49 protein-coding genes and 3 tRNA genes (1 of these 52 cut by a window edge) are annotated in these 57611 nt (G+C 58.5%); 25 read left to right on the forward strand and 27 right to left on the reverse strand.

Features of this window, described 5'->3' with window-relative positions; all coding sequences use genetic code 11:
• The 3 genes from HMPREF3053_RS10490 to HMPREF3053_RS10500 all read right to left on the reverse strand — a co-directional run.
• Nucleotides 1–191: the 5' end (the start) of an NYN domain-containing protein gene (locus HMPREF3053_RS10490; RefSeq protein WP_070652688.1), read on the reverse strand. Its footprint begins 574 nt before the window's first position; only the first 191 of its 765 coding nucleotides appear in the window; its start codon is at nt 189–191; the stop codon falls past the left edge of the window.
• Between the two features lie 119 nt (nt 192–310).
• Entirely contained in the window at nt 311–1495 is a 1185-nt protein-coding gene (locus HMPREF3053_RS10495; RefSeq protein WP_070767681.1) for an isocitrate/isopropylmalate dehydrogenase family protein, read from the reverse strand.
• A gap of 44 nt (nt 1496–1539) precedes the next feature.
• Nucleotides 1540–2088 (reverse strand): neocarzinostatin apoprotein domain-containing protein, encoded by a 549-nt coding sequence (locus HMPREF3053_RS10500; protein WP_070767682.1) that lies wholly within the window; start codon nt 2086–2088, stop codon nt 1540–1542.
• A 203-nt stretch (nt 2089–2291) separates the two neighbouring features.
• On the opposite strand from HMPREF3053_RS10500, the gene HMPREF3053_RS10505 reads away from it, so the two are divergent.
• The 4 genes from HMPREF3053_RS10505 to HMPREF3053_RS10520 are packed head-to-tail and all read left to right on the forward strand — an operon-like array spanning nt 2292 to nt 5959.
• Nucleotides 2292–3365, forward strand: coding sequence for a heme/hemin ABC transporter substrate-binding protein (locus tag HMPREF3053_RS10505; protein ID WP_070767683.1), 1074 nt, complete (start codon nt 2292–2294; stop codon nt 3363–3365).
• Nucleotides 3366–3376: 11 nt separating this feature from the next.
• Nucleotides 3377–4456, forward strand: coding sequence for a FecCD family ABC transporter permease (locus HMPREF3053_RS10510; protein ID WP_049172506.1), 1080 nt, complete (start codon nt 3377–3379; stop codon nt 4454–4456).
• Nucleotides 4456–5280 (forward strand): heme ABC transporter ATP-binding protein, encoded by an 825-nt coding sequence (locus tag HMPREF3053_RS10515; protein WP_083280647.1) that lies wholly within the window; start codon nt 4456–4458, stop codon nt 5278–5280. Before HMPREF3053_RS10510 ends, HMPREF3053_RS10515 begins: the two co-directional genes overlap by 1 nt.
• Complete coding sequence (locus HMPREF3053_RS10520) at nt 5273–5959, forward strand: biliverdin-producing heme oxygenase (protein WP_070429107.1); 687 nt, start codon at nt 5273–5275, stop codon at nt 5957–5959. Before HMPREF3053_RS10515 ends, HMPREF3053_RS10520 begins: the two co-directional genes overlap by 8 nt.
• Nucleotides 5960–6015: 56 nt before the next feature.
• Here the strand turns inward: HMPREF3053_RS10520 and HMPREF3053_RS10525 are convergent, their stop codons facing one another.
• The 4 genes from HMPREF3053_RS10525 to HMPREF3053_RS10540 all read right to left on the reverse strand — a co-directional run bounded on the left by HMPREF3053_RS10525 (nt 6016) and on the right by HMPREF3053_RS10540 (nt 10949).
• Nucleotides 6016–6489 (reverse strand): hypothetical protein, encoded by a 474-nt coding sequence (locus HMPREF3053_RS10525; RefSeq protein WP_246819401.1) that lies wholly within the window; start codon nt 6487–6489, stop codon nt 6016–6018.
• A gap of 644 nt (nt 6490–7133) precedes the next feature.
• A complete protein-coding gene (locus tag HMPREF3053_RS10530; protein WP_070767685.1) occupies nt 7134–8897 on the reverse strand; it encodes a phospho-sugar mutase in 1764 nt (587 codons plus the stop codon).
• 10 nt (nt 8898–8907) lie between these two features.
• Entirely contained in the window at nt 8908–9558 is a 651-nt protein-coding gene (deoC, locus tag HMPREF3053_RS10535; RefSeq protein ID WP_069359695.1) for a deoxyribose-phosphate aldolase, read from the reverse strand.
• Between the two features lie 104 nt (nt 9559–9662).
• Nucleotides 9663–10949: a thymidine phosphorylase gene (locus tag HMPREF3053_RS10540; RefSeq protein WP_049172492.1), complete on the reverse strand. Its 1287-nt coding sequence runs from the start codon at nt 10947–10949 to the stop codon at nt 9663–9665.
• Nucleotides 10950–11118: 169 nt separating this feature from the next.
• On the opposite strand from HMPREF3053_RS10540, the gene HMPREF3053_RS10545 reads away from it, so the two are divergent.
• The gene (locus tag HMPREF3053_RS10545) at nt 11119–11538 is read left to right on the forward strand and encodes a cytidine deaminase (protein ID WP_048732021.1); all 420 of its coding nucleotides are present in this window, start codon (nt 11119–11121) and stop codon (nt 11536–11538) included.
• Between the two features lie 45 nt (nt 11539–11583).
• The gene (locus HMPREF3053_RS10550; protein ID WP_070642733.1) at nt 11584–12801 is read left to right on the forward strand and encodes a NupC/NupG family nucleoside CNT transporter; all 1218 of its coding nucleotides are present in this window, start codon (nt 11584–11586) and stop codon (nt 12799–12801) included.
• A gap of 31 nt (nt 12802–12832) precedes the next feature.
• On the opposite strand, the gene HMPREF3053_RS10555 is transcribed toward HMPREF3053_RS10550, so the two are convergent.
• The 3 genes from HMPREF3053_RS10555 to HMPREF3053_RS10565 all read right to left on the reverse strand — a co-directional run bounded on the left by HMPREF3053_RS10555 (nt 12833) and on the right by HMPREF3053_RS10565 (nt 17445).
• Nucleotides 12833–14026, reverse strand: coding sequence for a YihY/virulence factor BrkB family protein (locus HMPREF3053_RS10555; RefSeq protein WP_246819402.1), 1194 nt, complete (start codon nt 14024–14026; stop codon nt 12833–12835).
• Between the two features lie 143 nt (nt 14027–14169).
• The gene (locus HMPREF3053_RS10560) at nt 14170–15171 is read right to left on the reverse strand and encodes a sugar-binding transcriptional regulator (protein ID WP_070767700.1); all 1002 of its coding nucleotides are present in this window, start codon (nt 15169–15171) and stop codon (nt 14170–14172) included.
• A gap of 240 nt (nt 15172–15411) precedes the next feature.
• Nucleotides 15412–17445 carry a M13 family metallopeptidase gene (locus tag HMPREF3053_RS10565; protein ID WP_070767686.1) on the reverse strand — a complete coding sequence of 678 codons (2034 nt, stop codon included), beginning with the start codon at nt 17443–17445 and terminating at the stop codon, nt 15412–15414.
• Nucleotides 17446–17551: 106 nt separating this feature from the next.
• On the opposite strand from HMPREF3053_RS10565, the gene HMPREF3053_RS10570 reads away from it, so the two are divergent.
• Nucleotides 17552–18478 (forward strand): glycoside hydrolase family 25 protein, encoded by a 927-nt coding sequence (locus HMPREF3053_RS10570; protein WP_070767687.1) that lies wholly within the window; start codon nt 17552–17554, stop codon nt 18476–18478.
• A gap of 27 nt (nt 18479–18505) precedes the next feature.
• Here the strand turns inward: HMPREF3053_RS10570 and HMPREF3053_RS10575 are convergent, their stop codons facing one another.
• The 9 genes from HMPREF3053_RS10575 to HMPREF3053_RS11240 form a co-directional block, all read right to left on the reverse strand.
• The gene (locus tag HMPREF3053_RS10575; RefSeq protein ID WP_070549367.1) at nt 18506–19534 is read right to left on the reverse strand and encodes a TIGR00730 family Rossman fold protein; all 1029 of its coding nucleotides are present in this window, start codon (nt 19532–19534) and stop codon (nt 18506–18508) included.
• A gap of 40 nt (nt 19535–19574) precedes the next feature.
• Entirely contained in the window at nt 19575–22973 is a 3399-nt protein-coding gene (locus tag HMPREF3053_RS10580; protein WP_070767688.1) for an arabinosyltransferase domain-containing protein, read from the reverse strand.
• 132 nt (nt 22974–23105) lie between these two features.
• A complete protein-coding gene (locus HMPREF3053_RS10585; RefSeq protein WP_070767689.1) occupies nt 23106–25139 on the reverse strand; it encodes a galactan 5-O-arabinofuranosyltransferase in 2034 nt (677 codons plus the stop codon).
• A gap of 74 nt (nt 25140–25213) precedes the next feature.
• On the reverse strand, nt 25214–26668 hold the full coding sequence (locus HMPREF3053_RS10590) for an MATE family efflux transporter (RefSeq protein WP_070429115.1): 1455 nt from the start codon (nt 26666–26668) through the stop codon (nt 25214–25216).
• The gene (locus HMPREF3053_RS10595; RefSeq protein WP_069359689.1) at nt 26650–27711 is read right to left on the reverse strand and encodes a PLP-dependent cysteine synthase family protein; all 1062 of its coding nucleotides are present in this window, start codon (nt 27709–27711) and stop codon (nt 26650–26652) included. The genes HMPREF3053_RS10590 and HMPREF3053_RS10595 overlap by 19 nt, the downstream gene beginning before the upstream one ends.
• Nucleotides 27712–27729: 18 nt before the next feature.
• Nucleotides 27730–29118, reverse strand: coding sequence for an alanine racemase (locus HMPREF3053_RS10945; protein ID WP_076772194.1), 1389 nt, complete (start codon nt 29116–29118; stop codon nt 27730–27732).
• Nucleotides 29112–30104: an ornithine cyclodeaminase gene (locus tag HMPREF3053_RS10600; protein WP_070429116.1), complete on the reverse strand. Its 993-nt coding sequence runs from the start codon at nt 30102–30104 to the stop codon at nt 29112–29114. Before HMPREF3053_RS10600 ends, HMPREF3053_RS10945 begins: the two co-directional genes overlap by 7 nt.
• Nucleotides 30101–30550 (reverse strand): TauD/TfdA family dioxygenase, encoded by a 450-nt coding sequence (locus tag HMPREF3053_RS11235; protein ID WP_232745339.1) that lies wholly within the window; start codon nt 30548–30550, stop codon nt 30101–30103. The genes HMPREF3053_RS10600 and HMPREF3053_RS11235 overlap by 4 nt, the downstream gene beginning before the upstream one ends.
• Complete coding sequence (locus HMPREF3053_RS11240) at nt 30514–31068, reverse strand: Fe(II)-2OG oxygenase family protein (protein WP_246819403.1); 555 nt, start codon at nt 31066–31068, stop codon at nt 30514–30516. The genes HMPREF3053_RS11235 and HMPREF3053_RS11240 overlap by 37 nt, the downstream gene beginning before the upstream one ends.
• A gap of 164 nt (nt 31069–31232) precedes the next feature.
• On the opposite strand from HMPREF3053_RS11240, the gene HMPREF3053_RS10610 reads away from it, so the two are divergent.
• Genes HMPREF3053_RS10610 through HMPREF3053_RS10625 form a run of 4 tightly spaced genes read left to right on the forward strand, consistent with a single transcriptional unit; the run spans nt 31233 to nt 35965 of the window.
• The gene (locus tag HMPREF3053_RS10610) at nt 31233–32765 is read left to right on the forward strand and encodes an ABC transporter substrate-binding protein (protein WP_035010183.1); all 1533 of its coding nucleotides are present in this window, start codon (nt 31233–31235) and stop codon (nt 32763–32765) included.
• Nucleotide 32766: 1 nt separating this feature from the next.
• Nucleotides 32767–33714 carry an ABC transporter permease gene (locus HMPREF3053_RS10615; protein WP_070767690.1) on the forward strand — a complete coding sequence of 316 codons (948 nt, stop codon included), beginning with the start codon at nt 32767–32769 and terminating at the stop codon, nt 33712–33714.
• Complete coding sequence (locus tag HMPREF3053_RS10620; RefSeq protein WP_070429118.1) at nt 33711–34502, forward strand: ABC transporter permease subunit; 792 nt, start codon at nt 33711–33713, stop codon at nt 34500–34502. Before HMPREF3053_RS10615 ends, HMPREF3053_RS10620 begins: the two co-directional genes overlap by 4 nt.
• Nucleotides 34499–35965 (forward strand): ABC transporter ATP-binding protein, encoded by a 1467-nt coding sequence (locus HMPREF3053_RS10625; RefSeq protein ID WP_246819404.1) that lies wholly within the window; start codon nt 34499–34501, stop codon nt 35963–35965. Before HMPREF3053_RS10620 ends, HMPREF3053_RS10625 begins: the two co-directional genes overlap by 4 nt.
• A 200-nt stretch (nt 35966–36165) precedes the next feature.
• Here HMPREF3053_RS10625 and HMPREF3053_RS10630 read toward each other — a convergent pair whose 3' ends face one another.
• The 3 genes from HMPREF3053_RS10630 to HMPREF3053_RS10640 form a co-directional block, all read right to left on the reverse strand.
• Nucleotides 36166–36927: a decaprenylphospho-beta-D-erythro-pentofuranosid-2-ulose 2-reductase gene (locus tag HMPREF3053_RS10630; protein ID WP_069359684.1), complete on the reverse strand. Its 762-nt coding sequence runs from the start codon at nt 36925–36927 to the stop codon at nt 36166–36168.
• A gap of 25 nt (nt 36928–36952) precedes the next feature.
• Entirely contained in the window at nt 36953–38422 is a 1470-nt protein-coding gene (locus HMPREF3053_RS10635) for a decaprenylphosphoryl-beta-D-ribose oxidase (protein WP_005510894.1), read from the reverse strand.
• A 113-nt stretch (nt 38423–38535) separates the two neighbouring features.
• The gene (locus tag HMPREF3053_RS10640; protein WP_048761551.1) at nt 38536–38763 is read right to left on the reverse strand and encodes a hypothetical protein; all 228 of its coding nucleotides are present in this window, start codon (nt 38761–38763) and stop codon (nt 38536–38538) included.
• A gap of 52 nt (nt 38764–38815) precedes the next feature.
• Between HMPREF3053_RS10640 and HMPREF3053_RS10645 the strand changes: the two genes are divergently transcribed.
• The 6 genes from HMPREF3053_RS10645 to HMPREF3053_RS10670 all read left to right on the forward strand — a co-directional run bounded on the left by HMPREF3053_RS10645 (nt 38816) and on the right by HMPREF3053_RS10670 (nt 45524).
• Nucleotides 38816–39436, forward strand: coding sequence for a hypothetical protein (locus tag HMPREF3053_RS10645; protein WP_070566525.1), 621 nt, complete (start codon nt 38816–38818; stop codon nt 39434–39436).
• A 51-nt stretch (nt 39437–39487) separates the two neighbouring features.
• The gene (locus HMPREF3053_RS10650; protein ID WP_070767691.1) at nt 39488–40471 is read left to right on the forward strand and encodes a hypothetical protein; all 984 of its coding nucleotides are present in this window, start codon (nt 39488–39490) and stop codon (nt 40469–40471) included.
• A 78-nt stretch (nt 40472–40549) separates the two neighbouring features.
• A complete protein-coding gene (locus tag HMPREF3053_RS10655; protein ID WP_053093006.1) occupies nt 40550–41083 on the forward strand; it encodes a GtrA family protein in 534 nt (177 codons plus the stop codon).
• A gap of 18 nt (nt 41084–41101) precedes the next feature.
• Nucleotides 41102–43024, forward strand: coding sequence for a glycosyltransferase (locus HMPREF3053_RS10660; protein ID WP_016421829.1), 1923 nt, complete (start codon nt 41102–41104; stop codon nt 43022–43024).
• A gap of 10 nt (nt 43025–43034) precedes the next feature.
• A complete protein-coding gene (locus HMPREF3053_RS10665) occupies nt 43035–44228 on the forward strand; it encodes a hypothetical protein (protein WP_070767692.1) in 1194 nt (397 codons plus the stop codon).
• 165 nt (nt 44229–44393) lie between these two features.
• Complete coding sequence (locus HMPREF3053_RS10670; protein ID WP_070767693.1) at nt 44394–45524, forward strand: PDDEXK family nuclease; 1131 nt, start codon at nt 44394–44396, stop codon at nt 45522–45524.
• Between the two features lie 363 nt (nt 45525–45887).
• Here the strand turns inward: HMPREF3053_RS10670 and HMPREF3053_RS10675 are convergent, their stop codons facing one another.
• The 3 genes from HMPREF3053_RS10675 to HMPREF3053_RS10685 form a co-directional block, all read right to left on the reverse strand.
• On the reverse strand, nt 45888–46994 hold the full coding sequence (locus HMPREF3053_RS10675; RefSeq protein ID WP_049193884.1) for a glycosyltransferase: 1107 nt from the start codon (nt 46992–46994) through the stop codon (nt 45888–45890).
• 166 nt (nt 46995–47160) lie between these two features.
• A complete protein-coding gene (locus tag HMPREF3053_RS10680) occupies nt 47161–47943 on the reverse strand; it encodes a galactan export ABC transporter ATP-binding subunit Wzt/RfbE (protein ID WP_005510871.1) in 783 nt (260 codons plus the stop codon).
• 46 nt (nt 47944–47989) lie between these two features.
• Nucleotides 47990–48958: a galactan export ABC transporter permease subunit Wzm/RfbD gene (locus HMPREF3053_RS10685; protein WP_080971508.1), complete on the reverse strand. Its 969-nt coding sequence runs from the start codon at nt 48956–48958 to the stop codon at nt 47990–47992.
• Nucleotides 48959–49417: 459 nt separating this feature from the next.
• On the opposite strand from HMPREF3053_RS10685, the gene HMPREF3053_RS10690 reads away from it, so the two are divergent.
• Entirely contained in the window at nt 49418–50686 is a 1269-nt protein-coding gene (locus HMPREF3053_RS10690; RefSeq protein ID WP_070767694.1) for an aminotransferase class V-fold PLP-dependent enzyme, read from the forward strand.
• Here the strand turns inward: HMPREF3053_RS10690 and HMPREF3053_RS10695 are convergent, their stop codons facing one another.
• Complete coding sequence (locus tag HMPREF3053_RS10695) at nt 50687–51655, reverse strand: NAD(P)H-quinone oxidoreductase (protein ID WP_070767695.1); 969 nt, start codon at nt 51653–51655, stop codon at nt 50687–50689.
• Between the two features lie 197 nt (nt 51656–51852).
• Here HMPREF3053_RS10695 and HMPREF3053_RS10700 point away from each other — a divergent pair.
• From HMPREF3053_RS10700 to HMPREF3053_RS10720, 5 genes are all read left to right on the forward strand, one after another.
• Nucleotides 51853–51937, forward strand: a tRNA-Ser gene (locus HMPREF3053_RS10700).
• Nucleotides 51938–52477: 540 nt separating this feature from the next.
• Complete coding sequence (locus tag HMPREF3053_RS10705; protein WP_070767696.1) at nt 52478–53254, forward strand: hypothetical protein; 777 nt, start codon at nt 52478–52480, stop codon at nt 53252–53254.
• Nucleotides 53255–53312: 58 nt separating this feature from the next.
• Complete coding sequence (locus HMPREF3053_RS10710) at nt 53313–54041, forward strand: hypothetical protein (protein ID WP_070429128.1); 729 nt, start codon at nt 53313–53315, stop codon at nt 54039–54041.
• A 286-nt stretch (nt 54042–54327) separates the two neighbouring features.
• The gene (locus HMPREF3053_RS10715; RefSeq protein ID WP_016421838.1) at nt 54328–55071 is read left to right on the forward strand and encodes a hypothetical protein; all 744 of its coding nucleotides are present in this window, start codon (nt 54328–54330) and stop codon (nt 55069–55071) included.
• Nucleotides 55064–55957 carry a hypothetical protein gene (locus tag HMPREF3053_RS10720; RefSeq protein ID WP_101688002.1) on the forward strand — a complete coding sequence of 298 codons (894 nt, stop codon included), beginning with the start codon at nt 55064–55066 and terminating at the stop codon, nt 55955–55957. The genes HMPREF3053_RS10715 and HMPREF3053_RS10720 overlap by 8 nt, the downstream gene beginning before the upstream one ends.
• A gap of 14 nt (nt 55958–55971) precedes the next feature.
• Here the strand turns inward: HMPREF3053_RS10720 and HMPREF3053_RS10725 are convergent, their stop codons facing one another.
• Nucleotides 55972–57111: a histidinol-phosphate transaminase gene (locus HMPREF3053_RS10725; RefSeq protein WP_070767697.1), complete on the reverse strand. Its 1140-nt coding sequence runs from the start codon at nt 57109–57111 to the stop codon at nt 55972–55974.
• Between the two features lie 234 nt (nt 57112–57345).
• Here HMPREF3053_RS10725 and HMPREF3053_RS10730 point away from each other — a divergent pair.
• Both HMPREF3053_RS10730 and HMPREF3053_RS10735 read left to right on the forward strand, forming a co-directional pair.
• Nucleotides 57346–57437: transfer RNA gene (locus tag HMPREF3053_RS10730), tRNA-Ser, on the forward strand.
• A 3-nt stretch (nt 57438–57440) separates the two neighbouring features.
• Nucleotides 57441–57516, forward strand: a tRNA-Arg gene (locus tag HMPREF3053_RS10735).
• Nucleotides 57517–57611: the final 95 nt, after the last annotated feature.

Genomic DNA, 57611 nt, shown 5'->3' on the forward strand with positions numbered 1-57611 from the left:
TACAGTCCAGCGCGCGATTCACGTATATGGCGATGGCAGTACTTGACCAGTTCATCAGCGCGATCTTCTGCGGTCTTATGACCAAACAGTGTTGCCGCACGTTTGCGGTAAAAGCCACCATCAACAAGCACTGCTGTAGTGATCTCGCGTAAAGGCACAGCTCGCGCAGCACTATATCTGTTTCTACTCATATTTCTTGGCCCTCCCCCTATGAGTAATCCCAGTCATCGGCGCTCTCCTTATCGGCGGAGGGTCAACGGCTGGGATTGATAGCAACCACTTTAATTGCGCTTCGTAATCGAGTCAATGCCTACAACCCCAGCTCCGCCCTCACTGCAGCCACAAACTCGCTGGTAGTCGCGGTTCCGCCGAGGTCTGGCGTCGGTGCGGTGCGCGTGACGGCGTAGACGGCCTCGCGCAGCTTGGCTGCGGGCGCAAGTTCCGAGGTCGGATGCCCAAGGTGCTCCGCGCACATTGCCGCAGAGAGCAAAAACGCAGCCGGGTTGGCGATGCCGCGCCCGGCAATGTCCGGTGCCGAACCGTGCACCGGCTCGAAAACCGCAAAGTCGTCGCCAACATTCGCCGACGCCGCCAGCCCCAGCCCGCCAATCAGTCCTGCGCCGATGTCACTGAGGATGTCGCCGATGAGGTTCTCCGCGATGATGACATCAAAGCGCGCCGGGTCGGTCACCAGCTGCATTGCCACGGCATCCGCATTGGCAAAATCGAATGCAACCTGCGGATACTCCTCCGCCACCTCTTCAACTGCCCCGCGAATCACACGCGCAGAGTCCCGCAGGATATTCGGCTTGTCCGCCACCGTCACCGTCGGCGTGGCCTCCGAATCGGGGTTTGCCGCCTGGCGCGCGAGAGCCAACTTGGCCGCCTGTCGCGCAAGGCGGTGCCACGCAAAGGACGTCGTCACGCGCAAAGAAATCGCAACGTCGCCACGCTTATCGACGGCGCGAGCCACCGTCGAGTCCTCCGCCACCTCTGCCCACAGGTGGTGGTGCGGGGAGTCGGTCGGGGTGTCGTAAGGCGGGAGGAGATAGTCGTGACTGTAGAGACCCTCGGTGTTTTCGCGGACGATGGTGAAGTCGGCAGCCGCGCCGGGCAGGGTGACCGGGCGGATGTTGGCGAAGAGGTCGAGGCGCTGGCGCAGCTGGAGAACAGGGGAGCGGTAGGTCAGGCCGGTATCGCGCAGATGCGGTGCTAGTTCTTCCTCAGCCTCGCGAGCGGGCTTGGAGGTAATCGCCGCGAGCAGAGCGGCGTCGCTGCGTCCGAGTGTTTCCCAAGTTTCCTGCGGGACGGGATTGCCGTGCGCGCACCACTGGGACCAGCCAATTTGTGCCTCTGTCAGCTCCCAGTGCGGGAAGACATCGGCGATGAGTCCTCGGCAGGCATCGGTGATTTCGGGGCCGATGCCGTCGCCGGGCAGGAGTGTGATGCGGCGCGGTGCCGCGTCGTTGGCAGTCGCAGGCTGGTCGGTTTCCATGGCTCTTAGCCTAGGACTGCGACGCCTGCGCGTGTGCGGTTTGGCTACTTTGCGAAAGTAACCGGAATCTCGGTGATGTCCTCGAAGCCCTCGCTGTGGTCACCGAAGAGCTTCAGCACGCAGTCCTGCTGGGTGCAGTCCACGGCCTCGCCGGTAGGGACGACACTGAGCTCAAAGTGTGCGGTGTTGTCGTCGGCGATGGTGGTGGTGCCGCCGGACTTCTTGGTAATCCACTGCTGCGACTGGGTGCCGGCACTGCGGTCACCGGTGCAGTCCGGGACGGGGTTGCCTGGAGCCTTCTCGGCGGCGCAGAGTGCGGCGTAGTAGCCGTAGTCGGGGTCGAGACCAGACAGGTCGACGGAGATGACATCGCCCTCGGAGAGGTCGTTGACCGGCTCGGCCTCCATGGTTACTTCGCCGGCGCTGGCGTCGGTTTCTTGATCTGCAGCCGAGCTGGTGGTTTCCGAGGCGTTGGTAGCATCCTGTGCGGCATCGTCCGCGTCATCTGTGCCACAGGCGGCGAGAAGCGGAAGTGCGGCGACGGCCGGAATAGCCAGGAAAGCCGCGCGACGCTGGAGTGTACGAGTAGTCATAGGAGGTAACGTCCTTCCGAAAAACTGTAGAAATTACTATCTTTATTTAAGGGTAGGCTAACCTAGAACTAAAAGATAGCCTAAGATTCTTTGGGTGAGTAGAGCAAAGTCCTTTCTAAGCTCTTTGTTACTAGTGTTAGTCGTTATTTAGTCATTCTTTTTGTCGTCTATCTCCGTGCAGCGTCAGCTCACAGAGGGGGAATATGTTCACTGTGCCTGCCTGTCGCGTTCGCAGTCTTGCCGGAACACTGCTGAGTGTTGTCCTAGTCGCAGGACTAGTCGCCTGTGGTTCCGATGATGCCGCGAGGGAGGGGGCATCGTCGTCAAGCGCTGGCGTGACGACGGTTCCGCGCGCCGACAACATTTCCGCTCACGGTGCCGCGCATGCGAACCTACCTTCGGAAAACCCCGAAGTGCTGCTGAAAGACCCGAAGCCGGCAGAAGATAAGGACTACCAGCGTATTCTCACGCTTGACCGGGCGGGAGCACTCAGTCGTGCGGTTTACACGCTTGGTCTCGGAGACCGTCTGGTGGGGCGCGACGCCACCTCCGATTTCCCGGCGGTAAAGGATTTGCCGAACCTCACCATTGGCGGACATGCAGTCAATGCTGAGTCGGTGATGAAGCTGAAGCCGGAGCTCATCATTACCGATGGCACGATTGGCCCTAGCCGTGTCTTCGACACGTTTGAAAAGGCGGGGATCACCGTCGTCCATGTGTCGGACGAGCGCACTCCCGAGACCATCAACACGCTTATCGACGAAGTTGCGGGCGCAGTCGGCCTGGCTGACCAAGTTGGCCCGGTGAAGGAGCACCTGGACAAGGAGCTGGCGGCTGCGACCGAGTACGCGCAGGCCAAGGCCGATGGCCGCAAGATGATGATTCTCTACGTGCGCGGAACCGGTGTGGCCATGATTGCGGGACCGGATTCTGGTGGGCGTTCTCTGATCACTCGTCTCGGCGGTGTCGATGCCGGTGAGGGCGTGGGTATTGAGGGTGCGTTCACGCCTATTACTCCGGAGTCCCTGATTGCTGCGGCTCCCGACACCATCTTGGTGATGACCGGTGGCCTGGAGTCCGTCGGCGGGATTGAAGGTCTGAAGGAGATCCCGGGCATCGCACAGACCCCGGCGGGCCAGAATGAGTCCGTTGTGGACGTGCCCGATTCGCAGCTGCTGTCCTTTGACTCGCAGTCGCCGCGTGCGATTCGCGCCATTGCGGATGCTCTCTACGGTGGCGGTGCTGGTGATGGCGCTGACAAGACTGCGGGAAAGTGACTGGCTGAGCAATGCAGACAACCGCGAACAAAACTAGTCCGTTCAGACAGGTGGCCGTTTTCATTGGACTCGCCCTAGCGCTGGTGCTGGCAATAGGTTGGTCGGCCTCCGTGGGGCAGTTCGGCGCTACCATCGGCGAATCACTGAGCTCAATGGTGAGGCTAGTGTTCAATGGCGGTCTCGGTGACGCGCCAGAGCCCATCGACACCGTGCTGTGGCAAGTGCGACTGCCGCGCATCGCGCTGGCCTGCCTCGTTGGCGCGGGGCTCGCCCTCGCAGGTGTGGCGCTGCAAGCGGTGTTCGGCAACCCGCTTGCCGAACCCGGCCTCATCGGCGTTTCCTCCGGCGCCGCGGTCGGCGCTGCCACCGCCACAGTTTTGGGCACCGCCGCCGGGCTTTCCGGAGTGCTCGGCGGAGTGTTGAGTGTCTTCGCCAGCAGCTGGGCCATTGCGGTCTCAGCTTTTATTGGTGGCGCGGTAGCCACGGCTATTGTGGCCGCCAATGCGCACGGTGGCCGCGATATCGCTCGAATCATTCTGGTCGGTGTGGCTGTGAACTCCATCTGTGGTGGTCTGGTTTCGCTCCTGACATTCGTAGCCTCCACGGCTGCCCGCGACCGCATTGTGTTCTGGCAGATGGGCTCGTTTGCCAGTGCCACCTGGACGCAGGTTGTCATTATTACGTTGGTGACAGTTCCGGCCGTAATTGCCATGTGGGTCAGCTACCGCAAGCTGGACATTCTGAGTCTTGGTGAAGCGCAAGCCCGCCACCTGGGTATTAACGTCGTCACGCTGCGTCGCGCCATCATTTTTGGCACGTCCCTGGTCGTGGCGGCTGGTGTGGCATTTTCCGGCATCATCGTCTTCATCGGCCTGGTCGTGCCGCACGCTGCACGACTGCTGCTGGGACCAGCGCATCGCACGCTGATTCCTGCATGCATCCTCGGCGGCGCGCTGGCCACAACGCTGGCCGACCTCGCGGCCCGCACCATGATCACCGGTGCGGACCTGCCGCTGGGAATGCTCACCTCGATCGTCGGTGGCCCGCTGTTCTTCTGGCTGCTCCTGCGTTCGAAGAGGGCGGTGCACTAATGGAAATTCACTCTGGCCTGGGCATTTCTGCCGAAAATGTCAGCATCACCCTGGACGGTCACCGCATTCTCAACGATATTTCCGTGGTCGCCGAGCCCGGAAAAGTCACCGCGCTGGTCGGCCCGAATGGTGCTGGAAAGTCGACACTGCTCGCAGCGCTTTCCGGCGACCATGAGCTCAGCGGCGGCAACGTCCGGATCGGCGAGCACTCCATTACCGAGCTCTCCATCGCCGACCTGGCCCGCTACCGCGCCGTCCTGGTACAGAGCCAAGAACTGTCCGTGCCATTCACCAGCCGCGAAGTAATCAACTTCGGACGCAACCCCTGGGGCTGCCCGAACGAAGAGCTGCTCGCGGAAGTCATCACTGAATGCGACGTCGCGCACCTCCTTGACCGGGAAGTCCCGACCCTCTCCGGCGGCGAGCGCGCCCGCGTCCACAGCGCCCGCGTGTTCTACCAGGACACTCCCGTCGTGCTTCTCGACGAACCGACCGCGGCCCTGGACCTCCACCACGCCGAAAAAATCATGGGAATGATGCGCGCCCGCGCGGCGGCGGGCAAAGCCGTGGTCGTGGTCCTGCACGATTTGTCCGCCGCAGCGGCGTATGCCGATCACGTTGTGGTGGTGGCGCAGGGGCGCGTCGTAAAGCAAGGCCCGCCTGCGGAAACCCTGGATGCACAGACCGTCAGCGAAGTCTACGGCATCGGTGTGGAAGTGCTTCAGGACTCCGCGGGCAACCCCGTGCTGGTGCCTCAGCGTGCGGGCCACAATCTCTCACCCCAGTCTCCGAACCTCACAGAGAAAGAAGAAAATCATGGTTGAAAACACGATTAAAGAAGGTGACAAGCAGGCTGCTCAGCCCCTGGCAGAGCGACTCAAAGTGGAGACTGCGGGTGTCCACAGTGAAGCGGAGAACTCCGACTTCATGTCGAGGCTGCTTGCGGGTGAACTGAATGCGCAGGCGGCCATCGATCTAACTGGTCAGCTCTACTTTGTGTACGAAGCGTTGGAGCAGGCAGTGCGGTCCACTGCGGAGTCGCCGCAGGTCAGAGCGGTCTACGATGCGCAGCTGGAGCGCCTGGAGGCTCTGGCGGCCGACCTTGAACATTTGGTGGGGCCTGACTGGCGGGAAAAGATCTCGCCAGTGGAGGCGACAAAGAACTACGTGGCCGAGCTTCGTGAAATCGAAAGCAACGGCAACGCCAACGCCGCATTGGCACACCATTACGTTCGCTACCTGGGCGATCTTTCTGGTGGTCAGGTGATTGCGTCCATGCTGGCCAAGCACTACGGCATCGGTGCGGAGGGAACCCGATTCTATGACTTCTCCGCGATCGGAAAAATTAAGCCCTACCGCGACGGCTACCGACAGAGTCTGTCTGAGCTGGGCATTTCGGATGCCGACAAAGATGCCGTGGTTGACGAGGCGAAAAAGGCATTTCGTCTCAACCGGGCCATTTTCCACGACCTAGCTGGCGGCCTAGACGACGCAGTGGCGTAGGTTGCGGCGTAGGTCGCGGACTGGGGTGTTGCGGCTGTGACTGCGGGTGGTGTGCGTTAGCCGATGTACACCACTGCGTTACGGCCGCCTGTGCACTTGATGTTGCTGCCAGATGGGCGGCACCACATGTTGTAGGTCAGGCCAGTCGTTGGGCTGTAGGCCGTGATGGTGCCGGATTCCGCACCAGTGGAATTGCGATAGCGGACGTACGCGCTGTGTACATTTCGAACGAACGGATCGCTCGTTGAGGACGTGCCCTTCCATGCGCTGGAGAGGTTGCCGCCAGCCAGGCCCGATGAGCGAGACGAGCCCGAATTACCGGATGAGCCACTCGAATCTTGAACAACCACGGTCTCAGTCTGTGTGACCGGTGGGTTGGGCTGGCTCGAAGCATCGGCAGCGGCCTGTGTAGTGGCAGCCGTCTGTGTGTCGGCCGCAGTTACCGAGTCATCTTTACTCAGGGTGACATAAAGTACCGCGCCAACCAGGCCCAGCAGGACCACGACCAGCACTGAAATGAGCGCAATCATTGCGCCGGAAGTACCTGATCTTTGCTGCGGATACGCCGGGGCTGCGTAAGCGAAAGTTGGTGCCGGCTGCGCAGCGAATTGGGGCTGCGGCTGTGGTTGGGGTTGAGGTGCCTGGTTCGGGTACACGGGGCCGAAAGAACCGGTGGAAGGATTCGAATTGTAGTTGGGGTCTGAGCTGGGGGACTCGTTATGCGACATGCTGGACGACCAATCACGAGGAGGAAGTGTTCCCCCTGTGATGAGCCCAACCCGCGTAGCGAATGGTGTTCCATCCCCTGGGGACACGGTTAACGGCTTTTATTGTATTACTGGGAAAACTGTAAAGCATGTTAGGAGACGCATGTCGTCCGCAAAATGCGGCCAGAACGGGTTTAGCTAGACCCGAAATGAGGTGGTGAGCTTCAAATGAGGTTGTGACCATCGAGAAACTGCCTAAGTTTATGTCAGTTTCGGCACTAATTTCTGCTTGTTTTTGTCATAAACCTAGTCAGTAACTCATGAGCCGGTCCAAGACTCCGGGCTGCATATGTGAAACTGGGGCGCGCGTGAAACCCCACGGCCATTTTTCGGCCGTTTCGTTCATGCGCACCCCAGTTTGTTGCGAGGTGTAGCTGGTAGCTGCCTATTGGTTAGCTGTTTAGTCGCTACATCCCCAGGATTTCCTTGAGCTCGGCCTTAATCTGGTCGAGCCGCTCGGCCGCGGCCACGTGCGGAATCGCGGCCGAAGCGACCGGCAGCACGACTTCCAGGTAGCACTTCAGCTTCGGTTCCGTGCCGGAAGGCCGGGCAATGACGCGGTCGTTGGCCTCGGTGAGGATGAGAATGCCGTCGGTAGGCGGGATGTGATAGCTCTCGGCCTTGGCGTCGACCATGTCTAGGCCGTCATTCATGTCCGTGACCTGTGTGACCTTCGATCCGGCCAGCTGTGCAGGCGGGTTGGCGCGCAGAGTGTCCATGCCCTTGGTAATCAGCGAGCGGTCCTCGACTCGGAAGGTCAACGGGGCGGTCTTGTAGAGGCCGTGGGCGCAGGCGACCTCATCCAGCAGGTCCTGAATGCCCAGCCCCTGGCCCTTCAGACGCGCCACCGCGTCGGCGACACGCACCGCCGCAGATACGCCGTCCTTGTCTCGCACGACTGCCGGATCGGTGCAGTAGCCAATGGCCTCCTCGTAGCCGAAGATGAGCCCGTCCACACCAGCAATCCACTTAAAGCCGGTCAGTGTAGCGCGATAATTCAGTCCGTGACCTGCGGCAATCTTGCCCAGCAGGCGTGAGGACACAATCGAGTTAGCCATCGTGGCCGGGAACTCTGCGCCCTCATCATTGCTCACGGTCGCAATCCCACGAGCCTCGGCATCCGCACCGATGACTTCACCTAGAAACGCACCGATGTCATCGCCGGAGAGCTGTCGCCAGCCACCGTCGACGCTGCTATCCGGAATAGCCACCGAGCAACGGTCCGCATCCGGGTCAGCCGCGATGATGACATCCGCGTCTTCGGCACGAGCCAGCTCAAACGCAAGATCCAAAGCACCGGCTTCCTCCGGGTTCGGGAACGATACCGTCGGGAACTCCGGATCTGGCGCGAACTGCTTCTCGACCACGCTGACATTCGAGAAACCTGCCGCGTTCAGCGTGCGCACGATGGTCTCGCCGCCGACGCCATGCATCGGGGTGAGGACAATCTTCGCTGCCTGCTTCTCTTCGCTTGACGACGTCGTTGCGAGCGCAGCCGCCCGTTTCACATAGGCGTCCAGTAGTTCAGGACCAACCTGCTCGACGGCATCGAAGTCACGCGGGACCTCATCAGCCGGTGGAGCAGCGGCGATGGCGTCCGCAATTTGCTTGTCATGGGGCGCGATGATTTGGACGCCTCGGCGGGAATCCGACTCCACCGCGCGGCCACCGAGGTAAACCTTGTAGCCGTTGTCCTTCGGTGGATTGTGGCTGGCCGTGACCATGATGCCGGCATCGGCATTGAGGTGGCGTACGGCAAAGGCGGTCACCGGTGTGGGCAGCTGCTGCGGCAGAGCCAGGGCCTTGCCGCCGGCTGCGGCGACAACCGCGGCGGCATCTCGGTGAAAATCAGCGGAGCCGTGGCGGGCATCGCAACCAATGACCACGGTGAAGTCGTCGCCCACAATGTTCTTCAGATGCGCAACCAGGCCAGCGGTGGCACGGATGACCGTGGCACGGTTCATGCGGGACTGACCAGCTGCAACGACACCGCGAAGACCTGCAGTGCCGAATTCGAGTGGCCCGGCGAAACGGCTTTCCAGCTCGGCAATCGCATCGGGGTTGGCGGCCTTGGCTTCGTCGTAAAGCGAAGAGAGCTCGGCGGCGGTGGCCTCGTCCGGATCGTGGGCGATCCAATCGGTGATGGTGGCTTGTAGCTGTTCGGAGAGCATCGGGGTTCGCCTACTTCAGACCGTCGAGGACAGCGGCGGAGGAGGAAAGGCCCAGGCGAGAGGCGCCAGCGGCAATCATTTCCTCAGCGGCAGCGGCATCGCGGATACCGCCAGAGGCCTTGACGCCAAGGCGGTCGCCCACGGTTTCGCGCATGAGCTTCACAGCGTGAGCGGAAGCGCCGCCGGCCGGGTGGAAGCCTGTGGAGGTCTTGACGAAGTCTGCGCCTGCGGACTCGGAAGCCTTGCAAGCTGCGATGATTTCCTCATCGGTCAGAGCGGCCGACTCGATGATGACCTTCAGAATCTTGCCCGGAATGGCGTCGCGAACAGCCTTGATTTCGGCCTCGAGGTCGTCGAAGCGGTGCTCCTTGGCGAAGGCGATGTTGATGACCATGTCGACTTCTTCAGCGCCATCGGCCACAGCGCGAGCGGCTTCAGAGGCCTTGATCTCGGCCTTTACCGCGCCGGAGGGGAATCCGACGACAGTGGCGATGTGCAGGCCTTCCGGCACCTCGACCGGCAGCTGCGATGGGGAGATGCAGATGGAGTAGGTGCCGAGCTTGGCGGCCTCGGCGATAAGAGCCTTGACCTGGTCAGAGGTGGCTTCTGGCTTAAGCAGGGTGTGGTCAATCATCTTGGCAACATCAGCGCGGGAAGTCATGGGAGAAATCAAGTCCTTTCGGAAATTTGGGAGAGAGCTTAAAAGTAGGGAGGTGGCGGGCTCGAGGCGGGAAGTGGCGCCGGCGCGAGTCTGTCAGTAATTTTCTAGGACACGCGATCGAGGATAATCTCGCGCTCGGCTGTCGGCGCGGTGTCGCCGATTTCAATGCCCGGCTCGATGGACTCGAGAGCGCGCTCGAACTTATCCGGAGTTTCAGTGTGCAGCGTGAGCAGCTTCTGGCCCTTGACCACCTTGTCTCCCGGCTTGGCGAAAATCTCAATACCGGCAGTGGCCTGCACCGGATCATCCTTACGCGCACGTCCCGCGCCCAAGCGCCAGGAACCAACGCCGAGAGCGAGTGCATCCAGCTTGGTCAGGTAACCGTCGGCCTGCGCAACCACATCGTGCGTGTGAGGTGCCACCGGCAACGCGGCATCCGGATCGCCGCCCTGAGCGCGGATCATCTTCTTCCACGAATCCATTGCGCGGCCGTCCTTCAGAGCCTGCTCCACGTCGGCATCGTGCACGCCGGCCAGCTCCAGCATGTTTCGGGCCAGTTCACAGGTCAGCTCCACGACGTCTGCGGGGCCGCCGCCGGCGAGAACCTCCACCGATTCGCGGACCTCGAGGGCGTTGCCGATGGTCAGGCCCAGCGGCGTGGACATGTCCGTCAGCAGCGCGCGGGTGTTCACGCCCGCGTCGTTGCCCAGGTCAACCATGGTGCGGGCCAGTTCGCGGGCCTGATTCAGATCCTTCATGAAGGCGCCCGAGCCGACCTTGACATCCAGCACCAAGCTGGAGGTGCCCTCCGCAATCTTCTTGGACATGATCGACGAGGCAATCAGCGGAATGCAGTCCACCGTCGAGGTGATGTCACGCAGCGCGTAAATCTTCTTATCCGCAGGTGCCAGGCCCGCACCGGCTGCTGCGACGACCGCGCCGGAATCCTCCAGGACCTGCATCAAGCGGTCATTCGGAACATCAGCCTGCCAGCCCGGAATGGATTCCAGCTTGTCCAGGGTGCCGCCGGTGTGGCCGAGGCCACGGCCAGACAGCTGCGGGACGGCCACGCCGTAGGAGGACACCAGTGGGCCCAGCGGCAGTGTGATCTTGTCGCCGACACCACCGGTGGAGTGCTTGTCCGTGGTGGGCTTGCTCAGCGATGCGAAGCTCATGGTCTCGCCCGAGTCAATCATCGCCTGAGTCCAATCCACAATCTCGCGACGGTTCATGCCGCGGATGAAGATGGCCATGTTCAGCGCCGCCATCTGTTCATCGCCCACGACACCGCGAGTGTAGGCATCAATGACCCAGGAAATCTCTTCCGGACTGAGCTCACCGCCATCACGCTTTACCTTGATGACGTCAACTACATCGAACTTTTCAGCCATTGTTCGCTCCTTTTATAGGCGATCGTGCTTAGCGATATTGGTCTTGTGAACTCTGCTGATTCCGATTATCATCAGCACTAGAACAAATGTCAATAGGCAACTTTCCATTTGTACCCACATAAGTATGTTTGCATAAACACCTCGAACAGGCTCGGGGAGGGAGAGCACAATGTCCTACATTTCAGACGAAGAACTACTGGCTAAGGCCTACGCAGCCACGGAAAACTCGTACGTCCCCTATTCAGGTTTTCCGGTCGGTGCCGCACTTCTGCTTGACGACGGCACGGTGGTCACAGGCTGCAACGTGGAAAATGCGTCCTATGGGTTGACCAACTGCGCAGAGCGTACAGCCGTGTTCCGCATGGTCGCGGAGCACGGCGGCAACCATAAGATTGCGGCCTGTGCCATTGTCGGGCGAAAGGCGGCACCGTGCCACCCCTGTGGTGCCTGTCGGCAGGTCCTGCACGAATTTGGGTGCAAGCGTGTCATTGTGGAATCCGAGCGCCCGGAAAATGGTGGTTTAGGCGCTCCGGCCAGCATCGACTTCGAAAAAATTCTCCCTTACGCCTTTGGTCCCGAGGACCTGTAGGCATCATCACCGCAGCCTCTTTTATCAAGAAAGAAGACCTTAGTCATGGATAGACTGCAAGGCTTACTGGGCATCATCCTCGTCATCGGATTTGCCATTGCTATCTCAAAGAACAGGAAAGCCATTAACTGGCGCACACTCGGCGTTGGCCTGCTGCTGCAAGCGGTGTTCGCGCTGGTAGTGCTGAAGTGGGAACCCGGCTTCCAGGCGTTGAAGAGCGTGGCCGGTGCCATTGAGAAGATGATCGACTTTACAAATGAGGGCACCTCGTTTGTCTTCGGTAATCTTTTCGACGGCACGGGTAAAAACTTCGTCTTCGTGCTCAACGTGCTGCCAGTGATCATCTTCCTGGGCGCGGTCCTCGGCGCCCTCTACTACCTGCGGGTAGTGCAGTACTTCGTTGAATATGTCGGGTCCGCACTGAAGTTCATTATGGGAACCTCGAAGGTGGAGTCCGTCTTCGCTTCCACGGTGATTTTCCTCGGGCAGTCGGAGGCTCCGCTCGTCGTTAAGCCGTATATTCCGAAACTGACCAAGTCGGAGCTGTTCGCATGTATGTCGGGCGGTTTTGCGTCGGTGGCCGGATCGACCTTGATCGGTTACTCCCTGCTCGGTGCGCCGTTGGAGTACCTGCTGGCGGCATCGGTAATGAACGCGCCGGGCTCGCTGCTGATTGCGAAGACTTTCTGGCCGGAGACGGAGGAATCCGATCTGGATGCGTCGGTGAAGGATGTCCGCGACACTGAGTCGAAGAACGTCATTGACGCGCTCGGGGCGGGTGCGTTGGCCGGCGGTCGTATCGCTGTGGTTGTGGCATGTCTGTTGATTGCGTTCATCGCTGTGATTGCGATGCTGTCGGCGATGATTGGCGGCATCGGCGGCTGGTTCGGTCAGGAAAACTGGTCGCTGGAGGGGCTGTTCGGTCTGATCTTCGCGCCGATTGCCTGGCTGATTGGTGTGCCGTGGGAGAACGCAGGGCTGGTCGGTAGCTTCATTGGTGAGAAGACGATTCTGAACGAGTTCGTCGGCTACACCTCGTTCTCGGAGCACGTCGACTCGCTGGATCCGAAGTCCATCATGCTGGCGACCTTCGCCCTGGCTGGCTTCGCCAACCTGTCTTCCATTGCAATTCAGATCGGTTCCTTCGGTGCGCTATCGCCGGAGCGTCGCGGTGAGATTGCCAAGAACGGCCCGCTGGCGCTGATTGCGGGCCTGTGCACCAACCTGCTCAACGCTGCAATTGTGGGTGTGATTGCGCTATAGCTAGGTGCTGTGTGGTTAGTTACTGGCCCTGCTAGTCGATCCTCTTGAACGGATCGGTAGCAGGGTCAGTCTCAGCAGCGGGCTGCGAGGAAAAATCTTCAGTTGCTTCTGCTGGCATTTTATCCAGGCGGTCGGGTTCCTCAGTTCGGAATTCGGCCGCCTGCTTTTCTAGATTCTGATGGATCTTCTGCTCGCCCTCGGCGGCCGCGGTAGCTCGGGGTGGAAGCTGGATGTATCGCTCTGCGGGCAGGCCGGCGCGCAGTTGGCGCATCCTCTCAACTTCGGCATCCAGCTTGAAGCCGAAGACCACGACGACATTAATGCCCCAAAGTGCAGTCATGAGAGCAATGACGGCACCCATGGCGCCGTAGGGGTTTGAAGCCGCAAAGTTGAACAGGTAAAGCTGCAATGCCTTGCCAATAATCAGCGAGCTCATAATTGCCAGTGCCGAACCGGTACTGAGCCAGCGGAATTTGCGCATGCGCACATTCGGTGTGAAGTAGTACAGCGAGCCAATCAGAATCATCGACATGACGATAATGACCGGCCAGCGCAGCCAACTCCAGACGGAGATGCAGAAGTCAATGACCTGTCGCGTGGTCGATTCAATACCCAACGGGCGCGCAACCGGTTCGACGATGGTGATAACTAGCTGGTCATTGACAACAATCGCAATGAGCAGTACCACCGTGCCAATGAGCAGCAATAGCGTAATGGCGACCATGAGCAGGTGGTAGCGAATAAGCGTGCGGCCTTCGGATACGCCATAGATGGAGTTACCCGTGCGCGAAAATGCGCGCGTGTAGGCCGACGACGAAATCAGCGCAAAGACAATACCGATAGTCAGTGCGACAAGACCGCCCGTGGCGGAGCCGATAATCGTTGAGATGACATTGCGAATCGGTTCGGCATACTCAGCTGGAATGTAGCTGCGGATGAAATCCTCGGTCAGTCGGTTGAGGTCATCGGTGTAACCGGCCAACATCAGCGTGGCAATTGAGTAAATCGCAAGCAGTGCGGGTGCGAAGGTTAGCACCGTGTAGTAAGTCAACTTCGCGGCGGCGTCGAAACCGAGCTCCAAGAAAAACTCGATACCCGCACGCTTGAGAGCGTAGAGCGCTCCTTTCCACCCCACGGGTGGCAACTTCTTCGCGGACTGAGCAAAAGATGCGTCCGCCGACTCGTAGGCCTGGAGTGTGTGCTTGATCTGCTGTGCTGGTGACACCTAAAGAATCGTCCTCTCCGACCGGACAGCGGCTGCAACATATATGCGGACATCTGCGCTCGCTTAAGTCTATCGGTCGAAGAGAGCAGAGACGCTTCTCGGGCCCGGGTGTCAGTTCTTTGTACTGATGCGTCCCGAGACAGCTAATCCGTGGCAGAGGGAGGGGTGGAGCTAGTGGGTGAGTCTGGCGAGCCCGGTGAGTCCGATGAGTCGAGCGAAAGTAGGCGCTCGGCGGTGGCATCGTCAATGACCAAGTGAGTGGCCAACTTTGTTCGAAGGGCCACATCGATAGCCTCGGCCTTGTGTGCGCCACCGGCCACAAGTACCCGAGTGGGGATCCGGCGCAGGTCAGAGAGGCTGATACCTACCGTGCGGGCATCGACCTCTGGCAGCGCAATGCCACCGTCCGGGCGGTAGAAGCGTGAGCAGGCATCGCCCACTGCGCGCTCCACGAGTAAGTCCTTTTCGGTTGCCGACAGCTGCCCCAAGTTCAAGGCCAGTGAATCATGGTCGACTGCGCCGACAGTGAAAACGGCAATGTCCACCGTCCGGCCAAGCGCCAATACGCTGGCGATGAACCGATCCTGTTCCACGATGCGCTTGGTCTCGACCGAATCGAAAATCACCGGCAGCGGCAATGTGCGGGCATAGGCATGGAAAGCGTGGCAGAACCCGCCAATAGTGCGGATGTCATTCGTCGACTTATCGGAATGACTCATTCCGCCCTTGAGCTGCACAATTTCCACGCCCGAGACATCCTTGGACTTCAGTTGCGTGGATACGGAGTACATGGTCTTACCCCACGAAACACCGAGAAGGGTACCGTCGACCACCAGCTCGTCGAGAAGCTCGGCGCCCACACGCCCCAACTCGCGGAGTAAGACTGCGTTGCCAGCGCGTGCCGGTTGCGCCAGGCGCACATCGTTCAACTTGTAGCGATCTCGCATCTGCGTAGCGGTCTCTGAGGCTTCCTCTCGCGGATCGTGGATTTCAATGCGCACGTAACCGCGCTCGCGGCCAAGGTTGAGCAGTTTAGAGACCGTTGGACGGGAAACCCCGAGTTCGGTTGCAACCTGAGACTGTGTGAGCCCCTCGCCGTAATAGAGCTTGACGGCGGTGAGTGCTTGGATGTCGCGGGTGTCCACAGCGGCCTCCTCCAGCAAGAGCACTTAGTAAGCGCACTTGTAACAGGAACCTCGCTTGATTGGGACCCTGCCCGACTTGGTCATCGGGAAAGCGTGCGCCTCACCTGTGATTTTAGTTCCACGTTTGCAAAAACAAAAAGTCAGCTTTTGCATTTGTAGTAAACGGTGAGGCATTTGCTGTCCCCGGAGGCTGCGGAAGGCATCGGAGGGTATCGCAGCGCAGGTTGAGTTCCCGCAGAATTACCAGATATTCACGCGCTCATTCGGCTCACGCCACATGCCGTCCCCCGCTGAAGTGCCGAAGGCCTCATGGAACTCATCGATGTTGCTGGCAATGACGTTGCAGCGGAACTCCGCTGGTGAGTGCGGGTCGATGGCAAGCAGCTGGCGTGCAAACTCCGGACGAATCTTGGAACGCCAGACCAGTGCCCACTGCTTGAACAGGTCACGGTAGGTCTCGGGGGTGTCCTCCAGCCCGAGCTCCTTCCCGCGGGCAGCGAGGAAACGTCGGAAAGCGACGACGGCAATACCAAGCCCGCCCAAGTCACCGATGTTCTCGCCCAGGGTGAAGCGACCATTGACGCCGGGCAGGTCAGCGCCCTCCTCGGCCTGCTCGCGCAGAGCCTGCGGAACCAGGCCCTCGTACTGGTCCACCAGCGCGGAGGTCAGCTTCTCAAAAGCTGCACGATCCTCATCGGTCCACCACTGGTGGAGGTTGCCGTGCCCGTCATACTGCGAGCCCTGGTCATCAAAACCATGCCCAATCTCGTGACCAATAACGGCACCGATACCACCGAAGTTCTCCGCCGGGGAAGCGTCCGGTGAGAAGAACGGCGACTGCAAAATCGCAGCCGGGAACGTGATGTCATTGACCACCGGATTGTAGAAGGCATTGACCGTCTGTGGAGTGCCATGCCACTCATCGCGATTGGCCGGAGTACCCAGCTTTGCCACCTCATAATCGTGCGCAAAAGCGCTGGCAGAACGAGCATTTTCCATCAGTGAATCCCCGAGCTCCATCGCCGAGTAATCACGCCAGCGCTCTGGGTAGCCAATCTTGGCCTTAAACAGCGACAGCTTCTCCAATGCCTGCTCTTGCGTCGCCTTCGTCATCCACGGCAGCTCCGAAATGCGCTCCCGGTACGCCGCCAGCAGGTAGTCCACCAGTTCCAGGACCTGCTCCTTGTACTCCGGCGGGAAGTGCTTTTCCACATACAGCTTGCCGACGTCATGTCCAACCGCCCCGTCGGCAAAGGCAACACCACGCTTCCAGCGTGCACGCTGCTCGGTCGAACCCTGCAAGGTGCGGCCGTAGAAGTTAAAGCTCTCCGCAGAGAAGTCATCCGACAGGTAGGCGGCACGCTGGTGGAGAACGCGCCACAGCGCCCACAGGCGCAGATCTGCCAGGTCAGTGTCCTGCCACAGCTTGCTCAAGTGCTCGAAGTACGACGGCATCATCACCACGATGGTGTCGATGGCAGTCTGGTTCGTCTCATTGACACCGGTGGCCGCGAGCCATTCCGCGACCGGGAAGCCGGTGGGGAGGTCAGCAATAGCGGTCTTGTTATAGGTCTTCAGTGCGTCGCGAGTATCGACCACATTCCAGTGACCAGCGGCAATGCGCTTTTCAAAAGCCACGATGCGCGCCGCCGCAGCGGCCGGGTCCACCAACTCGAATGCAGCAAGTGCAGTGGAGAGGTCCCCCGCGCCGTCGTCATGCGAGGAGAGGAGCTTCAACATAGCGGCAACATGCTGCTCATAGGCGGCGAGAGTGTCGGCGTGGCCAGGCTCGCGGTAGTAAGCCTCATCCGGGAGGCCGAGGCCCGACTGCAGCAGGTAGAGAGCATCCAGGTCCGAGCCGGAATCCTTCTCTACCCAGTACCCGAGCGCACCACCGACACCGAGGCGGTCGAGGCGGCCGAGTGCCAACGCCAGCTCATGCGCGTTCTCGGCGGAGGCAATCATTTCTAAATCCTGCGCGAGCGGAGCAGCGCCGGCGTCATTAATAGCGGCTTCGTCCATGAAAGAGTTGTACAAGCGAGCGACGCGGGAATTCGGATCCGCATCGGCGGCAGTGGTGATGAGCTCGCGGACATTTTCCTCCGCCTCATCCCTTAGGTTGTAAAAGGCGCCATCGATGGGGCGGTCAGCCGGGATGACGTGATTGCTAATCCACTCACCGTTGGTGGCCAAGTAGAGGTCATCCTGTGGGCGAGGAGTCGTTGAGAGTTGGGACGTTGCGGACTGGGTCTCAGTATTAGTGCTATTTGTCATGCCGCCAGTCTAGGGGCAAGGGCGGATTGAAGCTGTGACTGGAGGGGTGGGATAAGTTTAGGATTGCGAATGGGGCTAAAGTGATTTAGGGGGTAAGGTGCAAACCATGAAATTTCTTCCACTTTCCGCGACCGCGGTGCTGAAGCGACGCCCGGGCCGCGCCACTTTGGCAAGTATCGTGGCCGTTGCGCCGCTGACCTTGGGTGTTATTGCACCGGCTGACGCGCAACCTCAGGACGCATCTGCACACTCCAACCCGTCCGCTGCTGATTCCAAGGGGTCGCTCGACTTTTTGACTGTTCAGGAGTCGCAGGGCTCTGATGCCAACGGTTCCTCAACTGGTTCGGCTACCAGCGCATCGTCGAACCCGGCTCGCACCGGCTTCCACATGGGGCCGACCGGTGTGGACGTCTCCAAGTGGCAGCGCCCAGGTGGCGTCGCGCTGAAATGGAACGAGGTCGCAGCTAGCGGCCAGAAGTTCGCTTTCATCAAGGCCACCGACGGTGTCGAAGGTGACCAGAAGTACTTCCTCGAGGACTCCATCGCCGCCGCGAAGGCCGGTCTGTACGTGGGCAGCTACCACAAGGCACACCCGGATCGCTCCGCAACCGCGCAGGCTGACCAGTACGTAGAAGCACTGCAGCAGCGCGATGAACAAATCTCCACAGACAAGACACTGCCGCCTGTGCTTGACATCGAGCTAGACAATGGCCTCAACCCAACCCAGCTGCAAAAGTGGACCAAGGACTTCCTCGAGCGCGTCGAGGAAAAGACTGGCGAAACCCCGATGATTTACACCTACCGTTGGTTCTGGCAGAACCCGATGGGTAACTCGACCGACTTCACCGACTACCCGCTGTGGCTCGCCGCTTACGAAGACAGCGCTCCGACCTCGCTGCCGGGCGGTTGGGAGAGCATGGCCTTCTGGCAGCGTTCCTCCACCGGCCGCATCGATGGCATCCCGACCATCGTGGACGAGGACGTCTTCAACGGCACCGAAGCTGAGCTGCAGCAGCTGGCTGCCGCTCACTAGCCGTGTGTTGTGGGGCCTGGGGGCAGGCTAAAACTTCGTCCGCCCCGCACGCCACGCAATCAACGCAGGCAGGAGCTTGTCGACGTCGTCGACGACAATAAGCGCATCGAGAAGCTCCGGTCGCACAAACCCCGCATCCACAACTTTGCGCAGGAGCGCCAACAGGGGCTCCCAGAAGCCCGAAGGTCCCAGCAACGCCACTGGCTTGGCATGAATCCCCAGGTGCTGCTGGGTCCACACCTCGAAGAACTCTTCCAGTGTGCCCGCACCGCCGGGGAGTGCAACAAAAGCATCGCCGAGCTCATACATGCGCGACTTTCGATCGGCCATAGTCGCAACAGTTTCCAGGTGAGTCAGCCGCGGATGGGCAATTTCCTTCTTGACCAGGACCTCGGGGATGACACCGGTGACACTGCCGCCGTCGTCAAGCGCTGCGTTAGCAACCGTGCCCATAAGGCCAATCGCCGCGCCACCGTAGACGAGCTCCACCCGATTTTTCGCGAGTGTCTGGCCGAGGCGTTCGGCGGTGACGCGCCAGGCGAGATCGTTGCCGAAGCCGGAGCCGCAGAAAACAGTTAGTGACGACAGTGCGCGCTGTGGCTGTTCACGGCCAGCGGCAAGCTGCGGCAGCTCTTCGCGGAGTTTCGGCAGAGTGGTCTCGGCCAGCATAGGGGCGATTTTCCCGGTCGGCAGCCAGGGGTCGAGCCAGCGGACCTCTTCAATCTCGGCATGGGGCTGAACGTTTGCCAACTCATCGGTGAACTCTCCGACATAGCGCACATGGTGGCCGACGACCTCGAAGCCCGCCTCGTTGGCGGCGGCTGCGCGGGCGATATTCCACGGACGCAGTTGCGATAGCTCGATGTCCACGCCGAGCTCCTCGGAGACCTCGCGCGCGGCGGTGACCTCCGGGTTATCGACGGACTCACCCGGCTCGAACTTGCCGCCGGGCAGCATGAACGTATCCGTACCTCGCTTACGAACGCACAAAACCCGCCCCACCGGGTCAGTCACAACCATTGCGGCGACAACGATGGAACGGGTTTGTGCAGTCACTCGGGCTCCTTAGGTGAAGGAGGCACCGAGGCTCTTTCGCCTAGGGATCCTTCACAATCATCTTCCCGGGCGAGTATAGACCCGAGCGAGTGATATCTTCATACTCAATTTCGGCGACATCCGGCTTGACCTTGTCCTTATTCGGACGCGGCGAGAGCTTCTCGACGGAACCCCAGTCGCGGCGCCAGTCGTTCTTGAGGTAAGTCGGTACGGACGTAGCCTCATTCACAGCGTCGGAGAATCCGAGCGGACCACCGCCATCGACCGACTGCCAGACATCTGCACCGACGACCTTCAGGCCACGGTCCGGAGTGATGCGGTATTCCGGAAGCTCTGCGACACCTGCGTAGTGGTCGAACGGACGCTGGCACGGGAACTGGAAGGCAACCGGCCAGTCCGGGATAGTCGCAGTTTCCGGCGAAATGACATCAGTCATCGACTGCAGCTCGGCCAGGCGCGGCGGGGTCAGTGCCAGCCACTGATCCTCGGAGACGTCATTGTCCTCCGCGACCAGTCGCACAGCGGTCGCTCCCTCTGGGATCTCCTCGGTCAGGAAGCGCAGGTTACGCCAGGTCGGAGCAGGGCCGATATCAATCGGCTCCGACTCGGAGAGGACCTCGAAGCCATCCTCGTCGCCGCCCTTGCGACCGTACTCTGCCACCAGCTTGCGACCCTGCTGAGCCACACCGTTGATGTCGTGGTGGAAGATACGGCCGGCCGCCGATACGACGAGTAGCGGGTGGTCCTCGTCAATCTCAGGCAGCTGGAACCAGGAAGTTTCCAGGCTTGCAGGACGCTGAATGTCCTCGGAGTAGGAGCCAAGCACCGGCACCTTATCCGGATCCAAGCCAAATGGCAGCTCGACCTGCGAGCCGTTGACACCCTTGTCGGCGCGCTTGCCGCCGTCGGTGCCTGACGCGGAACCGCCCTCAACTGTGGCTTCCGGATCAGTAGATTGATCATCAGTGTCGGCAGTACTTGCCTGGCTCTGGCTGGTGTCCACAGCTTCGGCCTTCATATTAGACGGGACGCCGTTCGGGTCGAAGCCACGGTTCTTGCCGCCACCGCGCAGCGATTCCGCTAGCGGCTTGCCATCGACGGTATTCAGGAAGCCATCGTTCGGATCGGTTTCCATCAGCACATCGCTCGCCATATTACATGTCTGACCAGCCAAGGAGCGGATATTGCCGGCGGCGACCGAGTATGCCGGGTACTGCGATACTGCGCCCTTGCCCAGTGAAGCCACCATGAACATCGTCACCAGCAGCGTCGTCACCGCAATCGGGGACGATGCAACTGCATTGATGCGGCGCGCACGTGCCGACTTTTCCTGCGACTTCGGCTTGGTGCGGAACTCCTGGACGAAGTTCATTACGGCACCAGCCAGCAGCAGTAGCAAGGCCAGAGCCAATACCGCTGAGCCCAGCTGGTGGCCACGCAACTGAATGGTCTTGTCGAACCACGGCACACCGTAGGACGACACATACCACCAGCCGTTAATGCCCATCAGTGAGAAAGCGAGGATGAAGGTGATACCACCGGCAAAGAACAGCTGGTTGCGCGGGTTACCTGCTACCCAATGGCTAATGGCCATGGCGGCAAGTGCTGCCAGGGAAGCCGCGATGCCCGCGTACACGCCGAAGTGGTGCGTCCACTTTGTCGGCGTGAAGGTCAGGAAGAACATGGTGCCGATGAACATGAACACCAGGCGTGCCGACGGGCCGGCCAGAGCCCCCGGAACGGTGCGGTGACGAAGCAGCGCGGCAATCGTGATGGTCAAGCACGCCAGTGCAATCAGAACTGGGAAACGACGCGGGAAGGCGCCGTCGACCGACTGCAGCACCAGCCAGTAGTAGCGGACGTACTCGTTGTACCAAGGCTCCGACGGGCCGATGATGCTGCGGACGCGAATGGACTCGCGGACCGTGGCCAAAGTCTGGTCGCCGAAGACACCGACCAAGATTGCGGTGCCCGCAGCCAGGAACGGCGCAATCTGCATCAGTGGGGCCTGCCAACCACCACCGAGAGCCTTATGGCGCTCAACGACAATGCGCACCAGCATCGGGATGCCTGCGAGCAGGGCAGCAACTGCCATTAGGCCCGTTGGGCCCGAGCCCAGTGCCAGCGTGGCGATAACCACTGCGACTGCAGCTGGCAGCAGGCGTCGAGTCAGAATTGCGCGCTCAATGAATACCCAGGTCAGCAGGGATCCCAGAGCAATGACCGGCTCCGGGCGCAGTCCGTTGTTGTACGGCAGCCAGAAGGCCAATAGCACACCAGCAGCAGACCAGTAGGCCACCCGGCGCTGGGCAATCTTGTCGCCGAGGCGCGGGATAACCATTCGGGAGATAATGAACCACACCAGCAGTGCGGACAGCAGCGCCGGCAGTCGCATCCACAGAGATGAGGTGGACACCTTCACCATTAGCGACAGCAGGTCGTAGTAGGGGCTGCCGAACGGTGACTCAGGAGCGCCGAACCAACGGTAGTAGTTCGCCATGTAGCCCGACTCGTCGGAGACGCGCGCCATGGTGAAGATGTAACCGTCATCGGAGGTGTTGCCACCGATGAAGTGCCAAACAACCAAAATCGTGCCGACCAGGATGTCCAGCGGAGTCGGCTTCAACGCACCGCGCTTGAACAGCGGAGTGAAAGGGGAACCGTCGATACGGTCAATGCGAGCCAACGCGACGAGGGAAGCCAGCGTCAGAAGCAGACCCAAGTACATGACGATGTACTTCACCACTGTCGGGTGTGAGGTGTAGCGGGAGTCGATGTTCATGTGGACATCGAGTCCATCGGCTACGGCCTTGGCCGCGTCGCCGTCAGCGGGCAGGTCAGTGTAGATACCGGTGACCTGCGGACGGTAATCGCCGTGTGTGGTGGCGGTGAGCTTCTCACCATCTGAGTTCTTGGCGCCGTCGATGTTGACGGTGGTTTTGTGCTCGGTGGAACGGATTTCCAGGATCCTGCCCTTGTTTGCGGCAAGCTCCTTCTTATCCAGGCTCATCACCACGCTGTCGCGCAGAATGACGTCGAGGCCGTCCTTGCCCGAACGCACCATCAGGCCCCGTTTGGTCGGCTTATCCGCGGTCGGGGGGATAGTCGACAACAGGGTCGTCCGTTTGTCGGAGAGTTCATCCGTCAGGGACAGAGGCAGATCGACGCTCAGATCCAACGGTGCCTGCGCCATAAGCGGTGCATCCACTGAGTTCAGTGTGTCGCGCTGAGGCCAAGACACGGAGGACTGAGTATTCACGACCGGGAGGAACGGTGTGATGACAAAGCAAATGAAACCGACGATTCCAGCGATAATCGCTGTCCAACGAGTCAGTGTCGTAGGAGAGGGGCCGTCCATAGGCGGTCTCTCCACGCGGTCGATGGTCACTTCGGGTGAGCCGTCGACACTTTCTTTGATTTCTTTAGTTTCGGCAGTCACAAGGAAAGATACTACGGTAATTGGCGTTTTTCTTTGAGTTTGCAACGCGAAAGTTACATCACAGTTTCCACATTAGTAACAGGAATCACGTTTACAGCAGGGGATAGCCGCCCAATACCTACTTGCGAATACCTACTTGCGAACCGCCACTACGAACGGGCCGACCTGGTTTAGCTCCCAGTGCTTCTCAAATGCAGAGCGGGCAAAATTCAGGCTCCGGAAGACCACATTCGGATTGTTCGGATAGATATCATCCGCGATGTCCAACGTCAGTGGAGCGGCATCCTCGCCATCAGGTGTCTCAACCTCGCCCCGCAGCACAATGGCATCCGGTCCGCGCCACGGCGTTGCATCCATGGCCTGCACGAGCTCATCGGGGTCGCGAATTTCCGACCATTCCTCCAATGCCTGATTACGGCGGTCAAACTCACCCAGAGGGTTAGCGTAGTGGCTGGTCAGTGCCTGGAATCCGTACCAGGGATAGAGTGCTTGGAAATTCTTCTCATCCGTCAGCACCACTGTCTGGGCCGGATCGAGCCCGGCCTCCTTCAGCGTTTGGTCCACCGCTGAGTACCACGCCCCGGCATTCGGTGGGAAGCGGTCCGCGCGCTCGCCGTTACCGTCGGTGTCGGTATGCGCCAAGTCGATGGCGCCATGCAACTTATTCGGAATCGACTGCGCGTAGCCAATGCCCGCCAGCAGCAAGACTGCCGCCATTACCGCGGAAACACGCTTGGCAATGTGAGCTGGTGCCGCCTGCGGCCAGTACTTCTCGATGCCGTTGAGACGGGCGTCGGCAAGCGCGACCACACCAGCCGCAATCAACATGAACGTAATCGGTGCGGTGAGGCGAAACCCCAGCAGCGTGCGTCCGAGCAGCGTCGCCACCATCGAGGCCACTACCCAGCCATAGAGCACCAGCGTGCCCAAGCCGAGCGCGCGCGCATCCGGCTCTGTGGCGCTGACCAGCATGCGCACGACACCGATGAAACACAGCACACCGATCACGCTGGCGGCGAGCATCGGCAAAGGCAGCTGCGCACCCTCCGGCGGCAGGTAATGCGTCGCTGTCGCGCCCGAGCGCGGTGCCCCCGTCGCAACCGCCAGCATGTACGGACCCCACACCGTCGCCGCAATCAGCATCGATCCCACGCCCATAATGATCAGGCGCACTACGGGAATCCACGAGCTTGACGACGTCCACGCGACCACGGCCAACACGACCACAATAAGCGCGCCTACGGCAGTGTAAAGAGTGTAGAAAGTCGCAGAAATACCCAGGAAGACGAGTACGCCAAACATGGCGGACCAAGCGCCGGTGAGACCGCGCCAGGCCATCACGGTCATCGCCGGAAGACCCATAGCAACGACTGCGGCGTAGGGCTCATCGGCGACAGTGGCCAGGGCGACGGCCGTGGTTGTCAGCGCAATGCCAGTGGCTACTGGCAGGGAGCCACTCAGGCGTTGCCACACCGGAATCAAAACACAGCCAGCAGCGGCGAGTGTCATCAACGCCCAGGGCTGGAAGACCTCCCAGCCGGCAATGCCCAGGATATTGGCCAGGCGTCCGCCCAGGAAGAACCAACCAGCGGGGTAGAAAGACGGGATGTCGATGTACGACATGTCATGCAGGCCAGGCTCCGCGGCCATCCTGGTGAGGTATTCAGTGCGGAACTCCTGGTCGACAGACAGACCGTCTAACCACAGCTTGGTCGAGCCCAGCGGCAGGCCGACGGCAGAGACCACCAGAATGGCCGGTGACATGTAAGCCATCAGGTACGTCAACCACGTTAGCCACCGGGGGCGATTGTCTTTGCCCTTGGTGGCGAAGAAATACAGCAGGACGGTGGTGAGCGTCAGCGTGATGACAATCAGCGCTGTTGCGACCGCCCTGGTCAGCTGCGAGCCGCCAAAGGCCGGCAGTGACAGGCGGTGGAACACAAACCAGGACGCCAGAGCGATAACCGAACCGCCCACAAGCGCTGCGACCAGGTAGAGGAGGGCAGCCTTGAGGGAGAGCTGGTCATCATTGAAGATCTCGTAGCGATCTTCGTCGGTGAACTCGCCTGCGAGCCGGTTTGTGGAAAACTCTGTAGTTTCGTCAAAAGCTGGCGAAGCCTGTTGGGCTTCGCTGCATGATGAGGTGTCGGCCTGCTTGTCAACCATGCTTTTAAGTGTTGCACACGAACGTGAACGACCGGATACCTGCGACGTGGATATCGCTTTGAGGGACGAGTTCTTTAGAGTTTCACGGTAAGGTCTTTACGCGTCGCGAGAAGGAAAGCTCTCCAAAGGATTATTGAAGAACTGGCAAGCCCGATGACCAATCCCCACCACACCCCGTGAGGCCCTAGACCGATGGGAAAAGCAAGTATTAAAGCAGCTGGCAAACCTATAATCCAATAACCAGTGAGGGATGCCTTCAAACCAGTAGTGGTGTCGCTAATCCCGCGCAGGAGACCGATAGCTATGTTTTGTGCAGTATCGACAAATTCCATCACTGCGCCAATAGCCAACAACCCCAATGCGATGCTTAATGTCTCGGTGGCATTGGATTTCTCGGAGCTGTTTATAAATGGGGAAAGTACGAGGCGGGGAGCGCAAAGAAAGCTGACGGAAGCAACAGCAACGATGGCAGCCATCATCGTTTGAGTTCGAATGCCGACTTGGCGTGCAAGGGAGTTGTCATTCAGACCCCAAGCGCGACTCACAAGAATAGAGCTGCCGTGGGAGAACCCAACACCAATCTGGAAAACAATAAAGGTTATTTGATAGACGACGTTGTGCGCTGCGAGTGCTTCTGTGCCAAAGGATCCCATGACCATCGCCAGCACAGAAAACATGCCCGCTTCGGCTCCGTAGGTTGCTGAGACTGGAAGCCCCAGACGAAGCTGAGTGCGGACGAGGTGACGGAGCCTTCCGTGCATCGTGTCTCTGTCGGCACTCCAGAAATCGAGGGCAAGAAAAGTTGAGAGGTCGGGATCTCGGATGGTGATTCGCAGGTAAATTAGGGCCGACAATAAATGAACCAGTGTGGTGGACAGTCCAATACCTAGCAGCCCCAATGCAGGAATAGGCCCGAACCCGAAACCGAGTGCGTAGTTCAATGCTGCATTCACTACAATCATCGCCACGGTGATGTGCAGTAGAGATTTTGGTTTGCCGAGGCCTACACAAAACTGACGGGAGACTTGGAACCACAAACAAGGAACAAGACCTGGCGCGAGCAACCACATCATGGAAGTGGCTGCGGAACTAATCTCAGCGGACTGGCCGAAAAACGGTAGGGCGTAGGCAATCGCCATCAGAACCAGTGCTCCCACTAGACCGCTGACAGTTGCTAATAGCCAGCCGGTGCGTGAGAGGTTGCGAATTTCGCGTTGCAGCGTAGCGGCAGATAGTTCGGAGTCCGCTCGCTCGCGAGATTTGCTTTCGTAGAGTGAATGAGCCGACGCAATTCTATTGCCCAGCGGTGTTAATAGGCCCACGGCCATTGTGCGTATCTGGTTAAACCACACAACTGCCAAACCTCCGCCAGCAAGAGCCCCGAGGCTAAGTTGGCCCATCATGAAAGTGTCGGTGGTTGAAATTGCGATATTCGCAAGCTGTGTGCCGGCAAGGGGAAGAGACAACGCCAAAATCTGGCGGTTTAGTTTCTGAGAGGTAGCTCCGGGCACTACTTTTCCTTCGACCATGAAACTCGTGTTGAATTTAGCGAAATTGGGCTTTCCCCAGCGCGCAATGACATAACTTGTTCCCAAATTTTGGACTCGAGAGCTACATCGAGCAAATCGCGTTCGGCCATCCACTCATCGTTGAACACGGTATCTAGATACTTTTCCCCTCCATCGCACACCATGGTCAATGATGTAGAACCAGCGGGAAAGCTCGGTAGGAGCTCGAGGGCTGCCACTACGGCTCCACCGGCAGATCCTCCCAGTAGAAGTCCCGTATGCTTTGCGATCGCCCGACATGCAGCGAAAGCTGCCTTGTCGGATACCTTTGCTCCGTAGTCGAGTAAGTCGTAGCGAACCGAAGTGCCGATAACTGCACCTTCGGGGGTGCCCGTTCCAGATTGCCAATAGTCGTGTCCAGGAGCACCGAATGCAATGGAACCTTCCGGTTCGACGCCTATAATAGTGGGACGGTGTCCCAATTGATGGAGACGTTCAGTAACTCCAAAGAGACTTCCACCTGTGCCTACAGCACTGATGATATGAGATGGACTTGCTCCGAGATCATTCAAAATTTCATCAGCTGCAGGGTAATAACCCATTGAATTTGCAACATTGTCGTGCTGCTTCATGAATACCCAGCCGTGTTGTTTGCTGAGCTCCTCAGCATGGTTTTCTCTAGCCGATGTGGCGAGCGAATCGTCATCTTGATTGGAAACGAAGCACATCTGTGCATTCATTGCACGCATGGAGTTCAATTTATCTTTACAAGAATGATTATCGACGACTGCTACGAAGTCGTATCCGCGCTCAAGTGCAAGAAGTGCTAAGCCCTGTCCAGTATTACCGGAAGTCGATTCAACGATAGTGCCATGCTCTTGAAGTCGGTTATCCTGCTCTGCCGCCTTAATCATCGACTGGGCCATCCGGATTTTCGCACTTCCAGTTGGGTTGAATTGCTCGAGCTTAAGCAAAACGCGACTTTTCTGGGGAGTACAGACAAGCTCGAACAGAGGAGTATTGCCAATGAGTTGAGACATCTGCGTATAAATTCTTTTTGGCATCTTTATTTGGCCTCTGTTCTAGCGATCTTCCGTGATGGTCATGGTGACAGGATTAAAGGCGTATTTCTGAGGAATCCGATATCCGTGGAAAGCAGACTCGTTCGAGTCCATTTGATACCCGGCTGTGTCGGGATAGACTAGGAAATCTCCAGGTCGAGGCCTGTCGGGGAGTTGAATCATTCTTTTGCTGAGATAATCGCTGTCTAAGCACGTTGATCCGGAAACTGCTGTTGCGGTAGCTACTCCCGAGTCGATAATGACTCCGTTACGCACAAGGTATGGGTCCGGATAATACTCCGAGTTGAACCATTGCTCTGAGAGGCTGAGACTAGTTCCACGTACGACAGTTACTGTCCGTGCAGCATTGGGCAATGCGTGACACGAAAGAACAGGAAAGAAACTAGCACCCGCGAACTGGCATAAAGACCGTCCAGGCTCTGCCAAAATCTTTATGTTGTGACGATGAGCGCGCTGAGCCATGGAGTCCGAGCTGCGTCGAGTGGACTCCATATCTCGACGTGTCAGTGGGCGATGTTGATTAGCTATAAACCGTAGTGAGTATTGTCCGGATAAAGGTGATCCGAACGGATATTGGTCTTTAGGTTTATCCGAATCTATGAACATTTCGTTTTTTAGTCGAGATTGTAGGTTTCGCCAGACTCCATACTCGACTGAGCTTGTGGGAAATCCACCTCCAATGGAAATAGTGTCGGCCCGTGGAGACAGGGAGCGCACCTTGAGTAGGGTGTCGATTGCCAGATGCGACATGTTTATCCTCTCGTGGAGGTCATAACCGTTGCAGTGGAAACTTAGGCCGGTAATTTCGATGTTGGCACGGCCTTGGCTAAGACGAGCGGTTAGAGACAAGGCGGTATCGATGCTCATACCAAACCGTGTGGAGGGGGTTTGGTTCGCAATCCGGAGAAGAACTCGGAGCTGATTAGGCGTATCGATTTCGTCGACAAATTGGGAAATTATTCTTGAATCTACTTCATTGGAAATAGTTAGAGTTGCATCGTGGCAAACTGCCAAATGGATAAGTTCTCGACTCGGTGTAGCACCAGTAATGATTAATTTATTTCCTGGTACACCAGCGGCCAGAGATGATTGGAACTCTTCTACGCTGGCGACATCGATTCCACTGTCGAAACCACGAAGAGCACTCAGTGCTATCTCGCGACTGAAGTGCGCGGACTTATTTGCCTTTTTGCCAAATCGAATACCGAATTTAATGCCGACTTCCTTAGCGGTTGTATGCCAGGCTGAAAGTGTTTGAGCAAATTGGTTTGGGCAAAGGACATGAAAAGGGGTGTCGGAAAGCTCAGCAATGAAGTCAAGTTTCCCTGAGCCAATCAGAGCCGTTTGCCAGCTTGGAACATCAATCTTGCATGATATGGCACTTACCACAGGGATATCTCCGTCCCGAATCCCTGCTTAAGACCTTCCTTGGCGAGGATTTGGCCGACAGCGATATCGGTTAGAACTAGTCCGCTGTTATAGCAAAACGTAGTTTCGTCAATACGAGGCAGTTTGCGCCCTTTGCGGAGCAAATCGGATAGTTCGGCATGGACATTCGGCAACCGACCATCGGTGTCAGCGTAATCGCGACCGGTAACATTCATCTGTTCGATACTCGTCGTGATGACTCTGCTCGCTTGATGACAGATATCAGGGGCGATTCCGTAGCCCACAACAACGACGGTTGCGTGCCGGGGAATATCGGATGCTGTGACAGTACAACGAGTCTCAGGTCCAGCGGCCCCGATAATGAGATCACAGTTTGAACTCACAGTTGTAGGATCGTCTACAATCTTGATTTTTATTTTTCGGCCAAGCTTCACTGCTGCTGTTGATGCAATCTTGGCGCCTTTCTCTAGTCCCACGCTGTGGCTGCCGGCGAGATAAATCGTGTTTAATGTTTCAAAGGTTTCAAGGAGAAAAGGGGCTGCGTTTTGTCCTTGGGTTCCCGAACCGATGATGAGAGCGCTCTGAGGAATTGCACCAGCATACTGTGCCAACAGCGCTGAGACTGCCGGGGTTCTGAGAGTTCCTGCCGCAGCGCCGTCGAGAAGTGCAATAGGATATCCGCTGGAATCGTCGTACAGTGTGAGGGTCGTGTAATAGCTTCTATCCCTGGCGCTTTGTTGGTGAGTTTTGCTCCAATGGGTATAGGAAGTCTTGAATCCGACGGAATTTGAAGAACGACTTCTGCCGACCATCGAGTAACTCACGCTTTCAGGTACTTCAACTTTGATTTTCCCTGGGCACAGAGTTCCTGGCTGGTCGAGCTCGATGAGAGCGGATTTCACCGACTCGAGTACGGACTCGGGTGAAATTTTTATTTGAGCTAGTTCTGATCTGCTGAGGACGGTCAGGTTAGTTCGCTGTTTCATAGGATTTCACCATCCATAAATCGGATGTGTTGGCCGTAGCCGGGTTCGTTGATTTCATTGATGGGGCGTGTGTTTTTGGTTCCCATAATGTTGATGCGTAGCATCCAGCGGTCGGTCCCGTCGTAGTTGGCTACGAAAGGTACTCGTCCGTGGGCGCATCGGTCATTGTTGATGATGACCATCTGACCTGGCTTTATAGGCACCGTATAGGTGACAGTGTGAAGAGCCTGTTGAAGCTTCTCAAATGCCTCCCACCACTGTAAGGTTCCAGAATTTTTGTCTGTGTAGGCGGGGTCAAACCGCATGCCTAAATTGCCATCAGTTTTCCAGATTGATGTCATGGCAGTAGGAGCTGCATATTCGTAATCACCGTAAGATGCATCTGGAATAATGATGGCTCCGTCCCCGGTTAGAATTTTTTCGAATCTACATCGAGTAGATGCCATGCTTCATCGATGGGGGCCAGCGTAGTGCCGACATTTTTGGGGTTACGAAGACCAAATAAAGCGAAGTGCGTCGCGCGCCGCGGATGAAAAGCATCTTCTGTGTGCAGAGTCAATGTGGTGTTGCTGCTGGCGCCAACTTGCTGGTTCTCCTGGCTGCGGGTCGGCACCAAGTCTGTGGTGATACGGCCTTTCTGCTGTCCGAACCATCCGAATGGGCGACCGACAGCGCTAGCGATGATCGCAAGAACGAATCTCCAGGTTCGGACCTTGCCAACGCATTCCTGCCACGTGGCTGGGGTAGGTCCGTGAACTGCAGGGAAGGGAAGTCCATGGATGGAAGTGGCATGGGCAGTAGGGGAGAGCAGAATTAGTTCTTTCAGTTCCTCCAGCTCATCAGTCAAAAGATGATTGATGGCATTGTACGAGTCGGGAGAGCTAATCTTCTGTGTCGCAGCCAGTTCGTCGGCAGCTTTAACGATCCTGTGTGAGAGTTCTTGGCTCAGGTGCAAATGCTGCATGACAGAGAGATTAGGTGGGGGTAGCCTATGCTGTAAAGGGTGACCTAGGTAATTATTCTTAAAAGAATTTCGTTAGTAGGCTTGCCTAAGCTTTACTGCTGCTGTAGTTGTTAGCTATGTCTTTTCTCCTGTGGGCAGTCTTTCTTAGAGATTAAGGAACCATCATGACCAATTTTTCTCGACGCCAATTCCTCGCTGCAATGGCAGTTATTGGGACAGGCACTTTTCTGACGGCGTGTACGTCACGAGAGTCGACGGCAGGGGATGGGGCTGCCAGTGGGGATGAAGTCGAAAACGTTAATGTGCTGCGTGTTGGGGCTCTCGGGAAAGCGGCAAGCGCTCAACGAGACCCTTACCAGCTTTTGCCTAATGATTCAGATATGCTTATTAGCTCCCTGATCTGGGAGGCTCTGACGGTGCCGGGCGAGAAAGAAACTGTAGTGCCACGCCTGATGCAGGAATGGAAACAGAATAATCCGACTGAGTGGGAATTTATGATTGCCGACGGTGCTACCTTCCATGATGGTTCCTCGGTCACATCTGAAGATGTCGTGTGGTCGTTGAAGAAGATGCTTTCGGATGAGGAAAACTCATTCCGGCTTCCAGTGATGCCTGATAGCATTCGTGCTGCTGGAGCCAACGTCGTTGTGATGGAAACTGCGGAACCGAATTCACAGCTTCCGATGCTTGCGCGATTGATGACCTTCGTGATGAAGAAGGGTTCCTCTGCTGAAAAGCCCATTGGATCGGGGCCGTTCCAGCTGGTCAGTTGGGAAAATGGTTCTGCTAAGCTCAAGCGTTTCGATAACTATCACGGAACAGTAGCAGGAGTTGCTGAGGTCCATGTCATTCCATTTGAAGACTCCACCGCAATGACTAATGCGCTGTTGTCCGGGCAAATTGACTTAGCTCAAGCTGCGGGTCCTATTGCGGCCCGATCCGTCGAAGGAAATGAAGATATAAAGATTGTGCGCCGGATGAATGACTCGGTTATTCCACTAATCATGCGTACCTCAGATGGGCCTTTCTCAGATGTGAAAGTTCGTCAGGCGCTGCGCCTTGCAGTTGATCGGGAGCAAATCATCCAACGAGCTCTCTCCGGTTATGGAACCCCTGCAAACGACATTCTTGGAACGGCAGATTCGAACCTGGATTCTTCGTTAGTGCGTAAGCGTGACGTTGTGAAAGCGAAGAATCTCCTCCAAGAGGCAGATTTTGACCTTGAGAAAACGTATGACTTGTACGTTACCCCTGAGGCTCCGGGTCAAGTAGAGGCGATGAAGGTTATCGCTGATCAGGTGAAAGAAATCGGCATGACTCTCAATGTAGTGGAGCAGGATTCGGGTACTTTCTACGACGAGACATGGACCAAGGCAGACCTATATTGTGGCTATTGGGGAACTAATGATTCTGTGCTCTTCTTCGCTGGGAAGGTTCTCGACGGTGACGCGGCCTCTAATGAGACCGCATTTGATGATGCTGAATTCAACGAGATCTATGATCAGGTACTGGAAAGCACCGATACTGAGAGAATTAACCAGCTAAGCCGCCAGCTGCAGAAGATTGAGTTCGAGCGATCCGGGTATCTGGTCTGGGGTGCATCTGACGGAGTCGATATTGCGAGAGCTAATTTGAGTGGTCTGCCTAAGGCTCCAGGCTATGGTCGTGTCCTTCTTGAAACCGTCCAGAAGGCTTAGTGTGCCAGCGGAAATCGCGCGTTGGCTTATTCCTCGGCTGATAATTCGTGGAGGCTTACTTTTCGCAGTTCTCGGACTTGTTTTTGTAGCGATTGATTGGCTGCCCGGTAATGCTGCCTCCGCAATCTTGGGCGCAAACCGGACCCCGGAAGCTCTGGCAGCGCTAGAAAGAAACCTGAATCTTGATAAGCCGCTTATGGCCCGCTTCCTGAGCTGGCTGGGAAGTGCGTTTGCGGGCGACTTTGGTACTTCCGTAAACGGAGTACCGATTATTAATCTGCTGAGTTCAGCGCTGCCTGTGACGCTGGCAACAACTGGTATGGCATTTTTAGTCACTGCTGTTCTTTCGGTAGCAATCGCCATTTTTTGGGCTTCACGTGCTGAAAGACCCTGGATTTCGCACATTATTGACCGATCGACAGTGGCATTAATTGCGCTACCAGAGTTTGTCGTTGGTGTGTTTCTGGTAGCGGTATTCTCTCTCTGGCTTGGTTGGTTTCCCGCGGTCACTATTACCGCGGAAGGCTTGCCAACCCAGATAAGTATGTACGCATTACCGGTTATGGCGCTGGTAATTCCTCAGGCGGCCTGGAATTCGAGAATGCTTTTCGCAGCGTTCGAGGATGCTTCTCACAACACTGCGGTCCGCAATGCTGAGCTAAACGGAATCGTGGGAAAACAGCTGGCACTTCGACATATCCTGCCGCTATCCGCACCGACATTTGCTACTTCAATGGCTACAACAGCAGGTGTTTTGATAGCAGGGACAGTCACAGTCGAAGCGTTATTTAACCATCCTGGAGTGGGGCTTTTGGTGTCTAATGCAGTCGCGCAACGGGATATCTCGGTGATTCTTGCCGTACTTGCTGTAACAGGGGCGATCATATTGGTGTTGCTGACTGTGGCAGATGCAATAAAAGTCGCATTCACCCCGAAGGTGCAACTATGATTCGAAGGTTTTTAGCGGGGGCCTTTATCGCCCTAGTGTTAGGCGGACCGGTCGCTGCTGGTTTGTTTGGCATTGAACTGTCGGCGCATGGCGTGCCCTTCGCTAACGGTAACGAGGAGGGTTTCCTAGGAACAGAACACCTGGGGAGAAGCGTGGGCGCTGCAGTGCTTGTCGGTGGCCGGTCCTTGGTCGTAACTGCAATTATCGTCGGTTCTTTGACCACGGCATTTGGCGCTCTATTCGGTATCTTGGGGTCGCTAAAGCCAAAACTGGGCTTCTTTATTGAAGCAGTGGCGGATGTCACCATCTTGGTGCCCGCAGTAATTCTTTTGCTTTTAACCGCAGTCTTGTATCCCAATGGTGGGCTACCAGCGCTTATTGGTGTTTCGGTTGTGGTGGGTACGCCTTATGCTGCCCGTGTGGTCGCCGCCGCCACCTATCCCGTTGCTAACGCTGGTTATGTTCAGGCTGCGCTGGGCAGTGGCGTATCGACCGTCTCGATAATCTTGCGGGACATCATTCCCAATATTTCCGCAGTACTTCGTTCGGTATGGAGTCTTCGCATTATCGAAGCGCTGTATGTGCTGGCTACGGCGAGCTTCCTTGGGGTCGGGAGAAGCCTCGGTGAGTTTGCATGGTCAGCGATGGTGCGGGATAACGCGAGTGGAATATCACTGAACCCCTGGTCAGTACTTGCACCAGCCGCCGCGTTGGCAGCGACATCGATTGCTGTAGTGGCCCTGATTAATGGGAGGCAGAAGGAACCGAAGGATGTGCCGAGCTCGTGATTGATGTAGATATTTCCGTGATGCAAAGCGGGCACGTTATCCTACCCCGCACAGTGCTCACTGCCCGAGCGGGTGAGATTACGGTTTTAACTGGGGTGAGCGGCTCCGGGAAGACCTCACTTTTAAAGGCATTGATTGGTGCGGTACCGGAGAGATCGGAAGTAATTGGTGGGGTTTCTGTCGAGTCCAGTGAGTGGCGAGATGTAAACCCGCTGGAGCTTCCATCATGTGAATTAGCTCATTTTCGCCGTGAGCACATTGCTTTCGTAGGACAGGATCCGGGCGCCGAGTTGCCACCATTGATGTCAGTAGCCCGGATGCTCCGGGAGCTAGCTCCAGCGGCCGACGTTGCAGCGTTGCTGCAGCGTGTAGATCTTCCAGCCAGCATTGCTTCCCGGCGGATTCACCAGCTGTCCGGTGGGCAACAGCGGCGGGTGGCATTAGCTCGGGCGCTATCACGTTCGTCTAAAGCAATTGTTCTCGATGAGCCGTTCGCTGGCCTCGATTCCGGTACATCGACGGTTATCGCTCATCTGCTCAGGGACATTGCGGATAGCGGTGTTACGGTCATCTTCACCGCTCACCAGGTTCCTAAGCTCGCGATTGGCATTGACAAAGTCGCGGTTGTCGGGAATGGAATCGAAGAAAACGGTTCGAAATGCCAGATTGCGGAACGCCAGAGTGCAGGGACGAAGACTGATCAAATCCTGCATTTGGTAACGAAAGATACCCAGGTCACAGAACTATCCAAAGCCTCGATCGGTGAATCTATGCCGGGGGCGGTGGCAGGGGCGGGCGCGTCTCCAGTCTTAAGAGTTTCCAACTTGAGCTGCGTGAATAATGAACGCGTGACTCTTTTTCAGGGCCTCTCTTTCGCTGTACAGCGTGGCACTATGGTTGGGGTCAAGGGACCGTCGGGAAGCGGAAAGTCGACACTACTTCGGTGCCTAATCGGGCTAAACCACGCAGAGTCGGGTGAGATTGAATGTGCTGGTGTAACTCGTGAAGCTAAGCGTACATGGCCACGGAAGAATCGTTTGATGATGCAGATAGTTCCGCAGGATCCTGCCTCTACGTTGAACCCGAAAATGACCGCGCTCGATGCCGTAGCGCGTGCAGCCCGGGTGTCGGTAAGGGGACGCCGTGACGCACGCCGAGCGGCAATAGATTTGCTCGATAAAGTCGGTATCGATAAGCAGCTCGCACAGCGTAAGCCAAGTGGACTCTCTGGAGGGCAGAGGCAGCGTGTTGCAATCGCACGTGCTCTAGCCGTGCGCCCAAAGCTCCTGCTCTGCGATGAAATTACCTCTGCGCTTGATTATCAAGCAGCGACCAAAGTGATGAGCGTTCTGCAAGAACTCAACAGCGAGGGAATGGGCATAGTTCTAGTCAGTCACGATGATGAGCTGCTGCAATCGTATTGCTCCACGGTTATCCCAATTGGAACTGCAGCTGTGGGTTGAGACCAATACACGCTTGGTTGTCTGAGCCCAGGCGCTAAAAGTGGGGTCAAGGATGAAAAGGGGCCTAAGTGCAAGAAACTCTCAAGTTTCTTGCACTTCTCGCCCTCCTCAGAAAACAGCCCTGGGGTTTTATCGAAACGGATGCAAGAAACTTGAGAGTCAGCGCGGAAATACCCTGTAAAAGCTCTGCTGTTCGAGTCTTAAATCGGCAGCTTCTTGAAGATCGGGCGCGGGATGTGCTTCAGCACCATCATCACTAGCTGGAATGCCGGCGGAGCCCAGACCAGGGTCTTACCGGCCTCGACGGATTTCACTGCGAGCTTGGCGACATCTTCCTTGTTCACGGTCAACGGAGCCTCGTCCACGTCAGCGGACATACGGGTACGGACCTGACCCGGGCGGATAACCAGGGTCTTGACGCCGTACTCCTCCAGGGCCTCACCCAGGTTCAGGTAGAAACCATCCAGGCCGGCCTTGGTGGAACCGTAGACAAAGTTGGAGCGACGCACGCGCTCACCAGCAACGGAGGACATGGCAATGAACTGACCATGGCCCTGCGCCTTGAACTTCTGACCAACCAGAACACCCATCGACATCGCACCGGTGTAGTTGATGTTCGCAGCCAGGACGGCCTTGCGCTGGTTCTGCCAGAGCTCCTCGGCGTCGCCAAGCATGCCGAACGCGACGATGCAGATATCCACGTCGCCGTCGGCAAATGCCTTCTCGACGACCTCCGGGTGGGAGTCGAAGTCCGTTGCGTCGAAGTCGAGGGTGACCACCTCGGAAGCACCGGCGGCCTTCATCTTCTCAGCGGAGGCCTCGCGCAGCGGATCGTTCGGCAGGGAAGCCAGGATGACCTTGGCCGGGCCCTTCTTCAGGAACTCGGCGGTAATAGCCAGGCCGATTTCACTGGTGCCGCCGAGCAGCAGGATGGACTGGGCAGCGCCTACAGCATTAATCATTGGGGCTTAAATCCTCTCGGTTCTTTTAGTGCAGTTCCAGTCGACGCGACATGTCAGAGGCGAAGACACCGTGCGGGTCGATCTCGTTGCGGGTGTCCAGCCAGCTCTGCATCTCGGGGTACATCTGGTGGAAGTTAGCGGCGGAAGTGCGCGACTCCTTGGCCAGGTAGAGGCGGCCGCCGAACTCCATGACGCGACGGTCGAGGTCGTCCAGGAACTGGCCGAGACCCGGCTTAATCGGGAAGTCCACGCAGACGTTCCAACCCGGCATCGGGTAAGACAGCGGAGCGCGATTACCCTCGCCGAACAGCTTGAACACATTCAGCGCCGAGTAGTGGCCGGAGCGCTGGATATCGCGGACAATCTCCTTGAACGGCTCGACGGCCTCGCGCGGAACAACGAACTGGTACTGCAGGAAGCCCTTGGAGCCATAGCCGCGGTTCCACTCACCGATGAGATCCAGCGGCTGGTAGAACTGCGTGAGGTTCTGCACCTGGTTCCGGTAGGTACCGGACTTCAGCCACCACAGCTCACCAATGCTGATCATTGTCAGCTTGTTCATGGTGAAGGACGGGAAGATATCCGGCACGGTCACCAGCTGCGGAGCGTTGAACTTCAGCGGGTCCTTGGCCAGCTTCGGGGCGTATTCCTCCAGCTGAGCCAGGGTTGCCAGCGAACCGCGGGAGATTGCGGCGCGTCCCAGCTTCGGCTCCGGCGAGATGGCATCGAACCACGCGGAGGAGTAAGTGAAGTTCTCCTCGGAGCCATCGGAGTGGAACTCGATGGTTTCGTCCAGAGTGTGGGTCATGTCGCCATCGGCGATGAAGTAGGCCGTCTCGGTCTTGGTCATCTTGATCCGAGCGCGGACAATAATGCCGGTCAGTCCCATGCCGCCGACAGTTGCCCAGAACAGCTTGCCGTCCGGGTCATCCGCGGAGCCCTCCGGCTCGAGGTGCAGAATACGACCGTCGGCGACCAGCAGCTCCATCGACAGCACATGGTTGCCGAAGGAACCTGCGGAGTGGTGGTTTTTACCGTGAATATCCGGGCCAATGGCACCACCGATGGTGACCTGGCGAGTACCCGGCAGTACCGGCACCCACAGGCCGTAGGGCAGCGCGGCCTTCATCAGCTGGTCCAGCGTGACACCGCCGTCGACATCAACAATCGCCGACTCCTGATCAATGGAGTGGATTTTGTTGAGCTTCTGCATGTCGATGACAAGACCGCCCGAGTTCTGGGCGGGGTCGCCGTAGGAGCGGCCCATACCGCGGGCAATCACACCGCGGCGCAGGTGGGCAGGCTTGTCGGAGTTCTGGTCTGCGACAGCCTTGACGGCGTTAACGATTTCATCCAAGTCCGGCGTCGACAGCACCTGGGACTTAGCGGGGGCAGTACGACCCCAACCGGTTAGGGTCCTGGCTTCTGTGTGTACGGCTCCGTAGGCACCGTTCGAAGCATCGGTGCTGGACTTGCCGTTAGTGTTAGTGGACATCAAGGCTAGGCTACCCCCTTGCACCGGCTCCGTCGCCCGTGACGCTCCGAGGTGTTGGTCACGCTTGAGGCCGCGCACGGGCCGTCGGAAAGCGAGCGAAATGTACGGAGGGGCTATAGATCCATAATTTTTCGGATCTCTTCCGGCAGCATTTCCTGCGAGGTGATCTGCGGGCCGTCGTACGCCTCAAGTGCGCGGTAGACCTGTGCGCGCTCTGCGCTGTCGAGGATGGGCAGCTCCTCGGCGAATAGCATGACCATCTGGTTCGACAGCGGGGTGTTGGTGTACTCGGCGGCCATGTTGATGGTTTCGCGCGGCTTCTTCTTGAAAAAGTCGAACATGCGATAAAGGCTACCCCGCTTCGAATCCGTCACTCGCGATACCATCAACCTCATGATGTCCACGCCTGCTGCTACTCCGCAGACCCTTGCCGTATGTAGTTCCACATCGCCCGTTGTCATTTGGCATGTGGAGCTCTCGCCGTCCTTTGCAGGGGAGAGGTTGTCGGGTGCATGGCTGGTGGATCCGCTTGACGACGGAGCCCTGGAGACCGCCACTAATCTGCTCACCGGTTGCTTTGTTGCAACTGTGACCGCGGGCGATGGTGACGGTGACGCTGCGGCAGAGAGCGCTGAGGGTGCTGAGGGTGCGGACTTGCTATCGCAAGCGATTGAGCAGGCGGGGGCCACGGTGATTGACCTGCCGGCATCCGTGGCCGGCATTCGTGACCACATCGGACAGCTGCGCGCCGCCGCGAAGGAAGAGAAGGCCAAGCCCGGCAAGGGAAATCTGACGGAGCCGCGGTTTCCCAAGGTCAACGACGTGGAGGTTATTGATTTTCCGCATGTTGGCGAAAAGGTCGCAGGGCCGGTGCTGGGGCTTGCCCGCGGGGTAGAAGAGCTGGTGGCGCAGTGGACCGCGGTGGAGTCGCAACGCCTGCGTCGCAAGTACTTGGTAGAGCCATGGGGTGCGGAGCCGCGCCAGATTCCGCTGGTAAAAACGCGCGCATTGTAGCGAGTTTTTGCTATCCAGGCCACATTGTTTTTCCTGCGTACGCTGTGAGGTATGGCAGCACAGACCGATAACGTAGTCGCCTTCCCAGGCGTTCGCGTGGCCACGGAACCGGCCACGCTCATTATCGGTGCCTCTTTAGAGGAAGAACCGTGCAGTGCCCACCGCGTCTTCGGGGTCAATGACCAGATGGATTTGCGAAGCCTGTCCCGCGTGTTAGCGGTCATCTTTGGGTGGGGCGAGGAAAGCGTGCCGACGAAGTTCCATTTGCCCGGCTCTGCGGTGGAGTCTGCGGCGCAGCTGGTGACTGGCGGCAGACCCGCAGCGGTCGGAGTCGTCGATGTTCCCCTGTCCACCACAGTTGCCGAGGTGCTGCAAAGTCCCGGCGATACCCTTATCTGGCAGTGGGGCCTGTGGGAACATACCTTGCAGGTCAGAGAAGCTTTTGCCCGCGATGAGGCCACCCCGGATGCCCTGTGCATCGGTGGCTCGGGTTCAATCCGCGCACTGGGGGATGTGGACGCGGAGGAGCCGGTAGATATTGCCGCAATCAATAGGGAATTGACCGGACGGGACTCTATTCAAAATACGCTGGCCACCGCTCGTGCCGATATCGTGGACATCATCGAGAGGTCGGGGGTGTTTGAATTCGTGCCCCTGTTACAGGCTCTGGACCTGCAGAGGTCGGAAGCAACCGCGCTGGAATTGACCGGGGAGGCGGGGGAGAGCGTCGTTAAGCGATTGCGCGCATTGCCTATAGAGGACGCCGAGAAAGACCCAGCCGGGCACGATGCGGCATTGGTGGAGCTGCTGTGCTTGGCGGCGCTGACCTCGGATGAGCTGCGGCATGATGTGGCGGCGCATGTCATGGAGCGCCTCGGCTGGGAGAGCGACGAGGGCATCCCACTATCCGGCGAGGACGTTGAGGAATTGGCGGCGGCTAGCTGGGCGGAGATGAGCGCGTTGGGGCTAGCTGGGGCGGATGCGCTCTCGCCGGTGGAGCGGCTGGATCTGCTGCGTGAGGCGCTGCGGCGTTAGTTCTTTTCTCCTCTTTATTGCCTGTTTATGTTCGCGCTGGCTGTTTGTTAGCTGGCCGGTGGCCTAGAATTCCTAGGCGTGTCAGCGAATGAAACAGCAAATGAAAACCCGAACCGCGACAACGGCAAGCTCGGAAACGGCTCCCACGAAAACGGTTTTGTCGTAGAGGACTCGGCCGCAGTGCCAATGGCGACGGAGACCAAGGACGAGCACGGACTGAAAGTGCAGATGATGCGCTTTATCATCTCCGGCGTCATCGCGGCGGTGGTGGACTTCGGCCTGACGTTCATCATGCTCAACGCCTTCGGGGCGACCAACTTCTGGGGTAAGACGGTCGGCTGGGTTTTCGGCACGATTACGGCGTACATCATTAACAGCCGCTGGACCTTCAAGTCGAAGTCCTCGGCGAAGAAGGTGCTGGCAGTTGCGGTGCTGTACTTGATTACTTACGCCACACAGGTCGGCATCTTTAATGTGTTGCAGCCCTGGCTTGTCGAGGCCTGGGATTGGAACGCGCAGTGGGCACAGTTCGGCGCATTCGTCGTCGCACAGGGCGTTGCGACGGTAATTAACTTCATCATTCAGCGTGTATTCATCTTCCGTGTGAAATAGCGCGATACGCTGGGGGACGTGACTTCGACTGCTTCTAATAAGGAATCCACTCAGCTGACCGCCGAAACCGATGTTGACATGCTGACTATTCAGCGCGTGCTGTTTGCTCCGCCCGCAGACTGGGTGGAGCCGGATTTGTACTACCGAGTCGAAGGCGTTGGCGCCTACGACAGCTCGGTGCAGGCCACCCGTAACTCGATCACGCTCGGTCGCCACACCGTGGTGCGCACTGACACCTACTTCGGTCGCTTCCGAGCTTCTTACTGGCAGCGCTGGACCTCAATTAAGCAGGTCGAAATCCGTGCGCGCGTGGTCGGTTCCGCGCGTGTGCTGGCCTACACCGAAGATATTGGGGGCCACCTCCGCTTGGAGGACTCCTGGGCAGCGGGCGGCTCGGATGCCGACGGCAACTGGACCGGTGAGCACTCGCCGATGTCAGGTTCTGCCAATGAAGAGGTGCGTCTGACCGTCCCGCTGGACCGCTTCGCCGATGGCGGTGCCATTCACCTGCGCTTCGACACCGAGGACGCAGGCGCAAAGATTTCCGATGTCCGCTATGTTGTGCCCAAGTCGGCTATCAAGCGCGATATTCCGACTGACCTGGTCATTTGTTCCTACAACCGACCGGTTGACTGTGCTCGAACCGTCGCCACGCTGGCTGAGGACCTGCCAGCCCTTGAGCGCGTTCGCACCATCCGCGTCGTTGACCAGGGCGAACAGCACCCGGCCGACGAAGCCGACTTCATCCAGGCCAAGGAGATCCTCGGCGAGCGCCTGAACGTTGTCCACCAGCCGAACCTCGGCGGCGCCGGCGGTTTCTCCCGCGGCATGCGCGACGCCACCGCTGCGGGCGACTGCATGGTTCTGCTTACCGACGACGACATCCGCCCCGAGCCCGAAACCACCCTGCGCCTATCCGCCCTGGCCGTATGCGCGGAAAAGCCGATGCTGCTCGGTGCGCAGATGCTCTTCCTGTTCAACCCGACCAGCCTCTTCCGCACCGGCGAGACCTACAACTGGAAGGCGCTGACGGTCGAGGAGAACGACCCCAAGTTCGGTTACGCCGACGTGGACGTGCGCAAGTACCACCAGCTGCGTCGCCTGGGCGTTGACTACAACGCCTGGTGGACCTGCCTGGTGCCGTCCGAGGTCATTAAGAAGATTGGCCTGGCGCTGCCGCTGTTCTTCCAGTACGACGACATCGACTACGGTTTCCGCGCCGCCAAGGCCGGCTACCCGACTGACACCATTCCGGGCGCCGCCGTCTGGCACGCCGATTTCTACTGGAAGGACATCGAAAACGCCGCCCAGTACTTCGGCCTGCGCAACTCCCTCATCGCCGCCACCATGCACGGCGATGTCACCGCAAAGGACATGGTCAACGTCGCTTCACGACGAATCCTCTCGAACCTGGTCTCCATGCGCTACGGCCTGGCCTGGACGCAGATGGAAGCTGTTCGTGACCTGCTGCGTGGCCCGGAGGTGCTGAAGAACGCATCGCAGGGCGACTTCGCTCGCATTTCTGCTGGTCGAAAGAACTTCCCGGAGACCGAGCTGCTGCCGATGCACGAGATGCCGGGTGGTCTGACCCCAGTTCGCCCGCCGTCACACGAGATCTCCAGCGAAAATAAGACGATGGCAAAGCGTTTGGCTTATACGCAGATGGGTAAGAAGCGCCCGGGACCGGTGGCTGTGGCCTTCGAGGACTCCTTCTGGTGGCACATTTCCACCTTCGACGATGTCTGGGTTACCGATGCTTCCCAGAATGGAGTGCGTCACCTGGTCCGCGACCTGGATAAGGAAAAGTCCATGCGCGCCGAGACCATCAGCCTCATGCGCGAACTGTCCTCCAAGTGGGACGACCTTGCAAAGCAGTGGCGGGCCGCCGTGCCATCTTTGACCAGCGAAGACAACTGGGAAAAGTTCTTCCAGGGCGAGTAGTTCTTCAATCATGACCACGCACACACCCACGCCTTCGACTAGCTCAGGTGACAAAACCCGCAAACAGCTCATCACCATCTTGGTGCTGCTGGTGTTGATTATCCTTGCGATGGTCGTGTTCCTAATAACCAAGATTTCCGGGGATCGAGGTGGCGATTCGGCGGCTGCCGAGGGCAGTGCGTCGTCGTCAAGCGAAAATGGCGATGCGAAGGTGCAGGCGCAGGCGGAGAAGGCCGTCGTTGTGTACAAGCAGGTGCTGGCGAACCCGGCGCCACTGCAGACTTTTGTCGGAGAAGTTAGCCCCGGTCGGGCGATGAAATATGCGCTCGTGCATCTTGATGATGGGTGCGTGCCCGAGCTGGTGCTCAACTATGGCACAAGTGCGATGAGCGCCGAAATTGATGCGATTGGTGTCTACGGCGTTGACGAGAATGGCCAGGAAATTCAGTTTCAGAATTCCTACCATGACGGCGCGGCTTCTGCGGGCGGTGTACGTCGCGCTCTTCAGCGAGCAACTGGGCAGCCGGGTATGTTCTCGTTTTCTGCAGAGAGAGGCGGACGTAATCAGGAAGATTTGCTGGTGACGCGCCAGGGCAATGAGCTGGTGGAAACGCCTGCGAATCCGGGTGCCGGGGAGTTCGAACAGTTTAACTGGATTCCGGTTGACAACCTGGATGTCGTCGAGGCCATTGCTGCTGGTAATGACTGCGCGCCGGGCTCGGGCTCGAATGGTACTGGCGCTGATGGTGGTAACGGTGGCAACGGTGGCCCGAATCCGACGGCGGGGCAGCAGGCTTCGGGGTCGGGTTCGAACTCGGACTCGGGCTCGGGTTCGCAGTCTGGGGCTTCGGACTCGGATTCTTCGGCGACAACGTCTGGAGCCAATTCGCTCACGGGAACCGTGAAAGTGTTCCAGACCAGAGCGGAGGTTCTTGCCTATGAGCAGCGACAGGATCCAAATCCTGGTGCGCAGGATAAAGGTCCCTATGCCATCTTGGTGTTGGATCAGCCGACCGAGGTAACGGCGAAGCTATCTGGGCAAGGCGGGCCGGATACGCGTGTGATTGAAAAAGCCGTAGTCAATCCCGCTCTGCACAACGATGGTGAGCACACAACAATTACCTTCGCCGACGACGAATACTACTGGCCATCTGACCCGGGAGTTCCTTCTGGAATCGTTCTCGAGAATGCGCCGCGGAATTAGCCTGAACTAGTCTCTACGCAGTTATCCACAGCCGCCAAATTGTCCACAGAAACGGGCAATTCGGCGGCTTTTCTGCTGCCAATTTCCGCGGGGTCGGTCATAAATGAAGGCACTAATTCCATGCGTGAATTCCTGTAGCCGACCTCGGGGAGCGTGCCTAAACCAATGCCTACCTGGAATTACGATTCCGATGGCCTCATCCATGCGGCTGCGCAGAAGCAAATCAAGCATCCTTGTGAATACGTCAGTGCCACGTCAGAGCTGGATAATCTGCACGGCCACGTCGAAAGCACAAATATTCGAGATAAATCCCTGCTCAGACTGGCGTACGGAACCTACATCGAGTGCTCTCGCTGGAATGCGCTGTCAGCATTCGAACGTTTTCAACTACAGATAAAGGCACGGGTCAAGCCAGGTTCCGGGACAATCATTACGGGCGAAGCAGCCGCTGCGTTGCATGGCATCCCGGTGCTTGTTCGAAATGCCACAATCGCGCTTGCCAATTCCGGCCTGCGCCGACCTGGCGGCGGATTGCGCCATGTCGGTGGCAGAATCCTCGAACAAGACATCGTTCGCATTGGTGGGCGCTGCGTTACCGATGTGCCGAAAACCGTCATCGATATCTGCCGCACCGCCGAGTCCGAAAACGGGCCAATCATCGTTGACACCGCACTGCGACAGTGGTGTGACCTCGAAGAACTGCACACCGTCCTCACAAATTACCCACGTTCGCCGGGTACCCGCCGCGCCCGCGAGCTACTTCGAACTGCCAGCGCACACAGCGAAACCATCGGTGAGTCAATCACAAAGAAATGCATAATCGACTCAGGAATTGCCACGCTTTACGACGAAAAATGCGTGCTCATGCAGCAAGTCGAGTTCTATGACAGTGAAGGATTCATTGGGCGCGTCGATTTTTATGTGCCTCATCTGAATTTGATCATTGAGTTCGATGGGCTGACTAAGTACTCCGGTGGCGGGGTAGCAGCTACGGAGACTGTGCTTCTGAAAGAGCAAGCTCGCGAGAAGCGTCTGAGGAACCTCCACTTAGATGTACTCCGCTTCCAATGGGCGCAGGTCATTAATGGGGACTGCGTGGAGGTCTTGCGACAGTTTGCTATTCGGCAGAGGCAGCGCATTCAGGCAGGTGGGTTGGTATTTTCGTCCGAAGTTGGGCGTTTTCGTCAAGCCACTGTCCCGTATAAAGATCGGCAGCTCCGTGATTCCAGAATCCAGGAGCGTAAGCAGCGTTTGCAGCTTCTGGAAAATGCACCGGCCTCGCGCGACTCAGGCTAAGTTCAGCTGCTGACCTATTGCAATTGTGCTCACCGGACTTGGAACGATTTCGAGCGGACTGGCTCGGATTTCCAGCGACTTATGGCCAACTTTCCGCCACTTGTCGATGACTTTTCAGGACTTATGGCCACGCTGTTGGCCTGGCCCGCGCACTTATCGTAGGACTATTCACTTATGCGCAGGCTGTAGCGCATCGATGAGTGAATACCTCATCGATATGTCAGTGGAGGAGAAGGGAACCAGGGGTTAGGTAACACTTTTGCGCACTGAGCACTCGAAATGCGGACTACACGACCCGGGCGAGATCAAATATGCAGGCCAGTGCCACAGCCTCAGCCCCACCAGCCGCAACGCCAGCCCGAACTACTTCGACTTTGGATCGAAGCGCTCGAAGTTCTCCGCGCGCCCCTGCTTCAGTAGCTTGAACCAGCGGTAGAAGCCGCGGACATCGCGGCGCTGGACCAGGAAGAACCAGCCGAAGCGCAGGAACTCCTGTGGCATGAGCTTGCGCATGCCGGGCTGGCTCATCAGGTAGCCGCGGTTGCGGTAGGTGAAGTAGCGCTTGAAGTCATTGGTCGGGTACTGCGTGTGCATTTTGCCGCCGAGAATGGGCACAAATTCACCCGAACCGGAGGGGTGCAGGTAGGCCGTCGTCAAGCATGTGCCGAACCGGAGGCCGGAGCGGACCAGGCGGCGGTGGAATTCGACCTCGTCGCCGCGGATGAATAGGCGGTAGTCGGGAACGCCGAGCTGTTCCAGCGAGCGGGCGCTAAACAGTGCGCCGTTAAACAGGGATGCGATGCCGGGCAGGAGGTCGTGGTTGCCGTCGATGGTTTCGAGGTCGCTAGGCAGTTCGAGTCCGGTCGCAGCCTTCTGATCTGCGAAATTGGTGAACCATCTCCGCCCCTCAGAGTCGTTCACTGCCGGGAGTTTGGGGTTGATGCCGCTTTCGAAAAGCTCCTCGCGATGACGGCGCCACACCAGCCCGCGGCGCAGGGGGAATGCCAGCTTGTTCGGGGCCTTAATGTCGCAGACCACCGGCGAGACAGCGTCGAGCTGGTGACGTCGCGCGCAGCTGTGCAGCGCCTTCAGCACGTAGGAGTCCTCCGGGCGCCCGTCATCATCGGCGCACCAAATCCACTCCGCGCCCAGCGACAGCGCAGTCAGCATACCCAGTGCGAAACCACCAGCGCCGCCCAGGTTCGTCTTGGAACCGACGTAGTGAATCTCCGGCGCCGATCCGCTTTCCGACGACTGCTGCGCCGCCACCTGCTCGGCGAGTTCCTTGACCTTCGGGTCGTTGCCGTTGTCGACGATGATGAGCCACTTCGGCATGTGGGTCTGGCTGGCAACGATGGGAAGCGATTGGCGCAGGTCCTCGATGCGGTTGTGAGTCACCACGATTGCGGCCGTTGCTGCCTCATCGTGATTTGGGTGGTCAGCCGAGTTTTCGCTCACTTCGTTCTCCATCGGGGACGTACCGTTTATTACTGTTTTTATTGCTGTCTATCTTGCCATGTTGCTCCGGGTGAGCAATTCCAAGCATCCGTGCCGCCCGCCAGCCGCCGGCCGGCTGCCCGCGAGCCGCTCGCTCGGCCACGATGGGGGAACTGCGCCCGGACTCCCGGCGAAGCTGCTACCGTCGCTGCGCGAGCACGCGGCGCACCTGGTCGGCGGCCTCTTTACCTTCGTAGGCTTCGACCACTTCGTCGACAAGCCCTGCCTGTCGAACCGTACCGTGATCAATCCACAGCGCCGTGTCGCACAGCTGCGCCAGGAACTCATTTGAGTGCGACGCAAACACCAGCAGACCGGAGCGATCGACCAATTCGGTCAACTTCGTCCGGGCCTTCGCCATGAATGCGGCGTCGACGGCTCCGATGCCTTCGTCGAGAAGCAAAATCTCCGGCTCAATGGACGTGACCACGCCGAGCGCCAGTCGCACGCGCATACCGGTGGAGTAGGTGCGCAGTGGCATGTGCAGGTAGTCGCCGAGTTCGGTGAACTCTGCGATTTCGTCGAGCTTGGATTTCATCTGCTTGCGCGTCTGCCCCAGGAACAGACCGCGGATGATGATGTTTTCCAGGCCTGAGATCTCCGGGTCCATGCCGACACCGAGGTCGAACACCGGAGCCACACGGCCGCGCACATCGGCGGCACCGCGCGTGGGCTCATAGATGCCCGACAGCAGTCGCAGCAGCGTGGACTTACCCGCTCCGTTGTGGCCAACCAAGCCGACGCGGTCGCCCTCGCGCAGGTGAATGTTGATGTCCTTCAGCGCTTCAATGACCACGACGTTGGAGTCATTGCGGCCAATCGCACCACCCGCGGCGCCGAGGAACGCCTTCTTCATCGACCGCGATTTGGCGTCGAAAATGGGGAAGTCAACGCACGCGTTGTAAGTATCAATGCTGACCATGCTTATCCCTTGCTAGTTCTATTCGCTTAACGACGGCCTTTGCGGCCTAAACCCAGTAGCTCACGCGGGAGCGCCACAGGCGCATGGCCCCGAGTGCCAGCAGCAGGCCGACTGCGGTGCAGGCGAGGACAATCCACCAGTGGTAGGTATCCACCGGCTCGCCGGTTAGCGGGGCACGGATGATTTCCAGGTAGTGGAACAGCGGGTTGATCTCTGCGATGCGTGCGCGTTCGGCGACGGCACCGCCCTGTTCCTCCAGCGTCTTGGTGGTCCACACAATCGGAGTCATGTAAAACACCAGCTGAATTAGGGAATCCAGCAGTGGTGCCACGTCGCGGTAGCGCGTAGCGATGATGCCGAAGAACATCGTCACCCACACGCCGTTGACCACCAGCAGCGCCATCGCGGGGATGACCAGGAAGAAGTTCCAGCCCAAATCCGGCCGGAAGACCAGCACGAGGATCAGCCAGATCACCATGTTGTGGGCCAGGAAGAGCAGCTGCCGCCATACCAGCCTGTAGACGTGAACACTCAGCGCACTGGGCAACTGTTTGATCAGGCCTTCGTTTTCAATGAAGACGGTTGCGCCCTCGCGCACGCAGCCGGAGATGAATCCCCAGATGATCAGGCCAACGGTCACGTGTGGCAGGAAGAACGCCAGCTCCTGCTGGAACAGCAGCGAGTACAGCAGGCCGAGAGCGAGGGCCATGGCGCCGGTGGCAATGGTGATCCACAGTGGGCCAAGCGTGGAGCGGCGGTAGCGCTGCTTGATGTCCTGCCAGCCCAGCTGCAGCCACAGCTCGCGCTGGCCGAAGCCGATAGCTAGATCCCGCCAGGCAGCGCCCATGGTGCGGGAACGCGACTTGAAAGCCGGTGCCTCGCCTGTTGCGTCAGTTATGCGCGCAATGTTGCGACGGAGAGTTTCCTCCGTGCGGATAGCGGAGCCATTGCGCACAGTATTGGCCGGCTGGTCGGCTGCAGCTGCGGATTGGCGATCATTTTCTGCGTTAGTCACGTCTCCAAACTACTAGCTAGGGCGGTTTAGATTGAATACCGACGGCACCGGGCGAGCCATTATTCCACGTCGTGACGGCGAACAACCGTCGCGTGGGGTGGTCGTCCTTGGTGGTGACGTGGTGCTTCTGAGGCTGTTTCCACGGTTGGTTATGTGACCCTGGAAAACTTACATACAATCGCCGCTGTAACTGCTTTATGGCATGCAGCTGGTGCATATGGTTCACGCATCGGGAGTGCTTGCGCATGGCTACAGGCAAGAAAAGTTCGTCCAATTTTAAGCAACTACTAAAAAGGGATAAAGATTATCCTATAGGGGGTTGCTTCGATAGAATTGGTTCCAACTAAGATGTGCAATCGATACACGGTTCGGGGCATGGATGCTCGATTCGTGGGTGATTGCACAGTTAACTCTGAAATAGATATCGCAGCTTGAATTCGAAACCGGGAAAGGGTTTTCATGGCCTTCGATGTGCCGACAACCAGGGGTGCTTACTCGTCGCTTTCCGACGGGTGGACATACCTCAATGCGGGTCAACGCACCCAGGTACCCGAGCGTGTCCAGGCCGCGATGATTTCTGCATTTCGCAATGCCCAGAAGTCCCTTCCTGGTGAGACTGGGGCGGGGGCTCATGGCCAGTCGCGCAGCTCGGGCGTTCCCGCTGCAGCGGAGCTAACCGCCAGTGCGCGCCGGGCTTTTGCCGACCTCACTGGCGGCCCGGTCGCCGGCGTGGTGTTGGGATCTTCGCGTGAGGTGCTCATGGAGCAGTTCACGTCCGCAATGAGTCGACGCTTGACGCTCGGCTCTAACCTGGTGATTTCTCGCATTGGTTCGCAAGTTGTACACGCACCACTACGCCGGGCAGCCAATCTCTACGGAGCTCAAGTCCGCATTGCCGAGGCTGACTTGTCCTCGGGTACGTTGCCGTCCTGGCAGTTCGACGAGCTCGTAGACGAGCACACTCGCCTCGTTGTCGTCCCGGCCGCGGATCCGTTCATTGGCACCATTGCCCCGGTAGCTGACATTTCTCGGCGGGTGCATGAGTACCCCAACGCCTGGGTTTTGGTTGATGCCTCGGATATTGTCGCCTACCGCGATGTGTCGATGAGCAAGCTGGGCGCCGACATCATGCTGGTTGATGCCTCCGTGCTGGGCGGGCCTGAGGTCGCAGCATTGGTGTTCAAGGATCCCGAGATGTTCGAGCGCATGACGTCGTTAAGCTATGTGCCGAATGTGCGCGGCGTCGAGCGGATCGAGGTTTCCCCGGTGTCGCCGGCGTTGCTTGGCGGAGTGTCGGAATCGGTGCTGCACCTGGCATCACTGGATAGCACGGCGAGGGGGTCGCGTAGGCACCGCATTGAAACGGCGATGCCGCAGGTTTCTCGCTACTTGACGACGTTGTCGGAACGCCTAATTGCGGCGTTGATGACCCTGCCGCGGGTGTACATCATCGGCATGGATACCGAAGATGATTCTTTCGCGAGTGTGTCGCGGGCACAGCATATTCCGCGCGTTAGCTTCCTCGTCGATGGGGTGTCGGCGAAGGTGGTTGTGGACAGGCTGCTGGATAATGGCCTGGTGACCAGCATTGTTGATGCATATGAATCACCACTGCTGGAGGCCATGGGCATCGATGAGGCTGGAGGCGCCGTGGGAGTTGGCCTCCAGCCGTTCAATACGCCGCACGACATTGACCAGCTCGTGCGCGCAGTTGCCTCGCTCGGTTAGCTAGGTAGTCAGCGCAATCTTGCCGCTGACCGCGCCGCTGTCGAGCAGCTCGTGGGCCTTGGCTGCGTCGCGCATATCCATGACCTCATGAATTTGAGGGGTGACGGTGCCGTCGGCAAGCATTGGCCAGATGGTGTCCTCTGTGGCGTTGACGATGCGAGCCTTGTCAGCGAGATCGCGGTAGCGCAGGCCGGTGGCGGTGATGGAGCCGCGCTTGCTCAGCAGGCGGCCGATGTTGAGCTCGCCCTTAACGCCTCCCTGCATGCCGATGATGACCAGGTGGCCGTCCTTCGCCAGGGCCTTGACGTTTCGGTCGAGGTACTTTGCGCCCATGATGTCCAGAATGACATTGGCGCCACCCTCAGCTGCAACGATCTCCTCGAAGTCCTCTTCCTTGTAATTGATGAGGATGTCGGCGCCGAGCTCCTTGCACTTAGCCAGCTTCTCCGCCGAACCGGCGGTGACTGCGACGCGAGCACCGAGCCGCTTGGCCATCTGAATAGCGAAAGTGCCGATGCCACCCGCGCCACCGTGGACCAGCAGTAGGTCGCCTTCCTTGAGGCCGGCAATCATCACGACATTCGAGAACACCGTGCAGGCAACCTCGACGATGGATGCGGCCTCGGTGAAGGAGTAGCCATGTGGCAGGGGGAGAATCTGGCCGGCCGGGACTGCGACCTTTTCGGCGTAAGCGCCACCGGAGAGAAGGCAGCAGACCTCGTCGCCGACTTTCCAGCCCTGGGAGTCCCCCTTGACCTCTTCAATGACACCCGCGCACTCCAGGCCGAGGGTGTCGGTCACGCCTTTCGGTGGCGGGTAGTGGCCAGCGGCCTGCAGTAGGTCAGCGCGGTTTACGCCAGCGGCTTTGACCTTGACCAGCACCTGCCCATCCTCGAGAGTCGGTTCCGGAGCATCGGCCCATTCCAGGGCGCGGGGGTTGGAAAGATCAGTCTGAATGATTGCCTTCATAGTCTTCAAAGGTAATGCAAAAACTGGTTATGCACGCGGTATTTCAAGCTCTTTTGCAATTAGCAAAAATAGTTATGTCTGTAGAGGTGGATGCTTGGGGTGTGGTTTCCGATGAAGGGCTTGCGAAAGGTGCTGGCAAGGGGTGTTATGAGGGCGTTTGCTGCCTTACGGCGGTATGCGGTTATGATGTTGGCGTTGGAAGTATGGCAGAGCGGCCGAATGCACTGGTCTTGAAAACCAGCGAGGGTCACACCTCCGGGGGTTCAAATCCCCCTGCTTCCGCAGATAGAAACCCTCGGTAGATGTTCTACCGAGGGTTTCTTCATTTCTCTTAAAAGTTGGCGTATGTGCTGAGGTCAGCGACGGATAGTCGGACCTTTGGGAGGCTTTCGTGGTTAACCCCGTTATGGGGTGGTCGGACGGGCATGTAATTGGGCTCTTTGGATACCCCTGAACAGCGTTACAGGGGGCAAGCTGGGGTGTTTTGTCGCGGGATGGAAAATGGGGGCAATTTTGGCAGCGGTGAGGAACAGCCATTTCAGGGCAGTGCGTATTTCTATAGTTAAAAGTATTCCAGCCGGCCCAAACCTGTAACGCATGTGCGGACATGTGACTGTTGTGACTAATGTGGCGACAAGGTTTTCGATTTTTAGGTTGATGTTCGAAAAATGGCTACTTGTTGCCGCCGTCGATAGGTGTCGTATTAACTATCGCCAAGTGAACCGCACGCCGATGCATCACGCGTGCATTCCTACTGGAGAACCGCCATGTTGGCCTACTCCGACCACAAGTCTTCGCATCGTTAAAAGGAGCCCGTGACAGATGGCAACTCGCACCGTACGTAACCGCAGCATTGCTCGCATTGCTGCACTCTCTCTAGCCGCAGGTATGACCTTTGCGGGATTCGGTAATACCGCACATGCTCAGGACCTGCTGAGCGTTGATTCCATCACTCAGACTGTCACCGACGCCATTGGTGAAGTCACCGGTACTGGTTCCTCCAGCGCGACGCATAGCTGGAAGAACTCCAATGTGACGCGATCCGTTGAGGTCAATGGTGTCGCGGGTGCCGTCGTCAAGCCTGGCGATGTCGTGACCTTTACTCTGACCTACACGGACAACAACATCTGGGGTGCGAAGTCCTACATTCAGCGCATGACCGATGTCATTCCGGATGGCCTGCAGTACGTGGCCAACTCGGCGACGTACAAGGTCGGCGACGATGAGTGGGCAAACCAGAACGAGTCAGACAAGTGGCTGGAAATCGTTAACAACGGTGCGGTGGAGTTTAAGGCCGGCACCATCTTTCAGGCATGGGGCTCCCCGACCACGTCGACTGTGAGTTTCAAGTGGAAGTACCGCGTCACGAACGCAATTGCCGACGGTGCGTTGAATACGGGAACCGAAATCCACTTCAACCCGAGCAATTCGGTGGAGAAGCTGCATGACATGGGGCCGAAGCTCACTGTGAAGCGGGAGGCGCCAGCTCCGGATATTCCGGGTATTCCGGATGTCCCAGGTGGCTCGCTGGGCTCCCCGAGCCTGCAGTCGCCGAGCCTGCCGTCACCGGGGCTGCCGTCGCCGGGCATTAACCGCTAAGTAATTCCAGCTTTTCCACCGCGCCTGTTTTCAGGTTTTCACAGAGAGTTTTCCCATCATGCGCAATATGCACTCCAAGAACATCGCGGCCTCTCGTCCGCGACGTCGCTCCCGTACCGCCATTGCCGCAGTTACCCTCGCAGCTGGCTTGACCTTCGGTTTCGGCGCTCCTGCCATGGCGCAGTCCCCGGGTCTGCCCTCGCCGAGTCTGAACTCGCCAGGACTTAATTCGCCTGGTCTGACCCTGCCGGGCTCGAGCGCCCCGAAGAAGAAGCTCGGCACCATCGGTGGCCCGGCATGGTCTGCTGATGTTTACTCGCAGATTATCCGCGGTAAGGAGGTCCGACCGGGTGACGAGGTCACGATCCGTATTGAGGTCGTCGGTGTCAACGGCAACGCCAAGCTGCGGGGAATCGGCCACAACATCCCGGCTGACTTTGAGCTCGTTCGTGTGACTCGCCAGTCGCAGGACAATATCCTCGGCGGCGGTATTTACACGCTGAAGGAGGGGGAGTACGTCAACACCGAGCGCAACGGTAATCGTCAGGTGCGCCTGTCCTGGACGGAGGGCGGCTTCCTCGGTGCCTTCAAGGACAACCCGACTGTCAGCAGTTCGAAGTCTGTCTCCGTTGACTTCACGTACCGGGCTCCGGACTACGAAGGTGAGTTCGACAACGGCGGCTACGCCCACGTGGGCGCGCTTTTGAGCCCCAACGAGAACTGGGTTGTCGGCGGCGAAAAGGTAGTCGTGAACAAGAATGCGAAGCCGTCGTGGTGGCCGTTCTAACGACTGTTCTAGGTCGCGATTAGCGGCAGTTCTCCAGGGATGAGTAAAAACTTCCCCAGATAGAGAGCGAATTACAGAACGTAAACCCCCGGTCGCATGCGGTCGGGGGTTTCGTGTGTCCGAAATTTGCCACACGTAGTTTTACGGAGACAATTTAATTGCTCCGACCAACGTGTACTGTGGCCTGAAACAATACGGGCAAATTGCTAAAACCGGTAAGCTCGGTCTTGCTGTAATACAAACCCAGCGTCATGCTGGCGGACGGTATTGAGGAAAAGGTCGAACAATGGCAACGAATCGGAGCAACCACTCGGACGACTCGTTCGGTGAGTGGAGCATAAATCCGGGCACGTCAGATGATCAACCCTCCGCTGATACGCCGGCAAATGCGTGGAGCGCTGTGGATGGGTCACAGTGGGAGCAGCCTGAGGGGCAAACCCAGTATCTGCAGCAGCAGTATCCACAGTCCCAGCAGCCTGAACCATACCGCCCTGCCCCCTATGTTCCAGGTCCGCAAGCTGGCCCGGCTGCTGCGCCGCGCAATGACAACAAGGGGCTGACCATCGCGGTTATTGTCCTGGCACTCGTTGCGGTCGCTCTCTTCGTCGGCGCAATGGCATACTTCTACTTCTCCGATTCGAAGGGAGTGAATTCGGCCGGCAGCAACTCGCCCCAGTCGGTTCAGTCCGCTAGTGCTGAGGATTCCTCCACGTCGTCGACTGCTGAGCAGAAGCGTCGCGCTGAAGGGTTCCAGCCGCCATCGAATTGGCGCCACTGCTCCGGCTCAGGCGATCCGGGTGATTTGAACTTGGTATATGCAGAAGATGTCGGCGGTAACACGACGACCTGTCAGTTTGCCACCAACGTCCGCAATTCCTTCGTTGAGCAGTATCAACTTACGAAGAAGCTCAACGGTACTGTCACCGCTAGCAGCCCAACAACAGGCAAGACATACAGCATGACCTGCCGCGATAACGGTGAGGTTGTCACTTGTACCGGCGGTACGAATGCGACGGTGCACATTGTCTAAACGTCTCCGAGTAGCTCTGGCCGCAACCGCCGTCGTCACGCTCGGCCTTAGCGCCTGCACCATCGGCACCGACTCGGCGGACATGCCGTCGCCGACGCTATCCAATCCGCTTGACGACGGCCCCGGCGGAGCATCCTCCGACGGGAAAGTTGTGCCCGGTGAGATGCCTCGCGAAGTTGTCGAGGCAGTGAAGTCCGCGCAAAAGGAACTCGGTGGTCTGGCCGGCGCCGCTCTGGCAACGCCGGATAAGGATTCCGAAGTGGTTGCCACAGGTGACTTCAAAACGGGTCCGGCCTGGTCTACCTCCAAGGTGCCGATTGCGGTGGCTTATGTGCGCCAATCGGGCGTGGATTCCCTGGTCGAAGCCGCAATCACGGTTTCCGATAACGATGCGGCTGAGTCCATGTGGTACTCCCTGGGCGATGACGCGACCGCGGGCGCGACCACCGACGAGATTCTCCGAGAGGGCCACGACACCCGCACCGTCATGGGCACTGACCGCATCCGTGCGGAATACACCGTCTTCGGGCAGACGCAGTGGGATTTGCGCGACCAGGCTATTTTCGGCGCCAATTTGCAGTGCATCGAGGCGGGCCCAAAGGTCGCTGACCTCATGGGACAGATTGCCGACGAGCAGTCCTACGGCCTCGGACGCATCCGCGGCGCCCACTTCAAGGGCGGTTGGGGTCCCGATGATGAAGGCGTCTACCTTGTGCGGCAGTTCGGCTATCTGCCGGGCAAGAAGCCGGGCACCTTCGTTGGTGTAGCTATCGCAGCCCAGCCTGACGACGGCACCTATGAGACCGGCCAGCAAATGCTTGACCGCATCGCAAAGGCGATTGAGCGCAGCGGTGGCGCGACCACCGGCCGCGCCGGTAGCTGCTAGCTGAGCGATAGCTGTTAGCGCTCAATTCCTAGCGCAGCCAGCAGCTGCGAGGTCTCTTCCTCAGTAGTGATGGTGATGCGAGCACCTTCGCCGGCAAAGCAGCGAATGAGAATGTTGCGCTGCGCCAGGAAGTCACCGAGATCCGTGGTGGTGGCCACCGAGACGTCGTCAAGCAAAGAGAGATCCGCGATCCGACCCTCGTCAATCCAAATGAAGTTGGCCTGCGAGTTCGGCAGCACCGTCTCGCGGCCGGTGGCGGCGTTGATGGCCTCTGTGGCGGCGACGCGCTGTGCGCGGACCTCAGCAATGCGGGCGGTGAGCTCTTCCTGTGCGTCGAGCGAGGTGAGCGCGGCAATCTGCGCGAGAGTGTTTACGGAGAAGGGGATAGCGACCTTATTCACGGCCTCCACAAGCTTCTCCGGGCCGAACATGTAGCCCACGCGGAGCCCGGCCAAACCGTAGACCTTGGAGAATGTGCGCAAACCGACCAGGTTGGGGTAGGTATCCAGCAGCTCATGCGCCAACGGGGTAGCGGCATGAGTGGCCTCGTCCACCAGCTCGATGTACGCCTCGTCGAGAGCGACCACAACATCGCCCGGAACCTGCGCCATAAACTCCGCGAAAGCCGCGAGAGTGATGGTCGTGCCCGTCGGGTTATTGGGATTACAGACGAAAACCAGGCGTGTGCGGCCGGTGATAGCGGCAGCCATTGCCGAAAGATCATTGCGACCCTGCGCATCCAGCGGCACCGGCACCGGAGTAGCCCCGGCGACGCGAGCGAGAATGGGGTAGGCCTCGAAGCTGCGCCACGGGAACACGACCTCATCCCCATCCTCACAGGTGGCCTGCACGAGCTGCAGGCACAGAGCAGAGGAGCCGCAGCCGACCGCGACCTGCTCCATGGGCAGACCCAGGTGCTCGCCGAGCTTAATGCGCAGGTCAACCGCGCCCATGTCCGGGTAGCGGTTCGGGCTGGTGGTTGGGTCAGCGATGGTCTGTGAGATGGCCTCCACCACCGAGGGCAGTGGCGGTTGGGTCATTTCATTGGACGCGATCTTCAGCGCGCCGGGCACAGCCTTGCCCGGGACATAGGCCGGAACCTGCTCGAGGTCGGCACGGGTTTTGGGCTGAACTGAAGATGCATCGTTGGTCATAGGCCTAACTGTAGAACATGGCCCGGATTGGGCAGTACAGAATCCCCGCAAAATCCCAAGGTGTGGTCGCTATTTGTGGCGCCGTATTTGGTGGCTTCGCGGGTGTTTTGCTTTTCAATTCTTGTGTTCTGTAGGATTGGCTGCGGTTATTTGGTCTCGTCCACGCAATGGCGAACGCAATGCTCATGCAATGGCGAACAGCTTTGCTGAAGCGGGATCGATGCCAGTGGTTTTGGAGGCGTGCCAGAGCGGCCGAATGGGGCTCCCTGCTAAGGAGTTGCCTGTCTTGCGACGGGCCGGAGGTTCGAATCCTCTCGCCTCCGCCACACGCGCCCGTAGCTCAACGGATAGAGCATCTGACTACGGATCAGAAGGTTAGGGGTTCGAATCCCTTCGGGCGCACCATGTAGACCCGCACCTTGTAGGTGCGGGTCTTTTTGTTTTATTACCTGGCAGTGCAGCGCGAGCGGGTTAAGTGACAAAAAGTGTGTCCGCTCGGT

The sequence above is a fragment of the Corynebacterium sp. HMSC064E07 genome (assembly GCF_001815745.1).
Lineage (GTDB): Bacteria > Actinomycetota > Actinomycetes > Mycobacteriales > Mycobacteriaceae > Corynebacterium > Corynebacterium jeikeium_D.

Excerpts from the sequence above, each read along its gene's own strand:
- HMPREF3053_RS10495 (WP_070767681.1), bottom strand. The coding sequence starts at position 1,495 with ATGGAAACCGACCAGCCTGCGACTGCCAACGACGCGGCACCGCGCCGC.
- HMPREF3053_RS10500 (WP_070767682.1), bottom strand. The coding sequence starts at position 2,088 with ATGACTACTCGTACACTCCAGCGTCGCGCGGCTTTCCTGGCTATTCCG.
- HMPREF3053_RS10505 (WP_070767683.1), top strand. The coding sequence starts at position 2,292 with ATGTTCACTGTGCCTGCCTGTCGCGTTCGCAGTCTTGCCGGAACACTG.
- HMPREF3053_RS10510 (WP_049172506.1), top strand. The coding sequence starts at position 3,377 with ATGCAGACAACCGCGAACAAAACTAGTCCGTTCAGACAGGTGGCCGTT.
- HMPREF3053_RS10515 (WP_083280647.1), top strand. The coding sequence starts at position 4,456 with ATGGAAATTCACTCTGGCCTGGGCATTTCTGCCGAAAATGTCAGCATC.
- HMPREF3053_RS10520 (WP_070429107.1), top strand. The coding sequence starts at position 5,273 with ATGGTTGAAAACACGATTAAAGAAGGTGACAAGCAGGCTGCTCAGCCC.
- HMPREF3053_RS10525 (WP_246819401.1), bottom strand. The coding sequence starts at position 6,489 with ATGATTGCGCTCATTTCAGTGCTGGTCGTGGTCCTGCTGGGCCTGGTT.
- HMPREF3053_RS10530 (WP_070767685.1), bottom strand. The coding sequence starts at position 8,897 with ATGCTCTCCGAACAGCTACAAGCCACCATCACCGATTGGATCGCCCAC.
- deoC (WP_069359695.1), bottom strand. The coding sequence starts at position 9,558 with ATGACTTCCCGCGCTGATGTTGCCAAGATGATTGACCACACCCTGCTT.
- HMPREF3053_RS10540 (WP_049172492.1), bottom strand. The coding sequence starts at position 10,949 with ATGGCTGAAAAGTTCGATGTAGTTGACGTCATCAAGGTAAAGCGTGAT.
- HMPREF3053_RS10545 (WP_048732021.1), top strand. The coding sequence starts at position 11,119 with ATGTCCTACATTTCAGACGAAGAACTACTGGCTAAGGCCTACGCAGCC.
- HMPREF3053_RS10550 (WP_070642733.1), top strand. The coding sequence starts at position 11,584 with ATGGATAGACTGCAAGGCTTACTGGGCATCATCCTCGTCATCGGATTT.
- HMPREF3053_RS10565 (WP_070767686.1), bottom strand. The coding sequence starts at position 17,445 with ATGACAAATAGCACTAATACTGAGACCCAGTCCGCAACGTCCCAACTC.
- HMPREF3053_RS10570 (WP_070767687.1), top strand. The coding sequence starts at position 17,552 with ATGAAATTTCTTCCACTTTCCGCGACCGCGGTGCTGAAGCGACGCCCG.
- HMPREF3053_RS10585 (WP_070767689.1), bottom strand. The coding sequence starts at position 25,139 with ATGGTTGACAAGCAGGCCGACACCTCATCATGCAGCGAAGCCCAACAG.
- HMPREF3053_RS10590 (WP_070429115.1), bottom strand. The coding sequence starts at position 26,668 with ATGGTCGAAGGAAAAGTAGTGCCCGGAGCTACCTCTCAGAAACTAAAC.
- HMPREF3053_RS10595 (WP_069359689.1), bottom strand. The coding sequence starts at position 27,711 with ATGCCAAAAAGAATTTATACGCAGATGTCTCAACTCATTGGCAATACT.
- HMPREF3053_RS10600 (WP_070429116.1), bottom strand. The coding sequence starts at position 30,104 with ATGAAACAGCGAACTAACCTGACCGTCCTCAGCAGATCAGAACTAGCT.
- HMPREF3053_RS11235 (WP_232745339.1), bottom strand. The coding sequence starts at position 30,550 with ATGGCATCTACTCGATGTAGATTCGAAAAAATTCTAACCGGGGACGGA.
- HMPREF3053_RS11240 (WP_246819403.1), bottom strand. The coding sequence starts at position 31,068 with ATGCAGCATTTGCACCTGAGCCAAGAACTCTCACACAGGATCGTTAAA.
- HMPREF3053_RS10610 (WP_035010183.1), top strand. The coding sequence starts at position 31,233 with ATGACCAATTTTTCTCGACGCCAATTCCTCGCTGCAATGGCAGTTATT.
- HMPREF3053_RS10620 (WP_070429118.1), top strand. The coding sequence starts at position 33,711 with ATGATTCGAAGGTTTTTAGCGGGGGCCTTTATCGCCCTAGTGTTAGGC.
- HMPREF3053_RS10630 (WP_069359684.1), bottom strand. The coding sequence starts at position 36,927 with ATGATTAATGCTGTAGGCGCTGCCCAGTCCATCCTGCTGCTCGGCGGC.
- HMPREF3053_RS10635 (WP_005510894.1), bottom strand. The coding sequence starts at position 38,422 with ATGTCCACTAACACTAACGGCAAGTCCAGCACCGATGCTTCGAACGGT.
- HMPREF3053_RS10640 (WP_048761551.1), bottom strand. The coding sequence starts at position 38,763 with ATGTTCGACTTTTTCAAGAAGAAGCCGCGCGAAACCATCAACATGGCC.
- HMPREF3053_RS10645 (WP_070566525.1), top strand. The coding sequence starts at position 38,816 with ATGATGTCCACGCCTGCTGCTACTCCGCAGACCCTTGCCGTATGTAGT.
- HMPREF3053_RS10650 (WP_070767691.1), top strand. The coding sequence starts at position 39,488 with ATGGCAGCACAGACCGATAACGTAGTCGCCTTCCCAGGCGTTCGCGTG.
- HMPREF3053_RS10665 (WP_070767692.1), top strand. The coding sequence starts at position 43,035 with ATGACCACGCACACACCCACGCCTTCGACTAGCTCAGGTGACAAAACC.
- HMPREF3053_RS10670 (WP_070767693.1), top strand. The coding sequence starts at position 44,394 with ATGCCTACCTGGAATTACGATTCCGATGGCCTCATCCATGCGGCTGCG.
- HMPREF3053_RS10675 (WP_049193884.1), bottom strand. The coding sequence starts at position 46,994 with ATGGAGAACGAAGTGAGCGAAAACTCGGCTGACCACCCAAATCACGAT.
- HMPREF3053_RS10680 (WP_005510871.1), bottom strand. The coding sequence starts at position 47,943 with ATGGTCAGCATTGATACTTACAACGCGTGCGTTGACTTCCCCATTTTC.
- HMPREF3053_RS10690 (WP_070767694.1), top strand. The coding sequence starts at position 49,418 with ATGGCCTTCGATGTGCCGACAACCAGGGGTGCTTACTCGTCGCTTTCC.
- HMPREF3053_RS10695 (WP_070767695.1), bottom strand. The coding sequence starts at position 51,655 with ATGAAGGCAATCATTCAGACTGATCTTTCCAACCCCCGCGCCCTGGAA.
- HMPREF3053_RS10705 (WP_070767696.1), top strand. The coding sequence starts at position 52,478 with ATGGCAACTCGCACCGTACGTAACCGCAGCATTGCTCGCATTGCTGCA.
- HMPREF3053_RS10710 (WP_070429128.1), top strand. The coding sequence starts at position 53,313 with ATGCGCAATATGCACTCCAAGAACATCGCGGCCTCTCGTCCGCGACGT.
- HMPREF3053_RS10715 (WP_016421838.1), top strand. The coding sequence starts at position 54,328 with ATGGCAACGAATCGGAGCAACCACTCGGACGACTCGTTCGGTGAGTGG.
- HMPREF3053_RS10725 (WP_070767697.1), bottom strand. The coding sequence starts at position 57,111 with ATGACCAACGATGCATCTTCAGTTCAGCCCAAAACCCGTGCCGACCTC.